Raw genomic sequence first — 57,671 nt, forward strand, 5'->3', positions numbered from 1 at the left:
AACTAAATAAAAAGCTAAAAACAATTTCTAAAAAGAAATTATCTGAATTAATGAAAATTTCTGATGACTTGGCTAGGTTAAATTATGATCGAAATCAAGAATGGGAAACTCCTTTTACTTCAGAAAATGCAAAACAAGCTATTTATGCGTTTACAGGTGAAGTTTTTAGAGGTATTGATGTAAATTCTTTAGAAGAAGAAAAATTACCATTATTACAAAATAACTTAAGAATACTATCTGGTTTATATGGTTTGTTAAAGCCTTTAGATTTAATACAACCTTATCGTTTAGAAATGGGTACACGTTTAAAAGTTGGCAGAAGAGAAAATTTATATAAATTTTGGGATGACACTTTAGCTAAATCTTTAAATGAAGAATTAAATGATGATGAGTTGTTAATTAATTTAGCAAGTTCAGAGTACTTTAAAGCTGTACCTAAAAAAGTTTTAAAAGTACCTATGATTACTCCTGTTTTTAAAGATTTTAAAAACGGACAGTATAAAACCATCATGACATTTGCCAAAAAAGCTCGTGGATTAATGGTACGTTATATTATAGACAACAATGTAAAAACTATTGAAGAGTTAAAAGACTTTGATGTAGATAAATACCGTTTTTCAGAAGAAATGTCTACAGAAACAGAACTGGTTTTTACTAGATAAATGAAAAAAATTTCTTTCTTAAAACTTATTAAACTATCTATTTTATTAATTGTAATAGCTTTAGTTAGCATCTATTTTTCAAATAAATTAATTGAAAACAATGCAAAAACTAAAACATTTACATCAATTAAAAATATACCAAAAAATAAAGTAGGGTTAGTTTTAGGAACTTCTAAACTCTTAAGAAATGGTAACATTAACTTCTATTATAAATACAGATTAGAGGCTGCTATTAAATTATTTAAATCTAATAAAATAGCGTTTATCGTTATTAGTGGAGACAACAGTACTAAGAGTTATGATGAACCTACAGATTTTAAAAACGATTTAATAAAAGCTGGAATTCCAGCAAATAAGATATTTTTAGATTATGCAGGTTTTAGAACATTAGATTCTGTTGTAAGAATTAAAGAAATATTTAGTCAAAATTCTGTGACAATTATTTCTCAAAAATTTCATAATGAAAGAGCTATTTATTTAGCCGAACATTTTAATCTAAAAGCAGTTGGGTTTAATGCAAAAGATCTTTCTGGCAGATATGGTTTAAAAGTTCAGTTAAGAGAATATTTAGCAAGAGTAAAAGTTTTTGTTGATATTCTATTTAATATAGAACCTAAGTTTTTGGGTGATAAAATTAAAATTGAATAATCTAACAATCTGCTAAACCAACTGTTACAGCTAAACCTCCTTCAGAAGTTTCTTTGTAATTCTTGTTCATATCTTTGGCTGTTTCCCACATAGTATCAATTACTTTATCTAAAGGCACTTTTACTTCTTTAGGATTGGTTTCTAAAGCCATTTCTGCTGCATTAATTGCTTTTATTGCTCCCATAGAATTACGTTCTATACAAGGTACTTGTACCAAACCTCCAATAGGATCACAGGTTAAACCTAAATGATGTTCCATTGCTATTTCTGCTGCCACTAAAGATTGTGCTGGTGTACCTCCAAGTAATTCTGTTAAAGCTCCTGCAGCCATTGCAGATGACACACCTATTTCTGCCTGACAACCTCCCATTGCTGCAGATATTGTAGCATTTTTCTTAAAAATACTTCCAATTTCTCCTGCAGTTAATAAAAACTGTTTTATTTGATTAAAATCTGCTTCATGATTTTCTATTACCAAATAATACATCAATACAGCAGGAATAACACCTGCACTTCCATTTGTTGGTGCAGTTACAACTCTACCTAAAGATGCATTTACTTCATTAACAGACAAAGCAAAACAACTTACCCATTTTAAAATTTCTCTAAATTTTACTTCAGAGTTTCTTATAGCAGTAATCCATTCTGTTGGATTAGAATATTGAGCGTCTTTAATTAACTTTTCTTGAATGTCAAAAGCTCTACGTTTTACATTCAATCCTCCAGGAAGTATTCCTTTTGTATGACAACCAATGTACATACACTCTAACATTGTATCCCAAATTCTTTGCAATTCAAAATCAATTTTTTCTGCTGAATAGATTTCTAACTCATTTTTATAAACTATTTCCGAAATTAACATATTGTTTGTCTCACAATATTCCTCTAATTGCTTAGCTCTGTTAATTGGGTAAGGAAAATTTGTTTTATTAATTTCTATTTCTTCCTCTAAATTATTGTTTTCTTGTACTATAAATCCTCCTCCAATAGAATAATAGGTTTCTGTAGAAACTTCTTTTCCTTCATAAAAACCTCTAAATGTAACTCCATTAGAATGAAAAGGTAAAAACTCTCTATTAAAAACAATAGAATTTTTTAAAAAAGGAACTTTCTTACCTCCTTTAAAATACAATTCTTCTTGAGTATTTATTCTTTCTACTATAATAGCTATATCTTCAATTGGTATATATTCTGGATCAGCTTCACTTAATCCCAATAGTATCGCTAAATCTGTTGCATGCCCTTTTCCTGTTAAAGATAAAGAACCATAAAGGTCTACTTTAACAGCATCTATAGTTTCAAAAAGATTTGTTCTTCTTAATTCTTGTACCCATTCTTGTGCTGCTCTCCAAGGACCAAGAGTGTGAGAACTTGAAGGTCCTACACCTATTTTGAGCATATCAAAAACACTAATAAATTGCGACATTCGTAAAAATTATTCTTAAAATTGCTGTAAATGTAAAAAATCCAACTCAATTGAGTTGGATTTTTTTAATTTTATAAAAAAGATATGATTTAGAATCCGTAAACAGCTTCTTTATCAAATTTCTTCATTAACATATAGTAAACTACAGCTCTGTATTTTTTTCTTTCAGATTTTCCAATTCTTTCCATCACTTCTTCAATACCTGCATCTAACTCAGCACTATCTTCTAAACCTAATTTCTTAATTAAAAAGTTATTTTTAACTGTAGCTAATTCTTTAGCATCAGAACCAGAAACAGTTTCTGCATCCGCTTTATAAATAGATGGTCCTAAACCTTTAGTAACTGCAGCTAATAATTCTGTGTTAGAACGTAGATTTCTATCGTCCATAAATTGTTTGTACAAAGCAACTTTTTCGTCAAATTTACTCATGATTTTGTTTTTTGTGTATTAAGTTTTTTTTTATTCTTATTGAATTATCCAAATATAAGAAAATTAAAATATTTTTCAAATATTCTTTCTGTTCAATACATTAGATACATTTTGTGTCATAATGTCACATCATTTTTAAAACTTTTTTAAAAAAACTGACATTTTCAAGTCAAAAAGCAGTTGGCACACACTTTGACTAATAGAAAAATGTAAAATTGAATTAAAAAAACTAATATAAATATTATGAGTAAAATTATTGGAATCGATTTAGGTACAACAAACTCTTGTGTTTCTGTAATGGAAGGTAATGAGCCAGTTGTAATTCCTAATGCTGAAGGAAAAAGAACTACACCATCTATTGTTGCCTTTGTTGAAGGAGGAGAACGTAAAATTGGTGACCCAGCAAAAAGACAAGCTGTAACAAACCCAACAAAAACTATTTATTCTATTAAACGTTTTATGGGTAACAAATTTTCTGAATCTACTTTAGAAACTAAAAGAGTACCTTATAAAGTAGTAAAAGGAGATAATGATACACCAAGAGTAGATATTGATGGTCGTTTATATACGCCACAAGAAATTTCTGCAATGGTATTACAGAAAATGAAAAAAACTGCTGAAGATTATTTAGGAACTGATGTTTCTGAAGCAGTAATTACTGTACCTGCTTATTTTAACGATGCTCAAAGACAAGCAACTAAAGAAGCTGGTGAAATTGCAGGTTTAGCTGTAAAAAGAATTATAAATGAGCCTACTGCTGCTGCATTAGCTTATGGTTTAGACAAATCTAATGATGATAAAAAAATCGTTGTTTTTGATTTTGGAGGTGGAACACATGATGTTTCTATTTTAGAATTAGGAGATGGTGTTTTTGAAGTATTAGCTACTGATGGTGATACTCATTTAGGTGGAGATGATGTTGATGAAAAAATTATTAACTGGTTAGCAGAAGAATTTATCGCTGATGAAAACATGGATTTAAGAAAAGATCCTATGGCTTTACAACGTTTAAAAGAAGCTGCTGAAAAAGCTAAGATTGAATTATCTTCTTCTGCACAAACAGAAATAAACTTACCATATGTTACTGCTACTGCTAGTGGACCAAAACACTTAGTAAGAACTTTATCTCGTTCTAAATTTGAGCAATTAATTGACGATTTAGTAAAAAGAACAATAGAGCCTTGTCAAACTGCATTAAGAAATGCTGATTTATCAATTGATGAAATAGATGAGATTGTTTTAGTTGGTGGTTCTACAAGAATACCTGCTGTACAAGAAGCTGTTCAAAAATTCTTTGGAAAAGCACCAAGTAAAGGTGTTAATCCTGATGAAGTTGTTGCTTTAGGAGCTGCAATTCAAGGTGGAGTTTTATCTGGAGATGTTAAAGATGTATTATTATTAGATGTTACACCTTTATCTTTAGGTATTGAAACTATGGGGAATGTTTTCACAAAATTAATTGATGCAAACACAACTATTCCTACAAAAAAATCGCAAGTATTCTCTACTGCTGTAGACAATCAACCATCTGTAGAAATTCACGTTTTACAAGGTGAAAGAGCAATGGCTGCTGATAATAATACAATTGGTCGTTTTCACTTAGATGGATTACCACCAGCACAAAGAGGTGTACCTCAAATTGAAGTAACTTTTGATATTGATGCAAATGGTATTATTAAAGTTTCTGCTTTAGATAAAGGAACAAACAAGTCTCATGAAATTAGAATTGAAGCTTCTTCTGGTTTATCTGAAGAAGAAATCGAAAAAATGAGACAAGATGCAGAAGCAAATGCTGATGCTGATAAAGCTGCTAAAGAAACTGCAGAAAAAGTAAATGGAGCTGACTCTATGATCTTTCAAACAGAAAAGCAATTAAAAGAATTTGGAGACAAATTATCTGATGATAAAAAAGGACCTATTGAAGCTGCTTTAGTAGAATTAAAAGCTGCTCATGAATCTAAAGACTTAGCACAAATTGATGCTGCTATGGAAAAGATTAATGAAGCATGGAAAGTTGCCTCTGAAGAAATGTACGCTGCTGAACAAGCTGCAGGTGGTGCAAATGCTGGAGCTCAACAAGGACAACCAGAAGCTGGTGCTGACCAAGGAGACAATGTAGAAGATGTTGACTTTGAAGAAGTAAAATAATTTTTATAATTATTTATTATAAACAAAAACGCAATCATTAATTTGGTTGCGTTTTTTAATTCAATCTATTTTCTTTTGAAAACTTATAATAAAACCAATTTCTTTAAACACACTTTTTGTGAATTTACACAAATAGATGGGTATAATTTTCCAGAAAACACAAATTATAAAAGTAAATCTGAAAGCATGTATTTTTATACGGATGAAGGTGTTTATAGAAAATCGAATCATTGGGGAAGAGTTGCCAATTGCAGATGGAAATTAATTTCTAACAACCATTACAAAAACCAACAAATAGTTATTGGCTATGCAAAATGGAACGATTTTTATCCTATCAATTCAACTGAAAAAAACTTTTTTATTGAAGTAAATTTTGAAGAAAAAACAGCAAAAATTAAACCTATAAAAGAAAAAAAATCAAAATATTTATTTTCATTTTCTGAAGCTCAAAAAAGAATTAAGCAAATAACTCATTTATTTAAAGATGATAAATGGGCAAGTTATTTTAATGAAGAAATTGAAAGTTTAAGAATGAATATTATTTCTCAATTTATCAATACTGAAAAATCATTACAAGAAATAAAAAGAAGTTTCAAATAACAAATCACTTGATTTCAGTAAATTTGTTTTTCGTAAAAACTAACAATCCAAAAGTCAAAAAAAATTATATGAACATTCCACAAACTAGTTTTCCAAGAGTAGTAATTATTGGTGGAGGCTTTGCAGGTTTAGCAGCTGCAAAAGGATTGGAAGAACAAGAATTACAAGTTGTTTTAATAGACAAGCATAATTACCACACTTTTCAACCTTTATTATACCAAGTTGCAACTGGTGGTTTAGAGCCAGATTCTATCGCATTTCCATTAAGAAAACGTTTTAACGATGTTGAGAATTTTTATTTTAGATTGGCAGATGTAGAAAAAATAAATGCTGATAAGAAAACGATACAAACATCTATTGGTGATTTAGAATACGATGAATTAATTATTGCAACAGGTTCTACAACCAACTTTTTTGGAAATACAAACATCCAAAAACTAGCTATGGAAATGAAGTCTGTACCTCAATCATTAAACATTAGAAGTTTAATTTTAGAAAATTTTGAAGAAGCTTTATTAACATCAAACTTAGAAGAACGTAAAGCGTTAATGAACTTTGTAATTGTTGGAGGAGGACCAACTGGTGTAGAATTGGCAGGTGCTTTGGCAGAAATGAAAAAAGGGATTTTACCAAAAGATTATCCTGATTTAGATATTCGTCAAATGCAAATAAACTTAATTCAAAGTTCTGATTGTTTACTTAAAGGAATGAGTGCAAAAGCCTCTGAAAAAGCTGAAGATTTTTTAATAAAATTAGGTGTAAACGTTTGGAAAAACTTGCGTGTTTTAGATTATGATGGAAAAACTGTAACCACTAATGGTGAAGATAATTTTAATGCTGAAACCGTTATTTGGGCTGCAGGTGTTAAAGGGAAAACTATAGATGGTTTAGATACTGAATGTGTTATTGAAAGAGCAGAAAGAATAAAAGTTGATGCATATAATCAGGTATTAAATCATTCTAATATATATGCAATTGGAGATGTAGCTTGTATGAAATCTGAAGAAAACCCTTATGGACACCCAATGATGGCACAACCTGCCATTCAACAAGGAAAATTGGTTGCAAAAAATATATTAGCAAAACTCAGTAACAAAAAGCTAACTCCTTTCGTTTATAATGACAAAGGTTCTATGGCTACAATTGGTAGAAATAAAGCAGTTGTAGATTTACCAAAATGGAAATTTCAAGGTGTTTTTGCATGGTTTGTTTGGATGTTTGTTCATCTTTTTTCTTTAATTGGTTTTAGAAACAGAGCTATTGTTTTTCTAAATTGGGTGTATAATTATATTCGTTTTGATAGAGAAACACGTTTAATAATTCGTCCTTATAAAAATAAAAACAGCTTTAGTTTTAGAAAATAAATGGCAGTAAAAAAAATCATTAAATGTTCTAATTGCGGTGTTTTTAATACTGATAATGATTACTGTAGCAATTGCAATACTTTAATTTCTCATCAAAAGAAAAGAGAATTAAAAGAAAAAGCCATTAAACAAGCTCAAGTTGAAGAAGCTATACATAAAATAGAAAACCCCAATTTAGCTGAACGTTTAAAAAAACATCCTTTTATAGTTTATAAAATTATAGGTTGGATTTTATATTCTGCAATTATGGTTGTTAGTGCAATTGGTGCTGGTTTAGCGTGGTTTATAGCAATGGTAGCAGCAGGGTAACATGAAAAAACATCTTTTATATTATTTCCTTTTCTCTTTAATTACAGGTTCTTTTATTTATTTCTCATCATTTTTAAACATTCAGTTACCCAGAATTTTACGTCATTATGCAAATGATTTTTTAATCATTCCTATTGTTTTATACATCTGTTTACAAGTTTTAAAATGGAGCAAAAACAATAAAAATTATACATTAAGTTTACCCATTATTCTCTATCTATGTTTTCTGTATAGTCTATTATTTGAATTTATTTTTCCAAAATATTTAGCAAGATATACCAAAGACTTTATAGATATATTTTTATACTTTGCAAGTGGATTTTTATTCTTCTATTTACAAAAACTTAAAAAATGATTCCTTCTAAAATTGCAAAAGAAAACATTGCTCGTTTAAACACTGCAATAACTTTTATTGAAGGAAATTTATCAGAAAAATTATCATTAGAAATTATTGCTGAAAAAGCTCATTTTTCTCCATTTCATTTTCATAGATTATTCAAATTGGTAATAGGCGAAACAGTTCATAATTTTATCAATAGAAAAAGAATAGAAAAATCGGCTGCTTATTTATTACATCAAAAAGAAAAAAATATTACTCAAATTGCAGAAGCTGTAGGTTTTAATAATTTGTCTGCATTTTCAAAATCGTTTAAGAAATTTTACGGAATTTCACCCAACAAATTCAAAGAAGAAAGTCCAGATAAATATAGCAAGATTAGCAAAACAGAAAGCAAGATTGGAAAAGTAAGTGTAACTTTTGAGCAATATATTTGCAATGTAAATGACGCTTTAAATTGGTTAAAAATGAAAACAAATCCAGAAATTAAAAAAACACCAAGGTTAGATTTAGCCTACATTGCACATAAAGGAAAAATAGAAGCCATTGGTAGTATTTATAATAAATTGGTAAAATGGGCTACTCCAAAAGGTTTGATTAATGAGCAAACAAGAATGGTAACTATTTATCATGACAGTCCTAAAATTACAGACCCAAATAATTTAAGAATGAGTGCTTGTATTGTTCTAAATGACCCTATTGATCTTGATGGAGAAGTAAATTTAAGAATTTTAAGTCCTACAAAATGTATTGTTTCTAGATTAGAAATTGCTCCTTATGAGTTTCAACAAGCATGGGAATCTTCATTTGCTTTTATGATTGAAAATGGATATAAAAAATCGGAAGTTGATCCTTTTGAAATCTATTATAACAATGCAGCAGAACATCCAGAAAATAAGTTTATTGTAGATTTATGTATTCCAATATTATAAATTATTTCTGATGAAACACGAGTGGAGAAAAAAAGAAAAACAACTTTACATTCCTAAAGTTAAACCAGAACTAATAACAATTCCTGAATTCAATTTTTTGACAATTTCTGGTAAAGGAAATCCAAACAATCCTGAATTCGCAGATTATATTGGTGCTTTATATCCTATTTGTTATGGAATAAAAATGGGATTGAAAAAAAATCCTGTTTTAGAAAATTATTACGATTATACTGTGTACCCTTTAGAAGGTGTTTGGGATATTAGTGATGAAGCAAAAAAGAACTATACAGAAAACACAAAACTAAATAAAGATGATTTGATTTTTACATTAATGATTCGTCAACCCAATTTTGTAACCAAAGAATACGTTTTAGAAGCTATAGAAAAAGTAAGACTAAAGAAACCAAACCCGTTATTTGATAAAGTTAAGTTCGAAAAAGTTACTGAAGGAAATTGTGTGCAAATGCTACATATTGGTTCTTATGACAATGAACCTGTCTCTTTTAAAATTATGGAAGAATTCACCAAAAACCAAGGATTAGAAAGGGTTTCTAAAGTTCACAGAGAAATTTATTTATCAGATTTTAGAAAAGTAGCGCCAGAAAAATTAAAAACAGTTTTGCGTTTTAACGTTCAATAAATCTATTTTACAATTCATCATTTAAAAATTACAACTCGGTATTTGTTTTTATTTTAATAACAAATAGCACCACATCTTTGTATCATCAAAAAACCAATACTGATGAAACGAATACTATTTATATTATTTGCAATTTGCCAATTTTCATTAATTGCACAAACTACAATTTCTGGTAAAGTAACCGATTCTAAAAACAATCCTATAAACGGAGCCAATGTTTATTTAGATGGAACTTATGATGGAACTTCAACCAATGACCAAGGAGAATTTTCTTTTTCAACTTCAGAAAAAGGAAAACAAACTTTAGTAATATCATTTATTTCTTTTGAAACTTATATTAAAACTGCTGAAGTAACATCACTTAAAAATTTAAAAGTAAAACTTAGAGATGATGTAAATTCTTTAGATGCAGTTGTAATAAACGCTGGTACTTTTGAAGCAGGAGAGAAAGCAAAAGTTACTGTTTTAAAACCTTTAGATGTTGTAACAACTGCAAGTGCTTTAGGCGATTTTGTTGGCGCTTTACAAACCTTACCAGGTACTACAACTGTAGCAGAAGATGGACGCTTATTTGTAAGAGGTGGTGAAGCAGAAGAAACACAAATTTTTATAGACGGAGTAAGAGTTTTTACGCCCTTTACACCCTCTACAAACAACATACCATCAAGAGGTAGATATTCTCCATTTTTATTTAAAGGAATTTCATTTTCTACTGGTGGTTATTCTGCAGAATATGGTCAAGCTCTTTCTAGTGTTTTATTATTAAATACAATAGACAAACCTGTACAAGAAAAAACAGATTTATCTTTTATGACTGTTGGTTTAGGTGTTGGAAATACACAAATTTGGGATAAAAACTCATTTAGCATCAATACATCTTATATAAATCTAGCCCCTTATTTAGAAGCTTTTCCAGATAGAAATTCTTGGAACAAACCTTTTCAAACTTTAAATGGTGAAATGGTTTTTAGGCACGAATTTAAAGACGAATCTTTACTTAAATTGTATGGAGCATACAGTTATACAGATTTTGATGTAGTACAAGAAGATATTAATTACGAAGATGGTTTTAGATTTGCAATGCAAAATAGAAACTTATATTTTAACGCTTCTTACAAAAATAAATTTGGGAATAACTGGAAATATGAAACAGGAATTAGCTTTACAAATGACAATTCTGATTTAAAGATTTTTGACGACAAAATAAATAGTAATCAGAATTCTGCTCATATTAAATTCAAATTGAAAAAACGTTTTTCTGATAGATTTAAATTAAATTTTGGTTCAGAATATTTTATTAGTGATTTTAATGAAAGTTACACACCTATAAATGCAAATAAATTTGATTACGGATTTAACAATAATATATTCGCTTCATTTTTAGAAACTGATATTTTCTTTTCTAAAAACTTAGCTGCAAAAGTTGGAGTAAGAGCAGAAAATACTAGCTTATTAGATGAATTTACATTATCTCCAAGAGCTTCGATTTCATATAAATCTGGAAAAAACTCTCAATTTTCTTTTGCTTATGGTCAGTTTTATCAAAACCCAAAAAGTGATTATTTAAAGTTTAATACAGATTTTAAATCAGAAAATACATCGCATTTAATTGCAAACTATCAAACAACAAAACCTGGTCAAATATTTAGAATTGAAGCCTATTATAAAGATTACAAAGACTTGGTAAAATTTGATGATAATTTACCAACTTTTAATAGCACTTTTAATAATAACGGAAGTGGATATGCAAAAGGGTTAGACGTTTTTTGGAGGCAAAATGGTAAAATTAAAAACACAGATTACTGGGTATCTTACTCATTTTTAGACACTAAAAGAGATTACAGAAACTATACAACCTCAGCAACACCAAACTTTGCAGCAAAACACAATATCTCACTAGTTAGTAAACATTGGATAGAAAAATGGAAAAGTCAAGTTGGTTTTAGTTACAGTTTTGCTTCTGGTAGAAATTATACCAACCCAAATGAACCTGGTTTTTTAAACAACAAAACAAAAAATTACAACTCTGTTAGTTTAAATTGGGCATATTTAATAGATCAACAAAAAATATTGTACTTTTCTGTAAATAACGCTTTAGGCACTAAAAACGTGTTCGGTTATAATTACAAAAACACTCCAGATATGAATGGAAATTTTGATAGACAAGCAATTGTACCAAGTGCAGATAGTTTCTTCTTTGTAGGGTTTTTCTGGACATTGAGTGATGATAAAAAATCAAATCAATTAGATAATTTATAAAAAAATACAACTCAGAATCTAAAATCAACAATTCAGTAAGGTTCTTATTAATTTCTGAAATAAACATCAGATATTTGAATCATCAAAAACAAAAATTATGAAAAATTTATTTTTAATAGCAGCATTTATTTTTAGTGGTTTGGTTACAACTGCCCAAGAAAAACATACAGTTACTTTAAAGTTTCAAGGCATGAATTCTGATAAAGGAAACTTATATGTAGCAGTTTATAACAAAGAAGATAGTTTTTTAAAAAAACCAATTAAAGGTACTATTGTAAAAGTTGAGAATAAAAAAGCAACTGTAACTTTAAAAGATATACCAGAAGGTATTTATGCAGTTTCTGCTTTTCATGATACTAATGACAATAAAAAAATGGATACTAACTTTTTAGGAATTCCAAAAGAACCAACAGGTATGTCTAATGATGCAACTGGTTTTATGGGACCTCCAAAATTTAAAGATGCTAAATTTAAAGTTACTAAAGATTTAACATTAATTATAAACGTAAAATAAAATGATCTTAAAAAAAGCATCCTATTATTTATTAGCAATCTGTGGAGTTTTAATAGGCTTATACCCTATAATATATTTCATAGTTCCTAATAGACAATTTGGTTTATTAGCTAGTAAATCTGCAGAACTTTTAAGTAGCACTTTATGGAATACAATGTTCTATACACATATAGTTTTAGGAGGAATAGCTTTACTAATAGGATGGTTACAATTCAATAAAAAACTAAGATTAAAAAACATAAATCTTCATAAAAAAGTTGGAAAAACATATGTTATTGCTGTTTTATTAAGTGCTTTGTCTGGTTTATACATTGGCTACTTTGCAACTGGAGGTATAATTGCAAAATCGGGTTTTATGACAATGGCTTTAGCTTGGTTTTTAACAACATTTTTTGCTTTTACAACTATAAAAAAGGGAAACATTATACAACATCAAAAATTAATGATTTATAGTTATGCCATTTGTTTTGCTGCTGTAACTTTAAGAATTTATTTACCAATCTTAACACCTATTATGGGAGGTTTTTTACCAGCATACAAACTAATATCATGGTTATGTTGGGTGCCAAATATTGTTGTAGCATACATTATTATTAAATATCAAATTAAAACAACTTAAACACATTTACATCATGAAAAAAATTATTTTTATTATCGCAATTTTCATTGCGACAGGGATTTCTGCGCAAACAAAATACCAAAAAGGAATGCAAAAAGCATTTGATTTATGGGGTCAAGGAAAAATGGCTGAATCTTCTCAATTATTTGAAAGAATTTCTAAAGCAGAACCAAAAGAATGGTTACCTCCTTTTTATGCAGCTACCATAGAAATTATGGGGAGTTTTGGAATTAAAGATGAAGCTGTATTAACTGCTAAATTAAACAAAGCACAAGCATTTTTAGATTTGGCAAAATCAAACTCAGAAAACAATCCAGAAATTATTATTACGCAAGCTTTTTTAAACTTAGGTTATATTGCTTTTGATGGTCAAAAATACGGAATGACATTAGGTGGAGTTAATACGCAATTATATGCAAAAGCTTTACAAATAGCACCATACAACCCAAGAGTAATTTTAGGAAATGCTGAATGGAATATGGGTTCTGCTAAATTTTTTGGTAAATCTACAAAACCTTATTGTGCAGAAATTGAACGTGCCATAGAGTTAAGTAAAACAGAAAAAATAGATATTGAATTTTATCCTAAATTTTTGTTACAAAGAGCTCAAGGAGTTTTAAAACAATGCCAAGGTTAATAATTAACAAACAGTTTCAGTTTCTAGTTAAATTCTACTAAAAACTGATACTGTAAACTATTTTATTTTCTCTGGAGCTTCCATTACAGTTCCACATTTGTTACAAGTACATTTTTCTTTGTCAGAGTAAAACTTATCAAAAATTATTGGTAAATCTACTTCAATATTCTCTAACTTAAACTTCTTTTTGTACAACATATTTCCACAATTTTCACAATACCAAGACAAAGCATCTTTCATCTTCTTTTTACGAGGATATTCTATAACCAAACCAACTGTATTAGCTTTTCTTTGAGGAGAATGTGGCACTTTTGCTGGTAGTAAATAAATATCTCCTTCATTAATTTCTACATCAACAGGTTTGCCATTATCGTCAATAATTTTTAAAACCATATCACCTTCAACCTGATAGAAAAACTCAGGCGTTTCATTGTAATGATAATCTTTTCTGTTATTTGGCCCACCAACAACCATTACAATATACTCTCCATTATCCCACACACACTTATTACCAACTGGTGGTTTTAATAAATGTCTATGTTCATCAATCCACTTTTTAAAATTTAAAGGCTGTACTAATTTACTCATGCTATTTTTTTTTGGGCGTTCCCTAAAGGTCGGGCTTTTCACTATATCTTTTTTTCTTGTTCTCGATACAAAATTGTTCATTCTTCACAAATTCACTCAAACAAACAAAAAAGGATGTCGTTTCAATCCCTAACGCAAAATCCGTTATAAATTTAAACTTTTTATTCTTTTAAAATCATTTTCTTAATCTTAACAGCTTTCTCAAAATGATCTAATTTGTGTGTTTCAATCCACCATGTTGCAACCTCCATTAACAAACTAGGATTATCATTTTTATTTTTAAAAAAAGCATAAAAAGACAAACCAACACTGTCTCCTTTTTTGGCGATTTTTTCGTCACAAACTGCAATTATTTTTTCTTTTATTTCTTTATTCATCTATATTATTTTTCAAGCGTATATAATGCAATCATTTTTTTATTAATTATACTTTTAGGTATAATTTTTATCATAAAGTTTCTAAAACCTCTACCATATTTCCAATGTGCCATTTTACCTGTAGTCCAAGATTGATTTACAACCATATCTACTTTTTGTTGTCTTTGTTTCTGAAACAATTTAAACACATTTTCTTTTGGATTACTGGCAATTAAATTACTTAAAAAATGAGCATCTTCTATAGCTTGTGCACCTCCTTGTCCCATATTTGGTGTTGTAGCATGACCTGCATCACCAATTAAACAAACATTATTTTTATGCCATTTTTTTAAGGGATTTAAATCGTAAATATCATTTCTAATAATATTATTTTCATCTGTAGAAACTATTAAATTTGTAACTAAAGAATGATATTTAGCAAACATTTTTAACAACTTTTCTTTTACCAAACCTGGTTTATCTTTACCATTTGCTTCAGAAAGAGTTACTGCAAACCAATAAACTTTATCATTAGATATTTTTGAAATTCCAAAACGAGTTGTATTTCCCCAAAGTTCAAAACCATGATGTAAATATTTTTTAGCTAAAGAAAAAGTTGTAACACCTCTCCAACAAGTCTGTCCAGAATATCTTTTACTACTTTCTGGAAATAACTGTTTTCTAACTTTAGAGTTTATTCCGTCTGCAGCTATTAAAAAATCGGTTTCAGTTTTGGTTGCATCATCAAAGGTAATTTCTATTTTTTTTGATGTCAATTCTTTAAAAGATTGAAAACCTTTATTTAAAAATACTTTTTCTTTAGGAATTTTAGAAAACAATATTTTTTGCAATGCAGCTCTATGAATAGATATTGTACTATAGCCAAAAATATCTTTTACAAAATCTTGATTACTTTCTGAAATAGGAGATAAATCTGATTTTCCAATTGTTATTTTATGAATACTATTCCCACTTTCAGAAACTTCTTTTAAAACATCTAAGTTTTCTAATACTTGTAAGGCATTTGGCGCTAACCAAATACCTGCTCCTACTTCATTTAAAGTAGCAGCTTTTTCAAAAATTTGATAAGGAATTCCTTTCTTTTCAAAAGCCAAAGCTGTAGTTAGACCTCCAATTCCTGCCCCAATAATTGTATACGTCATTCTATTATTCTGTTGCTAATGCTAATAATTTAATTGTAGTTTTATAGTTTCTGGTTGTTGCAATAACCTCTAATTTCTTTTCTAAAACATTGTTGGTAATTTTTGTTTTCCCAAATCCTGAAGGACAAATTAAATACACAATATCATCATCAATTTTATATTTGTCTTCTCCTATATTTTTAATTTCAATCTGTGTTTTAGACGTTTTACTATTTAAAAAAACAAAAGCCACAATTTTAGGATTGTCTGTAGAAAATGGATATTTTTTAATTGCCTTTTTAAATTCTGAAACAGTTTTTACAATTACAGGTACCTCAAAACCAAACTTGGTTTTTATTCCATCTTTTATAAGTTTACAAACTTCACTTTTACTTTTTTCAGATTCTAAAATAATATTTCCACTCTGTATGTAGGTTTGTATATTTTGAAATGCTAGATTTTTTAATAAATCTCGTAAATCTGCCATAGGAATTTTGTTTTTTCCAGAGACATTGATTCCTCTTAATAATATGATGTATTTATTCATTTACAATCCAGCAATTTTATCTTCTAGTAAAATTTGGTTGGTTTTTTCTACTACTTTAGTTAATACAGTTTTTAAATTTTTAAGATCTTTTAAATCATTTTTAGCTAGTAAGTTTAAAAGGGCTTTGTCTTGTGCTCTTCCTTTTTTTAGAGCTTCAAAATACCCTATATTTTCATTAAAAGTAACCATAGAATATTTTGAAAAATATTTATTTGGAAACTCTTTTTCTAAACTCATTTCTAATTTTCTTTTTGCTTTAAATATTGGGTTTGCAACATGATCTCTCATTTCAGAAAAATTATCAATTGCTAAATCTGCAATAGCATCTGTGTCTTTTTTTCTTGCTTTTTGATAGGTTTTAAAAACAGTTTTCCAATCTAAATTTTCGGCATTATTTTCAAATTGACTAAGAATTTCATCAAATACAGTAACATCTTCAAAAGAAGCATTCATACCTTGTCCGTAAAAAGGAACAATTGCATGTGCAGCATCACCCATTAACAACGTTTTATTTAAATAAGACCAAGGAGTGCATTTTACAGTTCCTAGAACTCCTGTAGGATTGTTTAAAAACTCTTCTTTAATATTTGGAATTATTTTTAAAGCATCTGGAAATTCTTGCTCAAAAAATTGAGTGATTTTTGTTTCTGACGTTAAGTTTTCGAAATTAAATTCGCCTTCATTATAACTTAAAAAGAGAGTAACTGTAAAACTACCATCTAAATTTGGCAACGCAATTAACATAAAATCTCCACGAGGCCAAATATGTAAATGCTGTTTACTTATTTGATGATTTCCGTTTTTATCTGCAGGAATTTCTAACTCTTTATATCCATGATTTAAATAATTTTGAGAAAGACTAAACAAAAATTTCTTTTCTAAATAATAACTTTTTCTAAGAGAAGAACCTGCTCCATCTGCTCCTAAAATTATTGCTGCTTTAATTGGAAATTCTTTATTAGTTATATAATTTTTTAAATAAGCTGTAGTATGATCTAAATCTACTCTTTTGCATTTTGTATTAAAATGAATTTTAACATTTTTATGCTTCTCTAATTCTGTTAACAACACTCCATTTAAATCTCCTCTAGAAATAGAATTGATATATTCTTTTTCTCTTCCAGAATAACTAGAAGAATAAGTATTTCCTTTTCTATCATGAATCATTCTGCCATACATTGGTATAGATATTTCTCTAGCCAACTCATCAACGCCACATAAACGTAAAGCTTTAAAACCTCTGTCTGACAAAGCTAAATTTATACTTCTACCTGCAGAAATATCAACTTTTCTAAGATCTGGTCTACTTTCAAACACCTCTACTTTATAACCTCTTTGCGCCAATCTTAAAGCTAATAATGAACCACATAAACCTGATCCTATTATTAAAATTTTATCTTGTTTATTCATATACTCCCCAAACTTGTATCAGGATTTTTTGTTTAACTTCTTTTCCTCTTATAATTTTATAAAAAACACTCAACTACAATAAATCTTTTAAAATTGAAACCATTCTATATACATCTTCAAAAGTATTATAAAGTGGAGTTGGTGCACAACGAATTACATCTGGTTCTCTCCAATCTGTAATTATATGATTTTCTGTTAGTTTTTTATGCAAACTTTTATCAGCATTTTTTACCTGAATAGATAATTGACAACCTCTTTCTTTTGGATTTTTAGGTGTAATAATTTTAATATCATCAGACCCTATTTCTTGTATTAAAAACTCGAAATAACCTGTAAGTTTTTCTGATTTTTCTCTTAAAACTTCCATTCCAACTTCATCAAACATTTCTAAAGAGGCTTTTATAGCTGCCATTGATAAAATTGGCGGATTTGATAATTGCCAACCTTCTGCTCCATCCATAACATCAAAAGGCATTCGCATATTAAAACGTGTTTCTTTATTATGGTTCCACCAACCTGCAAAACGTGGTAAATCTTTATTTTTTGCATGTTTTTCATGTACAAATATGGCAGATAAACTTCCTGGTCCTGAATTTAAATATTTATATGTACACCAAGCAGCAAAATCTATATTAGAATCGTGTAAATTTGGTTGAATATTTCCTGCTCCATGAGCTAAATCTATACCTACAACACATTTTTTTGAGTGACCAATTTCTGCAATCCGTTTTAAATCTAAATACTGACCTGTGTAATAATTTAATCCTCCAATAAGAAGTAAAGCTATTTCTTCTCCTTGCTTATCTACAATAGTTTCTAAATCTTCAATTCTTAAAAGTTCTTCTCCTTTTCTTGGTTTCCATTCTATTACATCATCTTTAGAAAAACCATGAAATTTAAGTTGAGATTCTACAGCATATCTATCTGAAGGAAAAGCATCACTTTCAATAACAATTTTATATTTGGTTTTTGTAGGCCTGTAAAAAGACACCATTAACAAATGCAAATTGGTTGTTAAAGTATTCATTACTCCTACTTCTATTGGTTTTGCTCCAACAATTTTAGCCATTTTTTTGTTTAACGATTCATGATAATGTAACCATGGAGTTTTCGCTTCAAAATGACCTTCTACTCCTAAATTTGCCCAATCTTCTAATTCTTGATTGATATATTCTTTGGTTGATTTTGGCTGTAACCCTAAAGAATTACCTGTAAAATACAACCAATCGTTTCCGTTTTTATCTTTTGGAATTAGAAATTGATTTCTATATTTAGCTAATTGATCTTCTTTATCTTGTTGTTGAGCAAATGCCAACGAATTTTGATATTGCATCTATTAAAAATGATTTATTCCAAATATAAAACAATCCCATTGAGAATTCAATTTTTGAGTTTTGATTTTTTGTACTTTAGCTAAAAATACACTCAATGAAAATAATAAAATTCATTCCTTTTGCATTCATATTCATTTTACTTTCTTGTAGTGAAGGTGAAAAATCTTTTAAAGATTTTAATGCTATTTATTCTGAAATTAAAAAAGAATACGCTCCAGACAAACGAGTTGAATTATTTGATATTCAACTAAATGCATTAAACAACACATATATTTTAGAAGGAGAAACTACTTCTGCTGAAGCTTTTACAATTCTTTTAGATAGTTTAAATAAAAGAAAAGTAATTTACCAAAATAAAGTAAGAGTATTGCCAGATTCTGCAGTTGGTAATTTAAGTTATGCTATTGCTAAAAACTCTGTAATTAACATTCGCTCTAAACCTAAACACTCTGCAGAATTAGGTACACAGGGTTTGCTAGGAATGACTTTAAGAGTCTTAGATAAAAAAGGTGATTTTTATAGAGTACAAACTCCAGACAAATATATTTCTTGGGTAGATAGAGGAGGAATAATAAGAGTTAACAAAGCAGATAGAGATAGATGGTTTGGAGAAAAAAAGATAATTTACAATAAGAATTTTGGATATGTATATAAGGATATGAGTGAAAATTCTGAAATTGTTTCTGACATTACTTTAGGAGGAATTTTAAAATTTAATGGAATTAAATCTGGATTTTTTGAGGTAGAATTTCCTGACAAAAGAAAAGGTTATGTTAAAACTAATGAGGTTACATATTATGATTCTTGGTTATATAATTTAAACCCTACAAAAGAAAGCTTAGAGAATGTTGCAAAAACAATGACAGGTTTTCCTTATCTATGGGGTGGAACCTCTAGCAAAGGAATGGATTGTAGTGGTTTTACAAAAACTGTGTATTTAATGAATGGTTTTATTATTCCTAGAGATGCTTCTCAACAAATTAATGCAGGAAAAACGGTAGACAAAAACCTTGATTTTTCTGATTTAGAAAAAGGTGATTTGATGTTTTTTGGTAAAAAAGCAACTGCTAATAAAAAACAACGAGTAACTCATGTTGGTATTTGGTTAGGAAATGACAAAATGGAATTTATTCATTCTGCAGGAAATGTGCATTTGAGTTCTATGGATGAAAACGAAGCCAATTATGATGGTTTTAATAAGAATAGATATTTAGGAAGTAGACGTTATTTAGGTGTAAAGGACAAAATGATAATTGATTTAAAAGAAAAAATTAAGCTTTAATTAAATTTGCAAACAAGTTTAGCCCTGATTAACTCCGATTTTCTATTTTATTGAGTCGTTGAATGCTATGCATTTGAAACGATTTGTTTAAGCTCTTTTTTACTGTCAGTTCGAGTAAATTTTGAAGAATGAAAAATTTGTATCGAGAACTAGTAATAAAAAAAGCGAGTAGTGAAAGCAGAAAATAGCTTCAAAAAAATATAAAAACACCTTCAAATTAAAATCTGAAGGTGTTTTTATATTTTTAAAAGAAACTTATTAATACAGTACTCTAAATCTTATAGTTCCTTCTACAGCTCTTAATTCATCTAAAACTTCTGTTTTATAATCTTTATCTAAATCTGTAATTACATAACCTACACTTGGGTCTGTAGATAAATACTGACCTGTTATATTTAAATTGTATTTAGCTAAGATTTCGTTTATTTTAGCCATAACACCTGGAACGTTTTTATGAATATGTAAAAAACGATGTGCTTTGGTTTGTCTTGGCAAACGAATATTTGGGAAGTTTACAGCATCTACTGTATTTCCAGAATTTATATAAGCCATAATTTTACCTGGTACAAAATCTGCAATATCTCTTTGTGCTTCTTCTGTACTACCACCTACATGTGGAGTTAAAATTACATTTGGTAAACCTTGTAATTCTGTAACAAAATCTCCATTTTTTCTTGGCTCTGATGGATAAACATCTATAGCAGCTCCAGCAATTTTTCCGCTTTTTAAAGCCGCAACTAAAGCAGGAATATCTACTACAAAACCACGAGCTAAATTAACTAATACTGCTCCATCTTTCATTTGAGAAATTTCTCTTTCTCCAAAGAAGTTTTTATTAGCTGCATTATCATCTACGTGTAAACTAACTGCATCAGAAATTTTTAATAATTCTTCTAAAGAATTCATTCTTGTTGCATTACCTAATGCTAATTTATCTTCAACATCATAGTAATATACATCCATTCCTAAAGCTTCTGCTAAAACAGACAATTGTTTACCAATGTTACCATAACCAACAATTCCTAATTTTTTACTACGAACTTCTTTAGAACCTTCTGCTGTTTTGTTCCACTGACCATTATGAATTTCTGTACTTCTTTGAAAAACAGAACGCATTAACATAATAATTTCTCCAATTGCTAACTCTACAACAGAACGTGTATTACTATATGGAGCATTAAAAACAACAACTCCTTTTTCTTTACAGGCTTCTAAATCTATTTGTTTTGTACCAATACAAAAAGCACTTACTACCATTAATTTATTGGCAGCTTCAACAACTTTTTTAGTTACTTGTGTTTTAGAACGAATACCTAAAACGTGTACGTCTTTTATTTTTTCTATCAATTCGTCTTCAGACAAACTTTTAGATACAGTTTCTACAGAAAAACCATCTTCAGATAATCTTGCAAAAGCATCTGGATGTACGTTTTCTAATAATAATATTTTAATTCTGTTCTTTGGGAATGATATATTTCTTGGCAACTTGTTAACGTATAAAAATTCATCTAAATTTGGGGCAATGTGGTCTGCGTTTTCTGTAGTTTTTACTCTAGAAACATTTTCTGTATATGCAAAAAACTTATCTGCTATACCAGCTTCACGAGTTACATAATCACTGTACCCATCACCAATAACTTGTATTTCTCCAACTAAATTCATGTCTTTTAAACACTTAATTTTTCCATTGTGTTGAGAAAGTGGATTGTTAGCATCGAAACCAACTATTTTTCCATTTTCATCGAACTCAAATGTGTTTGCATACACTCTTTCAGATGGTATATTGTATTCTAATACAATAGGGTCTATAAACTCTTTAAATCCACACGAAATTACATAAATATCGTCAGCAAATTCTTCAAAAAACTCTTTATTGCTTTCAATAGATTTTGATACTTGCTTTTTTAATGCTGTAATTAAACCTGTTAAATCTACTTTATTAGCTTCTAGTAATTTAATTCTTCTTTCTAAAGATTCTGTAAAGGAGATTTCTCCATCAATCCCTAAGTTAGTAATGTCTATTATTTCTTGAATAATAGCATCTTTTCTTGGGTTATTTTCTAGTGTAATTTCTGCTAAAACATCTAGCGCTTCAACTTTTGTTAAAGTGCTATCAAAATCGAAAATATAATTTCTTTTTGTGGTAATCATTACTTAAAAATCTCTATTGAATTTAAGTCAGTAAATCTACAAATATAGTAGGGAATTATGAAGCTAACTTACAGTTTTATGATATCTATTTTATTTTTAAAAAATATTGAAAATTAATTACAAATAAGACTAGTTTAATCCTTAAAAATTATGAAATCCTAAAAGAAATAACCACCAAACAATAGGTAAAGACTCTACCCAAAATGAGCTATAGTATTTAGATTGGTCTGTTTTAGCCCTCATTAAGAGAATTATAGTTAAAAAAAAGAATATCATAAAAGGGCTTTTTATAATATTTAATGATGCTATAAAGTATTCTAATATTAAAGAAAAAACTAGCAGCATTAAGCCTAATTTCTTGGTTTGTTCCTCTCCTATTTTCTTAGGAATTGTTTGTAATGAAATTGCATCATACATTACATCTCTAATATCAAAAGGAAGTATTAATACAATTACAATTAAAAATCTTTGTAACATTAACAAAACAACATTTGTAGTTATACTTTTTCCTACATCTACCAAAGGAATTAAAACCGTAAAACCTGCCCAAACAAAAGCAACAACAATAATTTTTAAATAACTAACTTCTCTTAAATTCTTATCAAAACCACTTAAAAAAGGCACTGCATATAACACTGTTATTAAAGTAAAAGGAATTGTATAAAAAATTGTGTTTAAAGAAATCTGAAAAGCATAATAACCTAAAGCTATAAAAGCCAAAAGAGAAAATATTTGAATAACTTTTAAGTTTTTAGTTAAACTTCTGTGATGCAATTTTGCAACACCTGCATACTTTACAAAGTTATACCCAGTTATGGTGCCAAAAAAAACAAAAAAATTAAGGTTATTATTAAACGGCAGATTAAAATAAATTTCTGTAATTCTTAAAAAAGCAAATACAGAAAAAGCCACATGAATACTTGCATTTATATAAAAATTGAATGCTAATTTTAAGAATCTCATTTTACAAAAATAGCTTTTCTGTTCATAACCTTTAAAAATGGTTAATAATTATCCATTTTTTATTAATATCCTACAAAAAAGAAACCTATAAAATTCCTATTTTTGCAGCACAAATTTTAAAAGATTTTAAGTTATTCGTAACAGACAACTAAATCGATTGAAATAAGCACAAATAAAACTTTAGTAAATGAATACAAATTTGTTTCAAAATAGACATATAGGTCCTAATGAAGAGGAGCAAAAAAAAATGTTATCAACGATAAAAGTTGAAAGTTTAGATCAATTGATTTATGAAACTATACCCGATGATATTCGATTAGAAAAAGAGCTAGATTTAGCTCCTGAAAAAAGCGAATACGAGTATTTAGCTCACATAAAAGAAGTTTCTGAAAAAAATAAAGTTTTTAAAAGTTACATTGGTTTAGGGTATCATGAAGCTATTGTACCAAGTGTTATACAACGTAACATTTTAGAAAATCCAGGTTGGTATACTGCTTACACACCTTATCAAGCAGAAATTGCACAAGGACGTTTAGAAGCATTGTTAAATTTTCAAACTATGGTTTGCGATTTAACAGGGATGGAATTGGCTAATGCTTCTTTGTTAGATGAAAGTACAGCTGCTGCAGAAGCTATGGCTTTATTGTTTGATGTAAGAGACAGAAAACAAAAGAAAGCTGGTGTAAATAAATTCTTTATTTCTGAAGAAATATTGCCTCAAAATTTATCGGTTTTACAAACACGTGCTATACCTATAGGAATTGAATTAGTAATTGGAAACCATGAAGAATTCGATTTTTCTAATGAATTCTTTGGTGCTATATTACAATATCCTGGTAAACATGGTCAAGTTTATGACTATACAAATTTTGTTGCCAAAGCAAACGAAAATAACATTAAAGTAGCAGTTGCTGCAGATATTTTATCGTTAGTAAAATTAAAAGCTCCTGCAGAATTTGGTGTTGATGTAGTTGTTGGTACAACACAACGTTTTGGAATTCCTTTAGGATATGGAGGTCCACATGCAGGTTATTTTGCAACTAAAGAAAAATACAAAAGAAGTATTCCTGGAAGAATTATTGGGGTTACTAAAGACAAAAACGGAGAACGTGCTTTACGTATGGCTTTGCAAACTCGTGAGCAACATATTAAGCGAGAAAAAGCAACTTCTAACATTTGTACTGCTCAAGTTTTACTTGCAGTAATGGCAGGAATGTATGCTGTTTACCATGGTAAAGACGGTTTAACTAATATAGCAGACAGAGTTCATAGAAATACAAAAACAACTGCAATTATATTAGAAGATTTAGGTTTTAAACAACTTAACGATTCTTATTTTGATACGATTTTAGTAGAAGTTGAAGCAACAAAATTAAAGACTGTTGCAGAAAAAAATAACATCAACTTTAATTATATAGATGATAACCATGTTTCTATTTCTATTAATGAAACAGTTGGTTTAAAAGAATTAAAAGCAATTGTAAGTTGTTTTGAAGAAGCTTTTAATTTAAAGAGAGGTGAGTTACCATTACCTATTAAAGCAATTCCAGATAATTTATTAAGAAATACACCGTTTTTAGAAAACGAGGTTTTTAACACATATCGTTCTGAAACTGATATGATGCGTTATATTAAAAAATTAGAGCGCAAAGATTTAGCATTAAATCATTCTATGATATCTTTAGGATCTTGTACAATGAAACTAAATGCTGCTTCAGAAATGTTACCTTTAAGCAATCCACAATGGGGAAACATACATCCATTTGTACCATTAAATCAAGCTGAAGGATATCAAGAAGTTCTTAAAAAATTAGAACATCAATTAAATGTAATTACTGGTTTTGCTGGTACATCTTTACAACCAAATTCTGGTGCACAAGGTGAGTTTGCAGGTTTAATGACCATTAGAGCTTACCATGAATCTAACAATGAGTCTCACAGAAATATTTGTTTGATTCCTGCTTCTGCTCACGGAACAAATCCTGCATCAGCAGTTATGGCTGGTATGAAAGTAATTGTTACTAAAACTGCCGAAAACGGAAATATTGATGTTGAAGATTTACGTGAAAAAGCAATTTTACACAAAGATAATTTAGCTGCTTTAATGGTTACATATCCTTCTACTCATGGAGTTTATGAAAAAGCAATTATGGAAATCACTCAAATTATTCATGACAATGGTGGTCAGGTTTATATGGATGGTGCCAATATGAATGCACAAGTAGGTTTAACAAATCCTGCAACTATTGGAGCAGATGTTTGTCACTTAAACTTACACAAAACGTTTGCAATTCCACATGGTGGTGGTGGTCCAGGTGTTGGTCCAATTTGTGTTGCTTCACAATTAGTTCCGTTTTTACCAAGTAATCCTATTGTTGCTACTGGTGGAGAAAATGCAATTACTGCTATTTCTGCTGCTCCTTGGGGTTCTGCTTTGGCTTGTTTAATTTCTTACGGATATATTACCATGTTAGGTGCAAAAGGACTTACAGACTCTACAAAAAATGCCATCTTAAACGCAAATTATATTAAAGAACGTTTAAACGGGCATTACAATACATTATATACAGGAGAGTTAAATAGAGCTGCTCACGAAATGATTATTGATTGTAGAGATTTTAAACAAAAAGGAATTGAAGTAGTTGATATTGCAAAACGATTAATGGATTATGGCTTTCATGCCCCAACAGTTTCTTTTCCTGTAGGAGGAACTATGATGATAGAACCAACAGAATCTGAATCTATAGCAGAATTAGACCGTTTTTGTGATGCAATGATTGCTATTAGAAAAGAAATTTCTGAAGCAACTAAAGAGGATGCTAACAACCCTTTAAAAAATGCACCTCATACTCAAGAAATGTTAACTGCTGATGAGTGGACATTACCATACACTAGAAAACAAGCAGCTTTTCCTTTAGATTATATTGCAGACAATAAATTTTGGCCTTCTGTACGTAGAGTTGATGATGCTTTTGGAGACAGAAACTTAAATTGTTCTTGTAATCCTATAGAAGATTATATGTAGAATACACAGTATTCTTTTTTAATATTTAAAACCGTTTCATTTTTTGAAACGGTTTTTTTTATATATGAACTTTTTATCTTAGTTATTTAACTTTAAAAACTAACTTAGCTAACCATATTAAAGGATAAAATATTCTTAAAATATAGAATAAATGAAACTTAAAAACATATTATTTCTATTCTTATTTGTTTTCTTAGGGCTAATAACCATAAAGGTTTATTCTCAAAAAAAAATTAATACCCTTAATTCAAAAGAACACTTTGAAAAATTATCTGGAAATCCATTATCAGGAAAATACGGAATGGTAAAAGCTTTAAAAGTTGTTTATGATATTAGATCTGAAAAAATTTATTATATAAATTCTAAACTATATAAATATCACTACAATTTTTGTTTTAATGAATTAGCAGACAATAGTTCTATTTATGAATTTAATCAAAAAAACTACTCGAATAATCAAAATAGAAGGTTTTTACTTGGAAACATAAACTATTTTGAATCAACAAATAAATATGTTCTAGAAATATCTCCAACAGATTTAATGAAATCTAAAGATGTAATTTTTTTATACAATTTAATTTCTAAAACCTCATTTATTAAAAAAAACTTATATTTTCTTCTAAATAACCCTAGATTAACTGAAGGGAACAATTTTTATGAAATTAAAACTTTATCACCTTCTGAAGTTTATAAAAACCTTAAATACCAATCAATAAGCAATTATGACAATGTTGGTAAATTACTTTTTATTAAAGACCTTAAAAAAGAACTTTACAAGATTAAAAGTTCCGATATTATTGTTCTGAATAAAACACCACTATTCTTACCTAAAGTTGCTGGAGTAATCATAACTCAATTTCAAACACCTCTTAGCCATTTAACAATTTTAGGTAGAAATAGAAAAATACCTATAGCTGTAATAAAAAATGCTTTTAAAGATTCTACCCTAAGAGCTTTAAAAAATAAAAAAGTAATTTTTAAAGTTTCTAACAACTCATATCTTATTAAAAAAACAAAAAAGAATATTAAAAGAATAAAAAAGCAAAAAAAGGTTAAATTAAAATTTAACCTAAAAATAGACTCTTTAATTGATATAAAATACCTAAACAAAAGGTCTTATAAATTTGTTGGTAATAAAGCATCTAATTTTTCAGTTTTACATAAATTAAGTTTAAAAAATTCCTTTAAAGTTCCAGAACATGCTTTTGCAATTCCTTTTTATTTCTACAATCAACATATTGAAAACTCTAATGTAAATAGTCACATTAAAAACTTAATAAAGTTTACAAATAATGATTCCATAAAGAAGCACCTTAAATTCATACGAAATAAAATAAAAGCATTTCCTGTAGACCAAAAATTAATTAATGATATAACTAAAAAAACTGCCAATAAAAATTACAAACGTTTTAGATTTAGATCTTCTACAAATGCCGAAGATGCTAAAGGTTTTTCTGGTGCAGGACTTTATAAATCTAAAACAGGAATTATAAATGACACAATTAAAAGCTATGAAAAAGCTATAAAGAAAGTTTGGGCTAGCTTATGGTCTGAAAAAGCATTTTTTGAAAGAGAATATTACAACATTAACCATAAAAATGTTTTTATGGGAATATTAGTCCATCGTTCTTTTCCTAATGAAAAAATAAATGGAGTTGCTATAACAAAAAACTTATATAGACCAAACTATGAAGGCTTTGTTATTAATGCACAAATTGGAAATGAAAATGTAGTTGACCCAACTTTAGATACTACAACAGATCAATTTATTTGTTATCCTAATACAAGAAATAATATTTATAAAGATAAAATTACAATTGATGTAATTACAACATCTAGCTTAAACAAGAATAAACTAACTATAAGTAGGCAAGAAATTCAAAAACTTGCCAATCAATTAAACATTATAAAAAGTCGTTTTAGTAGATACTCTTTTAAATCATATTTAAACTTTGGGTTAGATATAGAATTTAAATTAGACAAAGAAGAAAGAGATTTATACATAAAACAAGTAAGGTTTTATAATGATTAAAAGTAAGTTTTTGATTATAAATTAAATCAATTTTAGTCTTTTAGTATTTAAATTTTTGATGTTAATTTGCAAACAAAAAACTAGAAAGATGAAAAAATTACTTTTATTAGCTGTATTATTAACAACTACTATTTCTTACACACAACAACATGAAACTTGGGTATTTAGTGGAGAAATTGGATTTAAAACCTCTAACTTAGAATATACACAAGGAAATAATACAAACAATGAAACGAATCAAATAAACCTTTTAGCAAAAGTAGGGTATCTAATTTCTGACACAAATTTTGAATTTGGTATTGGTATTGGATATGCTAATTCAGAGCTATATAATTATTATAGTAGTACTCCAGATGAAGTTATAACAACTACTATTGCTCCTTATTTAAAAAAATATTTCCCAATAAATGATAAATTTGCTTTTCATTTAATTGGAGAAGTTGGTTTTAGCAAAACTTATCTAGAAACCCAAAGTAGCTCAAATGAAATGGATGTTAAACAAGTAGGAATTGTATTTAGACCAGGTTTTGTTTACTTCTTAACTAAAAAAATTGCATTGACAGCAAATATGGGATCTATGGGTTATATTTCTACTAAATCTAAATATGCTACAACTGCAGACACAAAAAGTGAGTCTTATGGTTTTAACCTTAATGCTTCTAATATGTTAATAGGATTAGCCTATTATTTATAACGTTATTTTAAAACATATTAAAAACCACTTCATTTATTTGAAGCAGATTTTTGTATTAAAACAGGTGGTTTCACTGTTGATTTTTTGATTTAAAAAAGCTAAATTAGCTAACTTCTGATATAAGACATTAAAACGAACATCATATCAGAGACCACGTTAGCACCAATTTGAGAAATGGTACGAAAAAATGAAATGACAGCTGATTTTGAACAACTGATCTATAATGGGGAGATGTTAAAGAACTCTTGGAAAAATCAAATGAAACATTTTGAAAAGTTTGCTTCAAATGGAACTGTTGACAAAGGTGTAATAGATTTTATCACTTGGATTTTAACAACGAACAACTCTGAAAAACTTTTTGCAGGTTCATCTATGTGGAATTTGTTAATTAGTAAGCCTAAAAATAAAAAACTGAACTACCAGCAAACTTTGAAAATCCAATTCGATAATAGAACTTCATTATATGAAATGGAATATTCTGATTGGGATTCGATTGACAAAGAAGATGATTATGAAAAAGCAATAATTTGGAAAACAAAATGTATCGGAATTGAATTACCTATAAAGTTTTTAGAATTTATAAAATGGAATAAAAACTGGCGCTAACACCGTGTATAAAAAATTACTTATTTTTAGCTTAAACAAAGTTAGTTGCAATTTTTGCTATTTCTGATTTTCCTTCGGAAAATCCTCGAGCACAAAAATCTCAACTTTCTATAACACAAACACGTTAGCAATAACTATGAAGAAAATTATCACATTTTTAATAATTTTTATTTTATTTAAATCTTTTTCTCAAAGCAATAATTTCTATGATTATATTGTATTGAATAATAATGATACAATATTTGGCAGATATCAAACAGAATATTTTATTGATTTGACTGGAAAAAAAATACCTATATCAAAGAAAGTCGTTTCTATAAAAAAAAATGGTTTAAATTATGAATATAAAAATTTAACAAACAAAGAATTTACTTCTGCTAAAAATGATAGCTTGATTAGAATAGATGGAAACGATAAGTTAGAAATAAATAAAAAAGTTAATTTATTAAATTTCCATAAATATTTGTTTTATTTCCATAAATTGAAAAAGAACATGAGGAAAGATTACTTAATCACAACAGCTAAGGATACTATATTTGGAGAGATTAAAACAAGAAATATTATACATAAATTTAAGTTTAAGAATAAAGATTTTAAAATTAATGGCAGAAATACAATTAAATTCAGAAAAGATGGGTTTGAATATTTTTATAGAAAAAAAAGAAGAGCATATTTAACTGACAGTAAATACTCTTTTTTGAAATTAATATTAAAAGGCAAGGTAAATCTTTATGAATATAAAACGACAAGAAATACTGGTTACACTTTAGGAGAAGAAACACATTATTATATTGAAAGAGATAACAAATTAACCTTATTAACTAAATATCGATTTTATAAAATTATAAAAGAAGCTTTACATGAAAATAAATTGCTTCATAAAAAAATAAGAAATAAAGAATTAAATTATTTTGATATATATATGATTATTAAGTATTTTAATGAATACACAATATTTTAGCTATTGCCAACACCGTGTATAAAAAATTGATTAATTTTAGCTTAATCAAAAGTTTGTTGCATTTTTATAAACTTTGATTTACCTGCTGAAAATCTGCCATTCATAAAACCGCAACTTTCTTTAACATTAACACGTTAGCTAAATTGGATAATAAACCTCTTCTAAACTCACTACTTCATCTTCTTTTTTACGTCTAAACACATCTGAAGGATGTACATCTGAAATAGATTTTTTACCCATAGCTGCAACCACTTCTTTAACTGCTTTTATAGTTTTGTTATGATAGTTTTTAACACGTATGTTTTTCTTTTCTACTACCAAAGCTTTTACCAAATCATCATCTTGTGTGGCAACTCCAACAGGACAAGTATCTAAATTACATTCTCTGGCTTGTATACAACCTAAACTTAACATAAAACTTCTAGCCATACCAATAGCATCTGCGCCTAAAGCTTTATATTTTACAATATCAAAAGCATCTACAGCTTTACCTGCTGCAATAATTTTAATTTGCTCTTTTAATTGATGTTCTTGCAACAATTTATTTATAAAAACCAACCCTTCAATTAAAGGTGTACCAATATAATTGGTAAATTCTAAAGGCGCAGCTCCTGTACCTCCTTCTCCTCCATCTACAGCAATAAAATCTGGATAGTTTTTTGCATTTGCAAAAGCAGTAATCATTTGTTTTATTTCTTCATTATTACCAACACAAAATTTAATTCCTACTGGTTTTCCGTTTGCTAAATCTCTTACTTTTTGGATGAATGCAATCATTTCATCGAAATTAGAAAATGCAGAATGACTTGGTGGCGAATCTACTTGTGTACCTACTTCTACTTTTCTTATATCTGCAATTTCTTGTGTATTTTTTTTAGCTGGTAAAATACCTCCATGTCCTGGTTTTGCCCCTTGAGATAGTTTTATTTCAATCATTTTTACCTCTGGACGAATGGCATTTTCTTTAAATATTTCTTCATCAAAAACACGTTTTCCTTTTATAGATTTTCCTGCGCCAAAATATCCTGTTCCAACTTGAAAAATTAAATCTCCTCCTTGTAAATGGTAAGGAGAAATTCCTCCTTCTCCTGTGTTATGTGCAAAATTACCCATTTTTGCTCCTTGGTTTAATGCCATAATTGCATTGCTACTTAAAGAACCAAAAGACATTGCAGAAATATTTATGATAGAACTCTCATATTTTTGAGAACATTTATCAGAACCAAAAACAATAGTTTCTCCAATTACATCATGATGATCTTTTGGAAATAAAGAGTGTTTTACAAACTCATATCCTTTTGCATAGACATTATGTTGTGTACCAAAAGGAATGGTTTCTTTTTGCAATTTTGCTCTTTGATAAACAATACTTCTTTTTTCTCTATTTATAGGTGTTCCGTTTAAATTGTCTTCTATAAAATATTGTTGAATTTTTTCTCTTTCTTCTTCAAACAACCAACGTAAACGAGCAACTAATGGAAAAGATCTTAAAAGAGAATGTTTGGTTTGCAAACTATCAAATACAGCTATAATGGTTAGTAAACCAGAAATAGACAATAAAATATAAGTACCTGTTTGTGGTATAAAATAAACCAACACTCCACACAATACAGTTATTAAGAATAAAACAAAAAGAATGGTATTTCTCATTTTTAAAAAATCATTTTTATATAGGTTTTAAAAATAGGCTTTTCGTTTTAATTTATAAATAGTGTTGGCAAATAAGTTGCGTTAGCGATTGAAACGACATCCTTTTTATGTCAGTTCGAGTGAATTTGTGAAGCATGAACAAATTTGTATCGAGAACAAATAAAAAGATATAGTGAAAAGCCTGACCTGAAAGGGAACGCCCAAAAACAGGAACAACAAAAAAACTCCAACAAATAAATGTTAGAGTTTTAAATATTGTGAAAATTCTAAGAAACTTATTTCTTGAATTTTGCGTATTTGTTTTTGAACTTGTCAATACGTCCTGCAGCATCAATAAGTTTAGATTTACCAGTGTAAAATGGGTGAGATGTTCTAGAAATCTCTAATTTTACTAAAGGATACTCTACACCATCAACTTCTAAAGTTTCTTTAGTGTCTACAGTAGAACGAGTTAAAAACACATCTTCGTTAGACATATCTTTAAATGCTACCATTCTATAATTTTCTGGATGAATTCCTTTTTTCATTTTATAATATTTTAATACTTTAATGTTATGTTTGTATGAGTTAAGTTGGTAAGGCTTACCCAATTCTCTAAATAGTTGTTTTTTACTATTTTGAGGATGCAAATTTAATCTATTTTTTCTATTTACAAATATTTATTTTGATTTTATTTGACATCTTTAAGACTTTCTGCAAAATTAAGCTTCTTTTAGTACTTAAAAGTTGTTTTGTAAGGGTCTTTTTTTGAATATTTACGTTTTAATACCTTGAAATCTATTTACATAATGAAAAAGAGTACTTTTTTTATATCATTTTTTAGCTTTTTATTTTTAATCACATCTTGTTCTGATGTTTATAAATTTACTTTAGAACACAAAAAACAGGCTACTTTAAACGAAAACATTAAAGTAACTTTAAAAGAAAAAGAAGACAAGCCTGTTACAAAAGTTCAGTTTTTTGTAAACGGAAAAGAAATTACTTCTACAGGAAATTCTACATCTATTGCTACTAAAGAATTAGGTGTTGGTAAACATCAAATTTCTGCTTTGGTTTTTTATCCAGAAAAAACTAAAAAAGAAAATAGTTTTATTGAAGTTTTAGCAGATAAAGCTCCTGTTGTTTATGATTTTAAAATTGTAAACGAATATCCTCATGATAAAAAAGCATATACCCAAGGTTTAGAGTATTATAATGGTTTTTTATACGAAACTACTGGTAGAAGAGGACAATCTACTCTTAGAAAAGTAGATATTAAAACAGGAAAAGTTTTACAAAAAATAGATTTAGATAAAAAGTATTTTGGAGAAGGAATGACCATTTTTAAAAATAAAATTTATTGGTTAACATGGCAAGCAAAAAAAGGATTTGTTTATAACTTAGATACTTTTGAGCAAGAAAAAGAATTTGCTTACAACAAGAGTAAAGAAGGTTGGGGTTTTACAAATAATGGTAAAGACTTAATAAAATCTGATGGTACTCATAAAATTTGGTTTTTAAATCCGGAAACTTTAAAAGAAGAAAAATCTATACAAGTGTACACAAACAAATACGCTATTAAAGATTTAAATGAGTTAGAGTTAATTAATGGAAAAATTTACGCAAATAAATATCAGCAAAATGCTATTGTAATTATAGATCCTGCTACTGGTATTGTAGATGGCATTGCTAACCTAAAGTCTTTGAAAAAAGAAATGGAAAAAACTCAAAAACTAGTTCCACAAGATGAAGTTTTAAACGGAATTGCTTTTGACACTGAAAACAACAGATTATTTGTTACCGGTAAAAACTGGAGTAAATTATTTGAAATTGAATTGATTAAAAAACAATAATTGATTTAATTAAAAGTTCTATTTTTATACAAAATTGATTTTATGAGACATTTGTTTACTTTTCTTATTTGTGTTGTATTGATTTCTGTGAGTTCATGCAATAGAAAAGATTTTACAACCTCACCAAGTTCTGGCAACCTACAATTTTCTAAAGACACCGTTTTTCTAGATACTGTTTTTACAAATATTGGTTCTGCAACCTATAATTTAAAAGTATATAATAGAGGTAGTAATGCTGTTACAATTCCTGAAATAAAATTAGAAAACGGAACAAATTCTAACTACAGATTAAATGTAGATGGTATACCAGGTAAGAGTTTTTCTAACATAGATATTTTAGCAAAAGATAGTATTTTTGTTTTTGTTGAAACTACAATTGATGCTGCTGGTATAGTAAACCCACTTTATACAGATAGAATCTTGTTTGACAATGGAAACAACCAACAAGATGTAGATTTGGTTACTTTAGTACAAGATGCTAACTTTATTTATCCTGGTAAAGATGCTGTTACCATGAAAATTGACAGTCTTACTTTAGATGGACAACCTACAACTTTAAAAGGTCGTTTTTTAACAGATTCAGAACTTACTTTTACCAACACAAAACCTACAGTTATTTATGGTTTTGCTGCTGTACCTGCAAATAAAACTCTAACTATAGAGGCTGGTGCAAGAATTCATTTTCACGATAATTCTGGTTTAATTGTTGATAAAAAAGCTACTTTAAAAGCCAATGGAACATTAACTGAAAAAATTATTTTTGAAGGAGACAGATTAGAACATTCTTTTAGTGATACTGCTGGTCAATGGGGAACAATTTGGATGCGTGCAGGAAGCAAGGACAATGAATTGAATCATACAATTATTAAAAATGGAATTATAGGAGTTTTAGTGGATAGTATTGGTTCTCCCACTACTCCTACTTTAAAGTTACAAAACACAGAAATTTATAATCATTCTAGCTATGGAATTTTAGGAAGAGAAACCAATATAGAAGGTTATAACCTTGTTATTGGTGATGCTGGTCAAACTTCTTTAGCTGCAACAATTGGAGGTACTTATAACTTTACACACAGTACTTTTGCTAATTATTGGAATAGTAGTATTCGTCAATTACCAGCAGTTTTAGTAAACAACTTTTTTGCTTATACAGATGAAACTGGACAAGATATTATTGAAACCAGAAATTTACACGCTGCAAATTTTACCAATTGTATTTTTGATGGTAACAACAATATAGAATTTGTTTTAGATAAAGTTGATGGAGGTGGATTGTTTAATTATAACATTAGCAATTCTATGATTAGTTTTACTGATAGTAATGATTCTTATAAAGACAATACAGAATTAGATTTTACCTCATCTTTTTATCAAAATATAATTTTAAACGGAAAGCCACATTTTAGAGATACTCAAAACAATGATTTCATTATTGGTGAAGAATCTGATGCTATAAATAAAGCTAAAACCTCACTTTTTAATTTAGATATTTTAGGAGTTGACAGAAGTACAAATCCAGATATTGGAGCTTACCAACATATTACTTTTGAGAAAGAAGATTAAAGTTTAATTTTCTTTTTTATGATTTTTATGCAAACTACTAAAATCTGTTTGTATTTCTAGAGAAGAAGATCCATTTCCTAAAACATCACTAACACCATCTAAAGTAACAGCAGATACAGCAATTACAACATCAGCTGTAAAACCACCATATTTACTCCAAAATCCTTCAGGTTTAAATTTAGCTCTTGTTATCTCTTTTTTAAGAAACTCTTTTTTTATTTCAAAAATACTATTCCAGTTCTTGATATGAATTCTACCAATAAGTTTATTTCTAAACCTACCTTTTTTCTTAATTTCAATTTCTGACTTATTTTTCTCGAACTTTACTTCTCGAAAAGAAAAAATTAAATCTTCATATTGAATAAATGTCTTATTAGTATTTACATGAACACATTCAAGTTTATCTCCTAGAAACCCTAACTCTTTTATGAAGTTCCTCTCTCTATTTAGGCATCTTTTATTTGATATAATTTCAATAATTAAAAAAGGAAAGATGAATATTAAAAGTAACCAATTTACATCAGAATAAATCAAAGCTAAATAAATTAATATTTCAACAACAATTAAATTGAAGTAAAAACTTTTTTTGTTTTTTAAATTATCTCTTTTAAAAACCATCTATTTAAACAATTAATTACCTCTTATAAACAACTCCATTTTTCATTACAAATACTACGTTTTCCATTGTAGAAATATTTTGGGTAGGATCATCATTTACTGCAATAATATCGGCAAAAAAACCTTTTTGTATTTGCCCTAATTCATTTTCCATCTTTAACAACATTGCATTTGTTATTGTAGCAGATTGTATAGTTTCAATAGCTGGCATTCCTGCTTCTACCATAAAAGCAAATTCTTTACCATTATTACCATGTTTAAAAACACCTGCATCTGTTCCAAAAGCAATTCCAACGCCTTTTTTATAAGCTTTTGCAAAAGTTCCTTGTATTTGCGGACCAACAGCCAACGCTTTAGGAACAACAATTGCTGGATAAAAACCTTTTACAGTAGCTTTTTCTGCAACTTCTTTTCCAGCCGTAATTGTTGGCACTAAATAAGCATTATGTTTCTTCATAAGTTCCATAGTTTCATCACTCATATATGTTCCATGTTCTATGGTTTTTACCCCTCCAATAATTGCTCTCTGCATTCCTTCATCTCCATGAGCATGAGCAGCTACATGCATTCCATAATCTTTTGCAGTATCACAAATTGCTTTTATTTCTTCAATTGTAAACTGAGGGTTATCACCTGATTTAGCAACACTTAAAACACCTCCTGTTGCAGTAATTTTAATACAATCTGCACCATTTTTATAACGCTGACGAACTGCTTTTTTAGCATCTTCAACAGAATTCACAACTCCTTCTTTTGGTCCTGGGTTTCCAATTAATTTTCTACTACTTCCGTTTGTTGGGTCTGCATGACCTCCTGTTGTTGCTAATGACTTTCCTGCAGTAAATACTCTTGGTCCAGGAATTTTACCTGCATTAATTGCTTTTTTAATTGAAATATTTACACCTGTTCCTCCTAAATCTCTAACCGTAGTAAAACCACTTAACAAAGTAGATTTTGCAAAACCAACAGAATTATATGCAACATCTGCTTCATTTAAAATATAATTATTTAATCTAGTATTTTTATCAAACTCTTTTTCAATATGAACATGCATATCAATTAATCCTGGCATCACCACTTTATCCTTTAAATCTATAGTTACAGCAGTCTTACTTTTTGGTGATACATAGCCATCTATTACTTTGTAAATTTTATTTTCTTTTACTACAATTGTTTTTTTATTGTAAATTTTTCCTGATTTTGTGTCTAGTAATTTCCCACACAAAATATAAGTAGATTGTGCTTTTGTAATTTGTACGAAAAGAACAGTAATAAAAAGAAATAATAATTTTTTCATTTGATAAAATTTTGTCTTTAAATGTATGAAAAATTTAAGTAGCTTGCTTCTTTAAATTTTTACAAATGAAAAACGTTGTTATTACAGGAACTAGTAGAGGAATTGGTTTTGAATTGGCAAAACAATTTGCAGAAAACGGACATCGAGTTTTAGCATTGTCTAGAAACACAAAACCTTTATTAGAATTTAATCATAAAAACATTACAGTAATTTCTGTTGATTTATCTGTAAACTCAGACCTAAATAAAGTATCTAACTTTATAAAAAACAACTGGAAACAGGTAGATATTTTAATTAACAACGCAGGTAAATTAATTAACAAACCATTTACAGATTTGTCTTCTAATGATTTTTTAGAAGTATACCAAGTAAATGTTTTTGCAGTTGCAGAACTTACAAAAACAATGATTCCATTTATGCAAAAAGGAAGTCATGTTGTTACTATAAGCTCTATGGGAGGCATTCAAGGAAGCTTAAAATTTCCTGGGTTAGCTGCATATTCATCTGCTAAAGGCGCAGTTATTACTTTATCAGAATTACTAGCTGAAGAATTTAAAGAAAAACAAATTGCCTTTAATGTTTTAGCTTTAGGAGCTGTACAAACAGAAATGTTAGAAGAAGCTTTCCCTGGTTATGAAGCTCCAATTTCTGCTTCTGGAATGGCTAGCTATATTTTTGATTTTTCATTAACAGGAAATAAATTTTATAACGGAAAAGTATTACAAGTTTCATCTACAACTCCGTAAAAAAAATATGGTTATAGCTCTGACTTTTATTTTTACATCTATTTTTCAATTTATTATGCACACTAAAAGTTTTTATAAACGAAATAGAATAAATGATTTTGCAATTATAATAGTTACAATTTTATTTTATATAGTTATCTATCCTTTTTTATTTAATCATCTTTATAAAAATTATAATTATATTAATTTTTCATTGACTACACAACTAGCTATCATAGGTAGCTTAGGAGTGTTTTTCACCTTGACCACCTATCTTTTTTGGTGTATAAAAAAAAGAAGAAATGAGTAACATCTTCCATAAATACATACCAGAAAAGTCAATTCCTTTTGTCCAATTTTTAATTGATGAACACTCTTTTGATTTAAAAATTGTAAACCAAAGACAAACTAAACATGGTGACTTTAGAAAATTACCAAATGGACGGTTTCAAATAACGGTTAATAACAACCTTAACAAATATCAATTTTTATTAACTCTTGTACATGAAATTGCTCATCATGTTACACATCAAAAATTTGGAAGAGTTCAACCTCATGGAAAGGAATGGAAAACTGTTTTTCAGCATTTAATGTTGCCTTTTTTACGTCCAGATATTTATCCTATGGAAATGCTTCCACTTTTGGCAAATTATTTTAAAAACCCCAAAGCAAGCACAGATGCAGATGTAAACCTTTCTTTAGCATTAAGAGGAAATACAGCAGAAACAGGAAAACATTTTATCTTTGATATTCCTTATGGTAGTTTTTTTGAATTTAAAAATATCATTTATAAAAGAGGTAACAAACGAAGAACAAGATATGAATGTTTAAATATGAAAAACAACAAAGTTTATTTATTCAATCAGAATGTAGAAATAACAAAAAAGACTTTCAAATAGAAAGTCTTTTTTGTTTTAATTATCTCTTTTAATAAAGAGTGTATCTAAATTCATTTCTTTTTGCAACCAAGATCTTAACTCCCTTTCTTTTGGCGAAATTATACTATCTGGTAATTGAGAATTCCATTTTATTGTTACTACAGGAATTGTATCAATATTAATAAAATCCTTAGATGTTAATACATTTGCAAATCCTATTTGTTGAATATCATTATATCTAATTTTAGCGTCTTTAGAAATTCTACTAAAAGCAATTACTTTTTGGTTTTTATTAACTGCATCTTGCTCTATTCTTGTATTTAACCCAGTAATTGTTCCTTGTAAATCTTCTATTTGCTTTTGCAAACCAGCAATTATATTTTTACTTTCTTGTAGTTCTTGTCTTTTCTCTTTATAAGCTGTAGTTATTAACTCAAAACTTTTAGTATCACTACCTTTTATATTGATTTTTACATCTTTTAAATTTGAATATCTTGGGTCATTAATCAAATCATTTTGCAACATATTTTGTTCAGCCTCACTTACTTCATTAAAAAAATTTAAACTTAAAACTTTAGTTTCTAAATTTAAATTTTTATCTATTAATTGATACTTTGGATTTGATTCAATTTCATTTTTTACATATTCTTTTAACTGTGCATTCATTCTACTTTCATTTAAAGTATTAATAAAAGTATACACAGCAGGAATCATAACAGCAATACCTACAATAGTTGCAATTGTAGCATATCTTTTTCTTTTTTTAGCATTTGCATATTTATGCATTGGAAAACTTAGAAGCTTTAATACCAAAAATGTAGCTAATGCAATAAAAATAGTATTAATTGTAAACAAAAACATAGCTCCTAAAGCATACTCAAAACCAGTAAAATCTCCAGACACTCCTTTTGCAAGTCCAAAACCAGCAGTACATAGAGGAGGCATTAAAGCTGTTGCAATTGCTACCCCAAAAATTACTGAGGCAATTGTACCCTTTTTAGTTCTTGCAACCATTAAAGCCAACCCACCAAAGAAAGCAATAAGAACATCTCTAATATCAGGTTTTGTTCTTCCTAATAGTTCTGAGGTCTCTTCTCCTCCACCAGGAAAAAAATAGAAATATACAAATGAAGCAAGCAAACTCAACACAATCATTGTTGCTAAACTCACTGTAGATTTTTTAAAAACCTCTATATCATTAATTGCAAAAGCACTTCCAATTCCTAAAATTGGTCCCATTAAAGGTGATATTAACATGGCTCCAATTACAACTGCGGTAGAATTTGCATTTAAACCAATAGATGCAACAAAAACCGCAAAAATTAGAATCCATGCTGTTGCTCCTTTAAAAGGAATATCTGCTTTAATTGCATTTATTGTTTCTTCGTGATCTGTATCGTCTCTAAAATCTAAAAGTTCTTTTAAATATTTCTTTATGCTAGAAAGCAAACCTTTGGCTCCTGCTCTCATTTCATCTTTAGATTGCTCTACAGACTCTTTATTAGAATTTGTTTCTTCCATCAAATAAATTTTATCGTTGGAAAGATACAAAAAAAGTGTTCAGATTTATACGAAGAAACTCAAATGAGTATTTAAAAAAGCTTATAAAAATAAAAAACTCTGTAAAATAAATTACAGAGTTTCTTTCGATGTGACCGGGCTGGGGCTCGAACCCAGGACCCTCTCCTTAAAAGGGAGATGCTCTACCAACTGAGCTACCAGGTCATTCTTTTTTGCCTTAGCGGGTGCAAATATACACGTTATTTTAAATAAAACAACTTTTTTTTATTTTTTTTCATTCAAATATGCTTCTCTAACTTTCTTAAATAAATTAGAAGAATATACAAAATCTACAACAGCCTCATTATCAGTTTTAAAAATATCATTACTTGTACCTTCCCATGCTTTTCTTCCATTTTGTAAAAAAACTATTTTTTCTCCAATTTCCATAACAGAGTTCATATCATGAGTATTAATTACAGTTGTAATATTATATTCATCTGTAATTTCTTGAATTAAATTATCAATAACAATTGCTGTTCTTGGGTCTAAACCAGAGTTTGGCTCATCACAAAATAAATATTTTGGGTTCATTACAATTGCTCTTGCTATTGCAACTCTTTTTTGCATTCCTCCCGATAATTCTGCAGGCAATTTTTTGTTTGAATTTTCTAAGTTTACTCTCGTTAACACAAAATTTACACGCTCTAACATTTGCTCATGAGTTTGCGATGTAAACATTTTTAAGGGAAACATTACATTGTTTTCAACTGTTTGAGAATCAAATAAAGCACTTCCTTGAAAGACCATACCAATTTCTTGTCTCCATTCTTGCCTTTCTTTATTTGTAAACTTTGTATTTATTCTACCATCAAAAGATATAGTGCCTTCTTCTGGTGTATGTAACCCAATTAAAGATTTTATAAAAACTGTTTTACCAGAACCACTTTGACCAATAATTAAACTAGTTTTACCTGCTTCAAAAGTAGCATCTATACCTTTTAAAACTTGAACACCTCCAAAGCCTTTATGTAAATTTTTTACTTCAATCATAATTTAGGTTAAAAGCATTTGAGTTAAAAAATAGTTAGCAATTACAATTAAAATCGTAGTCCAAACAACAGATTGTGTACTTGCTCTACCAACAGCTATAGAACCTCCTTTAACGTAATAACCATGATAAGATGGTACTGTTGCAATTAAAAAAGCAAATATTAATGTTTTTACAATTGCATAAACTAGTAAAAAAGGTTTAAAATCACTTTGAATTCCTTCAATATAATCTACTCCAGAAAAAAGACCTGATAAAACTCCAGAAACCCATCCTCCAAGAATTCCTAAAAACATTCCTAAAGAAATTAAAAATGGATAAAAGAAAACTGTTGCAATAATTTTTGGTAAAACTAAATGATTTAATGAGTTAATACCCATAACTTCTAGAGCATCAATTTGCTCTGTTACACGCATTGTACCAATACTAGATGTAATGTATGATCCAACTTTACCTGCAAGAATAATAGAACAAAATGTTGGTGCAAATTCTAATATAATTGATCTTTTAGCAGCAAAACCAACTAACGATTTAGGAATAAAAGGATTTTCTAAATTTAAAGCAGTTTGCATTGCTATTACTCCTCCTATAAAGAAAGAAATAAACATAATAATCCCTAAAGATTTTAGGCCTAAATCTTCAATTTCTTTCATCAAAGCTTCGTAAAAAACTTTTGAACGTTGAGGCTTTTTAAAAACTCGCCCTAACATTATAAAATATTTACCAATATGCTTTAGGTAATTCATTCAATTAAAATTTATGCTAAAGTATTAAAATAACATTAATTGGTAGTTAAAATGTCGCTATCAAAATAAAAAATAATTACTTTTGATTAATAATATAATTGACTTGTTATGAAATTGAAATTTCTTTTTAGTTTTCTTTCTTTAATCATCTTCTTAGGCAGCTGTAAAACAACAGTAAAACAACCTAAAAAACCAAAATTAGTAATTGGTATTGTTATAGATCAAATGAGGTACGATTATTTAACAAAATACTCTGAAAGATATGGAAAAGATGGTTTTAATAAAATTTTAAAAGATGGCTTTTCTCTAGAAAATGCACATTATAATTACATACCCACTTATACTGCTGTTGGTCATACTTCTATATTTACTGGTACCACACCAAGTGAACATGGTATAATTTCTAATAACTGGTATGACAAATATTTAAAAAAATCTATTTATTGTGTAGATGATTCTACTTATAATACAATAGGTAATAATGGTATAAATGGTAAAAAATCTCCTAAAAGACTTTTCACTTCTACTGTGACAGACCAATTACATTTAGCACAAAACATGCAAGGTAAAACTATTGGAATTTCTATTAAAGATCGTTCTGCTATATTACCTGCTGGTCATACAGCAAATGCTGCTTATTGGTATGATGGTGAAAATTACAATACTTGGATTACTAGTTCTTTTTACATGAATGAGCTTCCTAAATGGGTTGTAGATTTTAATAAAAATAACAAAGCTAATGAGTATTTAAATACAAATTGGGAAACTCTATATGATATTAACACTTATGTTAACAGTAGAAAAGATGATAATATTTTTGAAGGTAAGTTAGTAGGACAAAAGACACCTACTTTTCCTAAAGATTTAAAATCTTTACGAGTTAAAAATAAAAACTATAATTTAATAAAAACTGTTCCTGCTGGAAACACGTTTACTGCAGATTTTGCAAAAGCTGCAATAATTGGTGAAAACCTTGGTAAATCTAATTTTACCGATTTTTTAACTGTTAGCTTCTCATCTACTGATTATATTGGTCATAAATATGGTGTATCTGCCATAGAAACTGAAGATACTTATTTAAGGTTAGATAAAGACTTAGCTGATTTTTTTCAATTTTTAGACAAACAAGTTGGTAAAGACAATTATACATTATTTTTAACTGCAGATCATGCAGCTGTTCATGTACCTGCTTATTTACAATCTTTAAAAATACCTGCACACTATTTAAATATTAAAAAGTTTAGAGAATTTCTTTTAAAAACCACAAAAAAATATTTTAACTCTAGTGAATTAATTGAAAATGTTTCTAACTATCAGATATTTTTAAATAAGAAAAAAATTGAATCATTAGATCTAGATGTAAATGCTGTGGCTCAAAAATTATCTGATGAAGTAATAAATTTTGATGGTATTTATAAATCTGTAACTGCTAAAACATTGCAAACAACACAGTTTACAACAGGAATTTTAAATTCTTTACAGAATGGCTATAATCAAAAATTATCTGGAGATGTTTTAATGATTCCTTATCCTGCTACATTAATTTATAATAGAAAAGGTACAAGTCATGGTTCTGGATATTCTTATGACACCCATGTACCCGTAATTTTTTATGGTAATGGTATTAAAAAAGGTTCTTCTGCAAAAAGATATAACATTACAGATATTGCTCCTACTTTGGCAAACTTTTTAAATATAGAAGCACCTAATGGAACAAATGGAGTTGTTATTGAAGAGGTATTAGAAAAATAATTAACCTTTAAACAACGACCTTTCTTGGTGTTTTTTTATTGCTTTTTTAGAAAGTATTATTCCTATTATTAAAGAAACAAAAGCACCAATAGAAATTCCTGGAATAAAGTTTATGAATAGAAAAAAATCATAAGCTCCATGAAAAAGTGTTGCTAAAAGTAAACCAGATATATTTAAGGCTACTCTATTTTTAGAAAACTTTGCTTTCCCCATAAAATAACCCATTAAAATTGCAAAAGTAGCATGTGCAGGTACTGCTGTAAAAGCTCTTGTTATTCCTGTTGAAACTCCATACTGAAAAACATATAACACATTTTCTAGTGCAGCAAAACCCATTGACACCATAACAGCATATACTATTCCATCAAAAGGCTCATTAAATTCTTTATTTCTTTGAGCATAAAACCTTACAATTACATATTTAGAAAACTCTTCTACTAAAGCAACAACTATAAATGCTTTTAAGAATTGTTGCACAACACTAGTTTCATTTGTAAGAGGAATTAACTTTGCTGCAATTGTTCCTAAAACAACTGTTAAAAGAATACTTGCAGTAGCACCTAAAATAAAATTTTTAAACAAAAAACTTACGGGTTCTTTTTCAAATTTATCTTTAAAATAAATATAAAGAATCACAATAAATGCTGGGGCAATTGCTAAAAGTAGTAGTTCCATAAGTGGAAATATACAGTTTATTTTTTGTACTTTTCAAGAAAATAAAAAACACATGAAATATTTTATATCATTAAGTTTTCTTTCTTTATTATTTATTGGTTGTAACAACAGTAAACCTAAAGTTGACACAGAGTTAAACGAGCTTTTTGCACTAATGCAAGGGTCTTTTAATTCAGAAATTCAAGCTAAGAAAGACTCTACTTATTACAATATTTCATTACACATGTACCCAATATGGAAAGATAAAGGAAACTTTTTATATGTAGAACAGGCTTTAAACAGCATGCAAAACAAACCCTATAGACAAAGAATTTATGAAGTAACAAGACTAAATGACAGTATTTTTAGTTCTGCTATTTACAAAATACCAAATGATTCTCTTTGGATTGGACTATGGAAAAAACCTGAAAAATTTAATTCTTTCTCTATTAAAGAAGCCTTAAAAAAAGAAGGTTGTGAAGTTCTTTTAAAAAGGCTTGCTAAAAATCATTATAAAGGTGCCACTGGTATAAATACTTGCAAAAGCACTTTACGTGGTGCAAGTTATGCTACTAGTGAAGTTGAAATTTTTAAAGGTAAAATTATTTCTTGGGATAGAGGCTTTGATGCTAACAACAAACATGTTTGGGGAGCAGAAAAAGCAGGTTATATCTTTGATGAAATTAAAAAGTAAGTCCTTTTATTTTTTTGGTAAAAATACTTCTGCCATCATACATCTTGCACTCCCACCTCCACAAAACTCTATTGTTTCTAACGAGCTAGAAATAATTTTACAATGATTATTTATTTGGGCTTTTTGAGATGCTGTTAAACTGTTAAATGCTGCTTGACTCATAATTAAGAATCTTTCATCATTATTACCTTTTACTTGAAGCATATTTCCTGCAAAATTATTTACTTGCTCTTCTGTAATATCAATTACTTTTTTACCATCTTCTTTTAAATGTTTTAAAAGATTTTTACGCTCTTTTTTATCATCTATAGAAGACAAACAAACAATAGCAAAAGTTTCTGCAACACACATCATAACATTGGTATGATAAATTGCTTCCCTACTACCATTTACAGTTTGATTTGCAGTAAAAACAACTGGAGTATATTCAAAATCTTCACAAAATTCTATAAACAATTCTTCATCTGCTCTTGGTGACAAAGCACAATAAGCTTTTTTATGTTGTCTATCTAAAATCATACTACCTGTACCTTCTAAAAAAATCTTTTCTTCTTCTGCAGAAGTATAATCAACAATATTGTCTATTAAAAAACCTTTTTCTTCAAGTTGTTCAAGTACATCTTCTCTCCTTTCTAATCTTCTGTTTTCTGCAAACATAGGGTAAATAGCAACTGTACCATCTTGATGAAAAGAAATCCAATTGTTTGGAAAAATAGAATCTGGCGTATCAAATTCTTTAGTATCAGAAACAACAATTACATTAATACCAAAACTTTGCAATTTTTCAACATAATCATCAAATTCTTTTTGAGCTTTAGAGTTTATCGTTGTTGGCAACATATTATCAAAGTTCTTTTGATAATAATTATTAACTGCAGTTTGTTCATTCATCCTAAAACTTACAGGACGAATCATTAAAATTGTATTTGTTGTTTGATTCATTTATTAGTTTTATTTCAAACAAAATTAGACTTTTTTATTTTGCTAAAAAGTTAAAATTTCACTATTTTGATTTTCTTATTTTTACTTTATGAAAAATCTTATTTTCCTTTTTGCATTCTTTTTTTCTTTATCAGCATATAACCAAAGTCTACCAAATAAATTTGTTTTTCTTTCTGATGTTGATGACACTATATTATATGAATTAAAATATTTTAGCAATCATAATTTTATTGGCAAAAAAATTGATGGCTACCTAACAAATAAAGTTATTTTAACAAATGAAACAGCTTTAGCTTTAAAAAAAGTTCAACAAATATTACTTAAAAAAAATTTAAGTTTAAAAATATTTGACGCATATAGACCTCAACAATCTGTAAATCATTTTGTAAAATGGGCAAAAGAGATAGATGATACTAAAATGAAAAATGAATTTTATCCAGATGTACCAAAATCTGAACTTTTTAAAAGAGGATATATAGCAAGTAAATCTGGACACTCTAGAGGTAGTACTGTAGACTTAACAATTGTAAATCTTAAAACAGGTAAAGAACTAGATATGGGTAGCCCATTTGATTTTTTTGGGATTCAATCTCATCCATTTTACAAGAATATTGGAATTCTTCAAAAAAGAAATAGAAAATATTTAAGGAAAATTATGATAGAAAATGGCTTTAAACCTTATGATAATGAATGGTGGCATTTTACTTTAAAAAATGAACCTTTTCCTAATACATATTTCAATTTTTTAATAAAATAACAAGTTTTAACAAAATAGAAACGCCTGAACTTAAAATCGGCATTATATTTGTATTTTATTGACTTGAATCAATTTAACAGAATGAAATCAAAAATTAAACTTCTTATTTTCTCTTTTTTTGTTTTTTTAGCACCTCAACTATCTGCTCAATTAGATAACAACTCAGGAGCTAAAGAAAAAGTTAAATTAAAATCTGTTACATTAAACAGTTCTAAGTCTGTAAAAAAACCAACTTCATTAAAAAATAATGCTACAGGTTTTAAAGATGCCTATAAAAAAGAGAAAGAAAAACAAAAAAAACTACAAGCTGAAAAAGCTTTTGAAAAAAAAGGTATCATTACAAAAGTACTAGCTAGAAAAATAAAATTTAAAAAATTTATTGAAAAAAACACAATTCAAATACCTATGATTGATATGGATATTGGTGTTTTTAGAACTAAGTCTAAAAAGATAAACCTTTTTGCTTTTGATTTTGGAAAAATAGATGGTGATGTTATAACCATTTTAAAAAACAACAAACCTATTTTTGAGAATATATCTTTATTAGAATCTGGAAAATTAGATATTATCAACATTCCTTTAGATTTAGGTTTCAATAAAATTGAAATTTTGGCTGTAAATGAAGGGAATTTAAGGCCAAATACTGGCGCTTTTACCTTATTTGATGATTTTAAAGAAGAAGTGTTTTCTGACACTTGGGCTTTAGCAAAAGGAGCCAAAGTTATTGCTCATATAATAAGAGAATAATTTTTTGTTATAAATTAAACGAATCTAGTTTTTTTATTCTATTTAAAACAGTTATTTTTGTAGCTCGTATTGTAGAATTTTAGAACTGCTTAAACGATTAAACAAACAATATTACTAATATGAAAAAAATCACCAAACAGACCTATTTAGATTGGTACAAAGACATGCTATTTTGGCGTAAATTTGAAGATAAACTTGCTTCTGTTTACATTCAACAAAAAGTTAGAGGATTCTTGCATTTATATAATGGACAAGAAGCAATTTTAGCAGGTGCATTGCATGCAATGGACTTAACTAAAGACAAAATGATTACAGCCTACAGGAATCACGTACAACCAATTGGAATGGGTGAAGATCCTAAAAAAGTAATGGCAGAATTATATGGTAAAGTAACTGGTACCTCTAAAGGTATGGGAGGTTCTATGCATATTTTTTCTAAAGAATTTCGTTTTTATGGTGGTCATGGTATTGTTGGAGGTCAAATTCCTTTAGGAGCAGGACTTGCTTTTGGTGATAAATACAATAACACTGGTGGTGTAACTTTAACTTGTTTTGGTGATGGAGCTGCAAGACAAGGTTCTTTACACGAAGCTTTTAACTTAGCTATGTTATGGAAATTACCTGTAATCTTTATTTGTGAAAATAATGGATATGCAATGGGAACATCTGTAGACAGAACTGCAAACCATGATGATATTTGGAAACTTGGTTTAGGTTACGAAATGCCATGTGGACCAGTAGATGCAATGAATCCAATTAAAGTTGCTGAAGCAATAGATGAAGCTTTAGATAGAGCAAGACGTGGTGATGGACCAACTTTCTTAGAAATGAAAACATACAGATATAGAGGTCACTCAATGTCTGATGCACAACACTACAGAACTAAAGATGAAGTAGAAGAATACAAGAAAATAGATCCTATTACTCAGGTAAAAGATATTATTTTAGAAAAAAAATATGCTACTGTTGAAGAATTAGCTGCTACTGATAAAGAAGTAAAAGCAATGGTGAAAGAATGTGAGCAATTTGCTGAAGATTCTCCATATCCAGAAACTCAACAGATGTATGATATGGTTTATGAACAAGAAGATTATCCTTTTATAAGTTAATATATGGCTACAATAATAAATATGCCACGTTTAAGTGACACCATGGAAGAGGGTGTTGTGGCAAAATGGTTAGTAAGTGTTGGAGATAAAGTTGAGGAAGGTGATATTTTAGCTGAAATCGAAACAGATAAAGCTACAATGGAATTTGAATCTTTTTATGAAGGAACATTACTTCATATTGGTATTCAAGAAGGTGAAACATCTCCTGTAGATGTTTTATTAGCAGTAATTGGTGAAGAAGGTGAAGATATCTCTGCTATTTTAAATGGATCTGCAAGCGCAGAACCTGCTAAAGCTGAAACTACTGAAGAAGTAAAAGAAGAAGTTGCTATTGAAGCATCTACTTCTGTTGAAATTCCTGATGGAGTTCAAGTAATTTCTATGCCACGTTTAAGTGATACAATGACTGATGGTACTGTGGCTACATGGTTAAAGAAAGTTGGAGAATCAGTTGAAGAAGGTGATATGCTTGCTGAAATTGAAACTGACAAAGCAACAATGGAATTTGAAAGTTTCTATGAAGGAACAATTCTTTACATTGGTGTACAAGAAGGAGAAACTGCTCCTGTTGATAGTTTATTAACAATAATTGGACCTGCTGGAACAGATGTTTCTGCAATTGTTGCTAATGGAGGTACTGCACCTGTTGCTGCTGACAAAACAGCTGCTGCAACTCCAGAAAAGAAAGAAGCTAAACCAGCTCCAGCTGCAAAAGTAGAAGAAGTTAAACCTGCATCAACTAGTAATACTTCTAATGGACGTGTATTTGCATCTCCATTAGCTAAGAAAATTGCTGCTGACAAAGGATTTAATTTAGCAGATATAAGTGGTTCTGGTGAAAATGGAAGAATCATTAAAAAAGACGTTGAAAACTTTACTCCTGCTGCAAAAGTAGAAGCAAGTACTACAGCTACTACTGTTGTTGCTGCTGGTGTAGAAAACTCAACAGAAACAAAGAATTCTCAAATGCGTAAAGCAATTGCAAAATCTTTAGGTAACTCTAAATTTACTGCTCCAGATTTCAGTTTAAATATTGAAGTTGATATGGACAATGCAATGGCTTCTAGAAAAACTATTAACGCTATACCAGATACAAAAGTATCATTTAATGATATGGTTGTTAAAGCTTGTGCAATGGCTTTATTAAAGCACCCACAAGTAAATACTTCTTGGACAGATGCTAATACAGTTTACCACAGCCATATACACGTTGGTGTTGCAGTTGCTGTTGATGATGGTTTATTAGTACCAGTAATTAAACATACTGATACTTTAAGCTTAACTCAAATTGGTGCTGGTGTTAGAGATTTAGCTGGAAAAGCTAGAAACAAAAAATTAGCTCCTACAGAAATGCAAGGAAGTACTTTTACAGTTTCTAACTTAGGAATGTTTGGTATACAGAATTTTAATTCTATTATTAACCAACCTAACTCAGCAATTTTATCTGTTGGTGCAATTGTTCAAAAACCAGTTGTTAAAGATGGACAAATTGTTGTAGGTAATACAATGAACTTAACATTAACTTGTGACCACAGAACTGTTGATGGTGCTGTTGGTGCTCAGTTTTTACAAACATTAAAAACGTTTATAGAAAACCCAGTTACAATGTTAGCCTAGGTTTTTAAAAACTATATTTAAAAAAAGCTCGCAATTTGCGAGCTTTTTTTATACTTTTATTTCAATGAAAAAACTAGAAGAAAAGTTAAAAAACCCTGTTTGGTTTTCTTTAGAAGAAACGCATAAAAAATTTTTAATTGAATTTGATGGCGTAAAATTTTACAATCCAGAAATAAATAATTTTGGTGCTTTTTATAATGAAGAAAAAACATTGAAAGCTTTAAATGAGTATTCAAAACTAACTGATAAATTCTTTTTTGTATCAGAAAATCAAACTCCTTTATTTGATAAAAAAAGAATTATACTAGAAAAAAAAATTAATGGATGTCAATTGGTTTTAGATTCATTAGTTGATTTAGATATTTCAGAAAACATTGTAAAATTAACTGAAAAACATATTGATGAAGTTTATGATTTAATTTGGTTAGTAATGCCTGGGTTTTATCAAAAAAAAGGATTTTATATGGGTAATTTTTACGGCATATTTAAAGACAATAAACTAGTAGCTATTTCTGGACAAAGGATGCAAACTAATGATTTTATTGAAATCAGTTCTGTTGTTACTCATCCAAATTATACTAAAAGAGGTTTAGCTAGTCAACTTATAGTATATACAACCAAAGAAATCATTAAAGAAAAAAAACTACCTATTTTACATACCAATAAAGGAAACAAAGCAATACCTCTTTATGAAAAATTAGGCTATAAATTAACCAGAGACATGAACTGGTGGTTATTCTGTAGAAAATAAATATCTGATCAAATGCCCAAAAAAGGAAAAGCAAAAAACACACTCAATAAAGCTAAACATACTAAATTAATGAATAGAAAAATTAATAAAGTTAAGTTAGAAAAGCAGTTAAATAAAGAACGCTTAAAAGCTATTATCAAAAAAGCTAATGAGCAAAAAAAAGATTAAAACAAATAATAATCTGATTTTCAAACACAAGCAATCGACTATTAAGTATTTAATTTAGTTTTACCTATCTTTAGAAAAACAACTAAAACCAATTTTATGAAATCAGGTATGATTAAACTAAGTGTTATGTATCCAAAAGGAGAAGGTAAAACTTTTGACATGAATTATTATTTAAACACACATATTCCTTTAGTAGGTAAACTTTTAGGAGATGCAATTAAAGGAGCAACAGTAGAAGAAGGAATTGCTGGAGGAGCTCCAGGTACAGATGCTATTTATGCAGCAATGGGAAACATTTATTTTGAAAGTTTAGAATCATTTCAAAACTCATTTGGTCCTAATGCTCCCGAAATTTTAGCAGATTTACCTAATTTCACAAATACAGAACCTACTGTACAGATTAGTAAAGTTTTAGTTTAAAAGAAAATTAAATAAAAAATCCCAAATTTAAAAAACTTGGGATTTATATTATAAAAAGAATTATTCTTATTGATCTATAGAACCTAAAACACGTTTCATAAAAGCATTTAAAGCTTCTTTTTTTGGTGTTCCGTCTTTAATCATTTTATCAACCTCTACTGCACCATACATATTAGAAATCAACTCTCCAATAACATCTAATTCTTCATCTTTTAATGATGGAACTTCAGTTAAAGCCTCTAACGTTTCAATAGTTTCTAATACATAATCTTGATCGTTTTCTTCGATAAAGTTTGTTAAGTGTTTTATTACAGGTAATTTCATAATTAAATAACTTCGTTTACCAAATCTTTTAATACATCAAACTTGTTAGTTTGTGTTTGATTTACAAATTTACCATCTACAAAAGTTGCAAAAGTTGGTAAATTACTAACGTCTGCTAATTTTCTACTTTCTGGAAATTTTTCTGCATCTGCAATTACAAAAACCATATCTTCATTTTCTGAAGAAAGTTTTTTAAATTTTGGTTTCATAATTCTACAGTTTCCACACCAAGTTGCAGCATATTGAACTACTACTTTTTTGTTAACTGAAACTATATTTGCTAAATTATCTTGACTTAATTCTTGTATCATAATAATTGTATTTTATTGATTAAGTGAGTTCGTATATTAATCCCCCAATTTCAATACGAACTCTATTACTTAATCTATTTTATTAATGTGAAGCTAAATATTCTGCAGTTCCTTTTGCATTTGGAGACATTGCATCTTTACCTTCTTCCCAGTTTGCTGGACAAACTTCACCTTTTTCTTGTACATGCGTTAAAGCATCTATTAAACGTAAATATTCTCCAACATTTCTACCTAAAGGCATGTTGTTAATACTTTCATGTTGTACAACACCATCTTCATCTATAATATAAGTAGCTCTGTAAGTTACATTATCCCCTTCTACTTGAATCGTTTGAGTAGCTTCGTCAAAAGTTTCGTTAGTAATATCTAAAATTCCTAAAATAGAAGATAAGTTTCTGTTGCTATCTGCTAATAATGGATACGTTACACCTTCAATTCCTCCATTATCTTTAGCTTGACTTAACCATGCAAAGTGAACTTCTGGAGTATCACAAGATGCACCTATTACTACAGTATTTCTTTTTTCGAACTCACCTAAAGCTGCTTGAAAAGCATGTAATTCTGTAGGACAAACAAATGTAAAATCTTTTGGATACCAGAATAATAACACTTTCTTTTTGTTATTAACTGCTTCTTCTAATACATTTACTTTAAATGTATCACCCATTTCATTCATTGCGTCTACATTTAAATCTGGGAATTTTTTACCAACTGCTGTTGCCATTTTTTAAAATTTTATATAATTAATATTCTGTTCTTATTTCTTATACAAAGATAGAAATAGAACTTCCCTAAATGAAAAAAAGTTGATGGGAACTTTTTATATTTCCATCAACTTTATTTATAGTTATTTTATTTTGTTATAATTCTTTTCTATTCTTCTGACCAAACTGCTAATTCATTTCCAGTAATATCTAAAAAATGAAAACGTTTGCCACCAGGAAATTTAAAGATCTCTTTAGTTATGATTCCGCCAAAAGAAATTATTTTTTCTTTAACAATCTTTAAGTTGTCTGCGTATAAAACAACTAAACAACCATTAATTATTTTTTCTGAAGAAAATTCGAAACCTCCTTCTAATCCGCTTTGAGAAAAAGCGACATAATTTGGTCCATAATCAGTAAATTTCCAATTAAAAATAGTAGAATAAAATTCTTTTGTTTTCTGAATATTATTCGATTTAAACTCTATATAATTTATCTGATTGTTTTTCATTATTTACTAGCAAATAACTTTATATCGTTTGCAGAAACTTCTTTTTCTCCTAAAATTATTAAACGTTCTACTACATTACGTAGTTCTCTAATATTACCTGTCCAATCATATTCTTGCAACAATTTAATTGCTGCAGATGAAAATGCTTTTTTAGGTGTTCCCTGTTCTTGAGAAATTTTAGTTGTAAAAAAATCTACTAATAAAGGAATATCTTCTCTTCTGTTATTTAGAGCAGGTACTTTTATTAAAATTACGGCTAATCTATGATATAAATCTTCTCTAAAACGTCCTTCAGCAATTTCTTCTTTTAGGTTCTTATTGGTAGCTGCTACTACTCTAACATTTACTTTTATGTCTTTGTCTGAACCTACTCTAGAAATTCTATTTTCTTGCAAAGCACGTAAAACTTTAGCTTGTGCAGACAAACTCATATCTCCAATTTCATCTAAGAAAATTGTACCTCCATTTGCTGCTTCAAACTTACCAGCTCTATCTTTATTTGCTCCTGTAAAAGAACCTTTTACATGCCCAAATAATTCGCTTTCTATTAATTCTGATGGTATTGCAGCACAATTTACTTCAATCATTGGCGCTTTTACTCTATCAGATTTTTCATGTAACCAATGGGCAACAAGTTCTTTACCAGTTCCATTTGGTCCTGTAATTAAAACTCTAGCATCTGTTGCTGCAACTTTTTCTATAATATCTTTAATATGAGTTATAGCATCACTCTCACCAATCATTTGGTAACTTTTACTTACTTTTTTCTTTAGACGTTTATTTTCTACAACTAACACTTTTCTATCTAAAGCATTTCTAACAGTATTTAAAAGTCTATTTAAATCTGGTGGTTTTGAGATATAATCAAAAGCTCCTAAACGCATTGTATTTACAGCAGTATCTAAATCTCCATGACCAGAAATCATAACAATTGGTATTTCTGGTTTAATCTTTTTTGCTTTTTCTAATACCTCTACACCATCCATTTTTGGCATTTTAATATCGCATAAAACCAAATCATAATCGTTGTTTTTAATCATTTCTATACCCAACAAACCATCTTCTGCTTCTTCAACATTATAGGCATCATTTTCTTCTGAAATGATTTTTGATAAAACTCTTCTAATAGCAGCTTCATCTTCTATTAATAAAATCTTTGACATATTTTTATTTTATAAAATTAACATCTCTCTGAGGAAATGGAATTGTAATATTGTTTTCTCTAAATTTTTTATTGATTTCGAAACGTAAATCACTCTTTATATTTAAATGTTCATAGCTATGATTAATTTCAAAAAGCAATTTAAATTGCAAAGCACTGTCTCCAAAATCTAAAAATAAGACTCTTGGTTTTTTTGTTTTTAATATTTTAGGATGTGCAGTTGCAACATCAATTAAAATAGATTTTACTAACTCTACATCAGAATCGTAAGAAACTCCAACTTCTACACCTTCTGTTGTTTGAGTTCCATTTTGTGTCCAATTAAACAAACTGTTTGTTAAAAATTTATGATTAGGTATTATTAATACTTTATCATCTATTGTTATGGCTCTAGTAGTTCTTAATCTAATTTCATCTACTTTACCAATTTTTCCTTCAATTTCTATGATATCATTTACGTGTAAAGATTTATCAACAAGAATAAAAATACCTGACATTATATCTTGAAACAAGGTTTGCAACCCTAAACCAATACCCACTAATAATGCAGCAGAACCTGCTAAAATTACACCTACTTTTATTCCTGAAGATTCTAAAGCAATTACTAATACAATTGTATAAACAAAATATTTTATGAATGAAAAAACAGCTTTAAATTTCCCTTTATCTTCTTCATTTAATTTTCTGTTAACTATTTTTTTAATTAACTTTAAAAATAATCCAGTAATTATAAAAACAATAATTACAACCAAAATTGTTTTTACCTCAATATGTATATCTTCTGTAATTGGAAGCGAATAATTAAGAAATTCTTTAAACTTATTCATTTTTTACCCTTTATATTTTAACCACTTATATAAATCTTTATAAGTTGGTTTTTTACCATACATTAAAATACCAACTCTATAAATTTTGGCTGCTAACCAAACCATAAATACAAAAGTAACCAATAATAATGCCATAGAAATTAATAGCTCATACCAAGACACTCCAAAAGGAACTCTCATTAACATTACAATAGGACTTGTAAATGGTATATGAGAAAATAAGACTGCAATAGAACCATGAGGATCATTTATAACAGTTGCAAAACCAACATAAACTCCTAAAATTAAAGGCAACATTATTGGCAACATAAATTGTTGAGTATCTGTTTCATTATCTACTGCTGCACCAACTGCTGCAAAAAGAGAACTATAAAGCATATAACCTCCTAAAAAGTAAAAAATAAACAATACAAACATTTTTAATATTGGCAATTTAAATATTTCTTGAATAATCATTTGCCCTTTATCTCCAGAAGCAGCTTGTTTTACAGCTTCCATTTGTTCTGCAGGTACTCTTGCTGTTTGCATATCTACAACATCTACACCAAAAACAGATGAAGCAACAGTAGATATTATAAATAAAATTACTCCCCAAATAAAGAATTGCAATAAACCTGCTGAGGCATTACCCAAGATTTTACCTAACATTAATTGAAAAGGTTTTACTGATGAAACTATAACCTCTATAATTCTACTTGTTTTTTCTTCTATTACACTTCTCATTACAGAAGTTCCATACACCATTACAAACATCATTAATAGATATCCTGCAATTGCACCCACTCCAATTTTTAAACCATTTATTAATTTAGAAGATTCTTCACCAGAAAAATTAAACATTTTAATGTCTGTATTAATTCTTGATGCTTTTATCTTTTCTAAATCGATACCAAAATTGGTAAGTTTTTCATTCCTTATTTTTTGTTCAATCTTGTTTTCTAAACTACCCATTAAAGACATTCCTGGAGAGTCTTTTGAATAAAACTCAATAGACTTTGCTAAAATTTCTAAACTATCTTTTTTTGGAATAAATAAAGCGCCAAAGTAATTTCCTTCTTCTACTTTTTTCTTAGTTTCTTCAATACCTAAAGCTGTATAATCTGTATAATGAATGGTTTTAGAGTCTTTAAAATCTTCTTTAGAAAACAACCCAGAGTTATCTACATATACAATTTTTTTTATTTTCTCATCGTTTTTTTGCATTAGAAAATAAACCAAAGCTCCCATTCCTACCATTATTAACGGACTTAGAAACGTCATTACAATAAATGATTTATTACGAACTTTTGCAATAAATTCTCTCTGTATAATTAGTTTTAATTTGCTCATTTTCTTAACTGTTTTTATTTACTGCCTGAATAAAAATATCATTTGCACTTGGTATAATTTCTACAAAATGCTGCACCTCTCCTTTACTTGTTAAAAATGAAAGTAAATCGTTAGAAGAATTTCCTTTGGTTAATTTAACATTCATAGTTAAACAATCATTTAACAAATTAAAGTCTGCTGGTAAAACATCAAAACTTTCTTTTAATGTATTTTTAACTTCAATAGGATTATCCGTATTTAATCCTACTTGAAAAGTATGCGTTCTAAACTCACGTTTTATATCTGCTAATTTTCCATCTAAAATTTTATTAGACTTATCAATCAGAGCAATTTCATCACACATTTCTTCAACAGATTCCATTCTATGTGTAGAAAAAATTATAGTTGCTCCTTCATCTCTTAATTGTAAAATTTC

Annotated in this window: 58 protein-coding genes and 1 tRNA gene (2 of these 59 cut by a window edge); 31 read left to right on the forward strand and 28 right to left on the reverse strand. The window is 28.4% G+C overall.

Features of this window, described 5'->3' with window-relative positions; translation table 11 throughout:
* A protein-coding gene (gene yaaA / locus MPF13_RS13110) for a peroxide stress protein YaaA (protein ID WP_249983213.1) crosses the window boundary here: on the forward strand, nucleotides 1-662 show its 3' portion. The gene continues 97 nt to the left of window position 1, outside the view; only the last 662 of its 759 coding nucleotides appear in the window; the start codon falls outside the window, past its left edge; its stop codon occupies nucleotides 660-662.
* Nucleotides 663-1,310 (forward strand): SanA/YdcF family protein, encoded by a 648-nt coding sequence (locus MPF13_RS13115; protein WP_249983214.1) that lies wholly within the window; start codon nucleotides 663-665, stop codon nucleotides 1,308-1,310. It begins immediately after the preceding gene.
* A gap of 1 nt (nucleotide 1,311) precedes the next feature.
* Here MPF13_RS13115 and MPF13_RS13120 read toward each other — a convergent pair whose 3' ends face one another.
* A complete protein-coding gene (locus MPF13_RS13120) occupies nucleotides 1,312-2,736 on the reverse strand; it encodes an L-serine ammonia-lyase (RefSeq protein ID WP_249983215.1) in 1,425 nt (474 codons plus the stop codon).
* 89 nt (nucleotides 2,737-2,825) lie between these two features.
* Nucleotides 2,826-3,167 carry a DUF2853 family protein gene (locus MPF13_RS13125; protein WP_249983216.1) on the reverse strand — a complete coding sequence of 114 codons (342 nt, stop codon included), beginning with the start codon at nucleotides 3,165-3,167 and terminating at the stop codon, nucleotides 2,826-2,828.
* A 243-nt stretch (nucleotides 3,168-3,410) separates the two neighbouring features.
* On the opposite strand from MPF13_RS13125, the gene dnaK reads away from it, so the two are divergent.
* The 10 genes from dnaK (at nucleotide 3,411) to MPF13_RS13175 (ending at nucleotide 13,526) form a co-directional block, all read left to right on the forward strand.
* Complete coding sequence (gene dnaK / locus MPF13_RS13130) at nucleotides 3,411-5,315, forward strand: molecular chaperone DnaK (RefSeq protein ID WP_249983217.1); 1,905 nt, start codon at nucleotides 3,411-3,413, stop codon at nucleotides 5,313-5,315.
* A gap of 75 nt (nucleotides 5,316-5,390) precedes the next feature.
* The gene (locus tag MPF13_RS13135; protein WP_249983218.1) at nucleotides 5,391-5,915 is read left to right on the forward strand and encodes a hypothetical protein; all 525 of its coding nucleotides are present in this window, start codon (nucleotides 5,391-5,393) and stop codon (nucleotides 5,913-5,915) included.
* A 68-nt stretch (nucleotides 5,916-5,983) separates the two neighbouring features.
* A complete protein-coding gene (locus MPF13_RS13140; protein WP_249983219.1) occupies nucleotides 5,984-7,279 on the forward strand; it encodes an NAD(P)/FAD-dependent oxidoreductase in 1,296 nt (431 codons plus the stop codon).
* Nucleotides 7,280-7,588, forward strand: a complete 309-nt coding sequence (locus MPF13_RS13145) for a hypothetical protein (protein WP_249983220.1) — start codon at nucleotides 7,280-7,282, stop codon at nucleotides 7,586-7,588.
* A gap of 351 nt (nucleotides 7,589-7,939) precedes the next feature.
* The gene (locus tag MPF13_RS13150) at nucleotides 7,940-8,857 is read left to right on the forward strand and encodes an AraC family transcriptional regulator (RefSeq protein ID WP_249983221.1); all 918 of its coding nucleotides are present in this window, start codon (nucleotides 7,940-7,942) and stop codon (nucleotides 8,855-8,857) included.
* 10 nt (nucleotides 8,858-8,867) lie between these two features.
* The gene (locus tag MPF13_RS13155; protein ID WP_249983222.1) at nucleotides 8,868-9,497 is read left to right on the forward strand and encodes a GyrI-like domain-containing protein; all 630 of its coding nucleotides are present in this window, start codon (nucleotides 8,868-8,870) and stop codon (nucleotides 9,495-9,497) included.
* Between the two features lie 102 nt (nucleotides 9,498-9,599).
* Entirely contained in the window at nucleotides 9,600-11,756 is a 2,157-nt protein-coding gene (locus MPF13_RS13160) for a TonB-dependent receptor (protein WP_249983223.1), read from the forward strand.
* 97 nt (nucleotides 11,757-11,853) lie between these two features.
* The gene (locus MPF13_RS13165) at nucleotides 11,854-12,270 is read left to right on the forward strand and encodes a DUF2141 domain-containing protein (protein ID WP_249983224.1); all 417 of its coding nucleotides are present in this window, start codon (nucleotides 11,854-11,856) and stop codon (nucleotides 12,268-12,270) included.
* Between the two features lies 1 nt (nucleotide 12,271).
* Complete coding sequence (locus MPF13_RS13170; RefSeq protein WP_249983225.1) at nucleotides 12,272-12,889, forward strand: DUF2306 domain-containing protein; 618 nt, start codon at nucleotides 12,272-12,274, stop codon at nucleotides 12,887-12,889.
* 13 nt (nucleotides 12,890-12,902) lie between these two features.
* Nucleotides 12,903-13,526, forward strand: coding sequence for a hypothetical protein (locus MPF13_RS13175; RefSeq protein ID WP_249983226.1), 624 nt, complete (start codon nucleotides 12,903-12,905; stop codon nucleotides 13,524-13,526).
* Nucleotides 13,527-13,583: 57 nt separating this feature from the next.
* Here MPF13_RS13175 and MPF13_RS13180 read toward each other — a convergent pair whose 3' ends face one another.
* The 6 genes from MPF13_RS13180 to kynU form a co-directional block, all read right to left on the reverse strand.
* The gene (locus MPF13_RS13180) at nucleotides 13,584-14,114 is read right to left on the reverse strand and encodes a 3-hydroxyanthranilate 3,4-dioxygenase (protein ID WP_249983227.1); all 531 of its coding nucleotides are present in this window, start codon (nucleotides 14,112-14,114) and stop codon (nucleotides 13,584-13,586) included.
* 161 nt (nucleotides 14,115-14,275) lie between these two features.
* Complete coding sequence (locus MPF13_RS13185) at nucleotides 14,276-14,491, reverse strand: DUF6500 family protein (protein ID WP_249983228.1); 216 nt, start codon at nucleotides 14,489-14,491, stop codon at nucleotides 14,276-14,278.
* Between the two features lie 5 nt (nucleotides 14,492-14,496).
* The gene (locus MPF13_RS13190) at nucleotides 14,497-15,633 is read right to left on the reverse strand and encodes an FAD-dependent monooxygenase (protein ID WP_249983229.1); all 1,137 of its coding nucleotides are present in this window, start codon (nucleotides 15,631-15,633) and stop codon (nucleotides 14,497-14,499) included.
* 4 nt (nucleotides 15,634-15,637) lie between these two features.
* Complete coding sequence (locus MPF13_RS13195; RefSeq protein ID WP_249983230.1) at nucleotides 15,638-16,159, reverse strand: DUF1697 domain-containing protein; 522 nt, start codon at nucleotides 16,157-16,159, stop codon at nucleotides 15,638-15,640.
* On the reverse strand, nucleotides 16,160-17,569 hold the full coding sequence (locus tag MPF13_RS13200; protein WP_249983231.1) for an FAD-dependent oxidoreductase: 1,410 nt from the start codon (nucleotides 17,567-17,569) through the stop codon (nucleotides 16,160-16,162).
* Nucleotides 17,570-17,642: 73 nt separating this feature from the next.
* A complete protein-coding gene (gene kynU, locus MPF13_RS13205) occupies nucleotides 17,643-18,902 on the reverse strand; it encodes a kynureninase (protein WP_249983232.1) in 1,260 nt (419 codons plus the stop codon).
* A gap of 95 nt (nucleotides 18,903-18,997) precedes the next feature.
* Here kynU and MPF13_RS13210 point away from each other — a divergent pair, with 95 nt between their 5' ends.
* Nucleotides 18,998-20,185, forward strand: coding sequence for a C40 family peptidase (locus MPF13_RS13210; protein WP_249983233.1), 1,188 nt, complete (start codon nucleotides 18,998-19,000; stop codon nucleotides 20,183-20,185).
* Nucleotides 20,186-20,443: 258 nt separating this feature from the next.
* On the opposite strand, the gene serA is transcribed toward MPF13_RS13210, so the two are convergent.
* Together serA and MPF13_RS13220 are read right to left on the reverse strand one after the other, a co-directional pair.
* Nucleotides 20,444-22,336, reverse strand: coding sequence for a phosphoglycerate dehydrogenase (gene serA / locus MPF13_RS13215; RefSeq protein ID WP_249983234.1), 1,893 nt, complete (start codon nucleotides 22,334-22,336; stop codon nucleotides 20,444-20,446).
* A gap of 141 nt (nucleotides 22,337-22,477) precedes the next feature.
* Complete coding sequence (locus MPF13_RS13220) at nucleotides 22,478-23,299, reverse strand: UbiA prenyltransferase family protein (RefSeq protein ID WP_249983235.1); 822 nt, start codon at nucleotides 23,297-23,299, stop codon at nucleotides 22,478-22,480.
* A gap of 187 nt (nucleotides 23,300-23,486) precedes the next feature.
* On the opposite strand from MPF13_RS13220, the gene gcvP reads away from it, so the two are divergent.
* From gcvP to MPF13_RS13245, 5 genes are all read left to right on the forward strand, one after another.
* A complete protein-coding gene (gene gcvP / locus MPF13_RS13225; RefSeq protein ID WP_249983236.1) occupies nucleotides 23,487-26,324 on the forward strand; it encodes an aminomethyl-transferring glycine dehydrogenase in 2,838 nt (945 codons plus the stop codon).
* Nucleotides 26,325-26,475: 151 nt separating this feature from the next.
* On the forward strand, nucleotides 26,476-28,356 hold the full coding sequence (locus MPF13_RS13230; protein ID WP_249983237.1) for a PEP/pyruvate-binding domain-containing protein: 1,881 nt from the start codon (nucleotides 26,476-26,478) through the stop codon (nucleotides 28,354-28,356).
* A gap of 88 nt (nucleotides 28,357-28,444) precedes the next feature.
* Nucleotides 28,445-29,050, forward strand: coding sequence for an outer membrane beta-barrel protein (locus tag MPF13_RS13235; RefSeq protein WP_249983238.1), 606 nt, complete (start codon nucleotides 28,445-28,447; stop codon nucleotides 29,048-29,050).
* Between the two features lie 174 nt (nucleotides 29,051-29,224).
* Nucleotides 29,225-29,656, forward strand: a complete 432-nt coding sequence (locus MPF13_RS13240; RefSeq protein ID WP_249983239.1) for a hypothetical protein — start codon at nucleotides 29,225-29,227, stop codon at nucleotides 29,654-29,656.
* Nucleotides 29,657-29,876: 220 nt separating this feature from the next.
* Entirely contained in the window at nucleotides 29,877-30,617 is a 741-nt protein-coding gene (locus MPF13_RS13245; RefSeq protein ID WP_249983240.1) for a hypothetical protein, read from the forward strand.
* Nucleotides 30,618-30,755: 138 nt separating this feature from the next.
* Here MPF13_RS13245 and MPF13_RS13250 read toward each other — a convergent pair whose 3' ends face one another.
* Both MPF13_RS13250 and MPF13_RS13255 read right to left on the reverse strand, forming a co-directional pair.
* Nucleotides 30,756-32,267 carry an FMN-binding glutamate synthase family protein gene (locus MPF13_RS13250; protein WP_249983241.1) on the reverse strand — a complete coding sequence of 504 codons (1,512 nt, stop codon included), beginning with the start codon at nucleotides 32,265-32,267 and terminating at the stop codon, nucleotides 30,756-30,758.
* 275 nt (nucleotides 32,268-32,542) lie between these two features.
* The gene (locus MPF13_RS13255) at nucleotides 32,543-32,794 is read right to left on the reverse strand and encodes a type B 50S ribosomal protein L31 (protein WP_068363688.1); all 252 of its coding nucleotides are present in this window, start codon (nucleotides 32,792-32,794) and stop codon (nucleotides 32,543-32,545) included.
* Nucleotides 32,795-33,055: 261 nt separating this feature from the next.
* Here MPF13_RS13255 and MPF13_RS13260 point away from each other — a divergent pair, with 261 nt between their 5' ends.
* Nucleotides 33,056-34,099: a glutaminyl-peptide cyclotransferase gene (locus tag MPF13_RS13260; protein ID WP_249983242.1), complete on the forward strand. Its 1,044-nt coding sequence runs from the start codon at nucleotides 33,056-33,058 to the stop codon at nucleotides 34,097-34,099.
* Nucleotides 34,100-34,141: 42 nt separating this feature from the next.
* Complete coding sequence (locus tag MPF13_RS13265; protein ID WP_249983243.1) at nucleotides 34,142-35,662, forward strand: hypothetical protein; 1,521 nt, start codon at nucleotides 34,142-34,144, stop codon at nucleotides 35,660-35,662.
* A 3-nt stretch (nucleotides 35,663-35,665) separates the two neighbouring features.
* Here MPF13_RS13265 and MPF13_RS13270 read toward each other — a convergent pair whose 3' ends face one another.
* Entirely contained in the window at nucleotides 35,666-36,280 is a 615-nt protein-coding gene (locus MPF13_RS13270) for a hypothetical protein (RefSeq protein ID WP_249983244.1), read from the reverse strand.
* A 16-nt stretch (nucleotides 36,281-36,296) separates the two neighbouring features.
* Entirely contained in the window at nucleotides 36,297-37,577 is a 1,281-nt protein-coding gene (locus tag MPF13_RS13275) for a metal-dependent hydrolase family protein (protein ID WP_249983245.1), read from the reverse strand.
* 65 nt (nucleotides 37,578-37,642) lie between these two features.
* Here MPF13_RS13275 and MPF13_RS13280 point away from each other — a divergent pair, with 65 nt between their 5' ends.
* Together MPF13_RS13280 and MPF13_RS13285 are read left to right on the forward strand one after the other, a co-directional pair.
* Nucleotides 37,643-38,323 carry an SDR family NAD(P)-dependent oxidoreductase gene (locus MPF13_RS13280; protein WP_249983246.1) on the forward strand — a complete coding sequence of 227 codons (681 nt, stop codon included), beginning with the start codon at nucleotides 37,643-37,645 and terminating at the stop codon, nucleotides 38,321-38,323.
* A 281-nt stretch (nucleotides 38,324-38,604) separates the two neighbouring features.
* On the forward strand, nucleotides 38,605-39,201 hold the full coding sequence (locus MPF13_RS13285; protein WP_249983247.1) for a SprT-like domain-containing protein: 597 nt from the start codon (nucleotides 38,605-38,607) through the stop codon (nucleotides 39,199-39,201).
* A gap of 15 nt (nucleotides 39,202-39,216) precedes the next feature.
* Here the strand turns inward: MPF13_RS13285 and MPF13_RS13290 are convergent, their stop codons facing one another.
* From MPF13_RS13290 to MPF13_RS13305, 4 genes are all read right to left on the reverse strand, one after another.
* Nucleotides 39,217-40,701 (reverse strand): DUF389 domain-containing protein, encoded by a 1,485-nt coding sequence (locus MPF13_RS13290; protein ID WP_249983248.1) that lies wholly within the window; start codon nucleotides 40,699-40,701, stop codon nucleotides 39,217-39,219.
* Nucleotides 40,702-40,832: 131 nt separating this feature from the next.
* Nucleotides 40,833-40,905 (reverse strand) — tRNA-Lys (locus MPF13_RS13295).
* Nucleotides 40,906-40,965: 60 nt separating this feature from the next.
* On the reverse strand, nucleotides 40,966-41,733 hold the full coding sequence (locus MPF13_RS13300) for an ABC transporter ATP-binding protein (RefSeq protein WP_249983249.1): 768 nt from the start codon (nucleotides 41,731-41,733) through the stop codon (nucleotides 40,966-40,968).
* Nucleotides 41,734-41,736: 3 nt separating this feature from the next.
* Nucleotides 41,737-42,477: an MlaE family ABC transporter permease gene (locus MPF13_RS13305; protein WP_249983250.1), complete on the reverse strand. Its 741-nt coding sequence runs from the start codon at nucleotides 42,475-42,477 to the stop codon at nucleotides 41,737-41,739.
* A 108-nt stretch (nucleotides 42,478-42,585) separates the two neighbouring features.
* Between MPF13_RS13305 and pafA the strand changes: the two genes are divergently transcribed.
* The gene (pafA, locus tag MPF13_RS13310) at nucleotides 42,586-44,229 is read left to right on the forward strand and encodes an alkaline phosphatase PafA (protein WP_249983251.1); all 1,644 of its coding nucleotides are present in this window, start codon (nucleotides 42,586-42,588) and stop codon (nucleotides 44,227-44,229) included.
* On the opposite strand, the gene MPF13_RS13315 is transcribed toward pafA, so the two are convergent.
* Entirely contained in the window at nucleotides 44,230-44,904 is a 675-nt protein-coding gene (locus tag MPF13_RS13315; RefSeq protein WP_249983252.1) for a PrsW family intramembrane metalloprotease, read from the reverse strand.
* A gap of 52 nt (nucleotides 44,905-44,956) precedes the next feature.
* Between MPF13_RS13315 and MPF13_RS13320 the strand changes: the two genes are divergently transcribed.
* Nucleotides 44,957-45,577 carry a chromophore lyase CpcT/CpeT gene (locus MPF13_RS13320; RefSeq protein ID WP_249983253.1) on the forward strand — a complete coding sequence of 207 codons (621 nt, stop codon included), beginning with the start codon at nucleotides 44,957-44,959 and terminating at the stop codon, nucleotides 45,575-45,577.
* Between the two features lie 6 nt (nucleotides 45,578-45,583).
* On the opposite strand, the gene ctlX is transcribed toward MPF13_RS13320, so the two are convergent.
* Nucleotides 45,584-46,519, reverse strand: a complete 936-nt coding sequence (gene ctlX, locus MPF13_RS13325; RefSeq protein WP_249983254.1) for a citrulline utilization hydrolase CtlX — start codon at nucleotides 46,517-46,519, stop codon at nucleotides 45,584-45,586.
* An 88-nt stretch (nucleotides 46,520-46,607) separates the two neighbouring features.
* On the opposite strand from ctlX, the gene MPF13_RS13330 reads away from it, so the two are divergent.
* The 7 genes from MPF13_RS13330 to MPF13_RS13360 all read left to right on the forward strand — a co-directional run bounded on the left by MPF13_RS13330 (nucleotide 46,608) and on the right by MPF13_RS13360 (nucleotide 52,088).
* The gene (locus tag MPF13_RS13330) at nucleotides 46,608-47,276 is read left to right on the forward strand and encodes a M15 family metallopeptidase (RefSeq protein WP_249983255.1); all 669 of its coding nucleotides are present in this window, start codon (nucleotides 46,608-46,610) and stop codon (nucleotides 47,274-47,276) included.
* An 81-nt stretch (nucleotides 47,277-47,357) separates the two neighbouring features.
* Complete coding sequence (locus MPF13_RS13335) at nucleotides 47,358-48,023, forward strand: hypothetical protein (protein WP_249983256.1); 666 nt, start codon at nucleotides 47,358-47,360, stop codon at nucleotides 48,021-48,023.
* Nucleotides 48,024-48,142: 119 nt separating this feature from the next.
* Nucleotides 48,143-49,132, forward strand: coding sequence for a pyruvate dehydrogenase (acetyl-transferring) E1 component subunit alpha (gene pdhA / locus MPF13_RS13340; RefSeq protein WP_249983257.1), 990 nt, complete (start codon nucleotides 48,143-48,145; stop codon nucleotides 49,130-49,132).
* A 3-nt stretch (nucleotides 49,133-49,135) separates the two neighbouring features.
* Nucleotides 49,136-50,749: a dihydrolipoamide acetyltransferase family protein gene (locus MPF13_RS13345; protein ID WP_249983258.1), complete on the forward strand. Its 1,614-nt coding sequence runs from the start codon at nucleotides 49,136-49,138 to the stop codon at nucleotides 50,747-50,749.
* Nucleotides 50,750-50,813: 64 nt separating this feature from the next.
* Entirely contained in the window at nucleotides 50,814-51,500 is a 687-nt protein-coding gene (locus MPF13_RS13350; RefSeq protein WP_249983259.1) for a GNAT family N-acetyltransferase, read from the forward strand.
* A 12-nt stretch (nucleotides 51,501-51,512) separates the two neighbouring features.
* Nucleotides 51,513-51,668, forward strand: coding sequence for a hypothetical protein (locus MPF13_RS13355; protein ID WP_249983260.1), 156 nt, complete (start codon nucleotides 51,513-51,515; stop codon nucleotides 51,666-51,668).
* Between the two features lie 96 nt (nucleotides 51,669-51,764).
* A complete protein-coding gene (locus tag MPF13_RS13360) occupies nucleotides 51,765-52,088 on the forward strand; it encodes an EthD family reductase (protein WP_249983261.1) in 324 nt (107 codons plus the stop codon).
* Between the two features lie 66 nt (nucleotides 52,089-52,154).
* On the opposite strand, the gene MPF13_RS13365 is transcribed toward MPF13_RS13360, so the two are convergent.
* The 8 genes from MPF13_RS13365 to MPF13_RS13400 all read right to left on the reverse strand — a co-directional run.
* Nucleotides 52,155-52,412, reverse strand: a complete 258-nt coding sequence (locus MPF13_RS13365) for a DUF6952 family protein (RefSeq protein ID WP_249983262.1) — start codon at nucleotides 52,410-52,412, stop codon at nucleotides 52,155-52,157.
* A 2-nt stretch (nucleotides 52,413-52,414) separates the two neighbouring features.
* Nucleotides 52,415-52,723, reverse strand: coding sequence for a thioredoxin family protein (locus MPF13_RS13370; RefSeq protein ID WP_249983263.1), 309 nt, complete (start codon nucleotides 52,721-52,723; stop codon nucleotides 52,415-52,417).
* An 82-nt stretch (nucleotides 52,724-52,805) separates the two neighbouring features.
* The gene (locus MPF13_RS13375) at nucleotides 52,806-53,447 is read right to left on the reverse strand and encodes a peroxiredoxin (protein WP_249983264.1); all 642 of its coding nucleotides are present in this window, start codon (nucleotides 53,445-53,447) and stop codon (nucleotides 52,806-52,808) included.
* A gap of 149 nt (nucleotides 53,448-53,596) precedes the next feature.
* A complete protein-coding gene (locus tag MPF13_RS13380) occupies nucleotides 53,597-53,938 on the reverse strand; it encodes a VOC family protein (RefSeq protein ID WP_249983265.1) in 342 nt (113 codons plus the stop codon).
* Nucleotides 53,938-55,101, reverse strand: a complete 1,164-nt coding sequence (locus MPF13_RS13385; protein ID WP_249983266.1) for a sigma-54-dependent transcriptional regulator — start codon at nucleotides 55,099-55,101, stop codon at nucleotides 53,938-53,940. Before MPF13_RS13385 ends, MPF13_RS13380 begins: the two co-directional genes overlap by 1 nt.
* A gap of 4 nt (nucleotides 55,102-55,105) precedes the next feature.
* Entirely contained in the window at nucleotides 55,106-55,927 is an 822-nt protein-coding gene (locus tag MPF13_RS13390) for a mechanosensitive ion channel family protein (RefSeq protein WP_249983267.1), read from the reverse strand.
* A 3-nt stretch (nucleotides 55,928-55,930) separates the two neighbouring features.
* On the reverse strand, nucleotides 55,931-57,256 hold the full coding sequence (locus MPF13_RS13395; RefSeq protein WP_249983268.1) for an ABC transporter permease: 1,326 nt from the start codon (nucleotides 57,254-57,256) through the stop codon (nucleotides 55,931-55,933).
* Between the two features lie 4 nt (nucleotides 57,257-57,260).
* On the reverse strand, nucleotides 57,261-57,671 hold the end of the coding sequence (locus MPF13_RS13400) for an ABC transporter ATP-binding protein (RefSeq protein WP_249983269.1). 519 nt of this gene lie beyond the right edge of the window; only the last 411 of its 930 coding nucleotides appear in the window; its start codon lies off the right edge, out of view — the gene reads right to left on this strand; its stop codon occupies nucleotides 57,261-57,263.

Origin of the sequence: Polaribacter sp. Z022 (genome assembly GCF_023555495.1) — a bacterium.
GTDB lineage: Bacteria > Bacteroidota > Bacteroidia > Flavobacteriales > Flavobacteriaceae > Polaribacter.

Coding starts and splice junctions, on each gene's coding strand:
- MPF13_RS13115 (WP_249983214.1), top strand. CDS start 663: ATGAAAAAAATTTCTTTCTTAAAACTTATTAAACTATCTATTTTATTA.
- MPF13_RS13120 (WP_249983215.1), bottom strand. CDS start 2,736: ATGTCGCAATTTATTAGTGTTTTTGATATGCTCAAAATAGGTGTAGGA.
- MPF13_RS13125 (WP_249983216.1), bottom strand. CDS start 3,167: ATGAGTAAATTTGACGAAAAAGTTGCTTTGTACAAACAATTTATGGAC.
- dnaK (WP_249983217.1), top strand. CDS start 3,411: ATGAGTAAAATTATTGGAATCGATTTAGGTACAACAAACTCTTGTGTT.
- MPF13_RS13140 (WP_249983219.1), top strand. CDS start 5,984: ATGAACATTCCACAAACTAGTTTTCCAAGAGTAGTAATTATTGGTGGA.
- MPF13_RS13145 (WP_249983220.1), top strand. CDS start 7,280: ATGGCAGTAAAAAAAATCATTAAATGTTCTAATTGCGGTGTTTTTAAT.
- MPF13_RS13150 (WP_249983221.1), top strand. CDS start 7,940: ATGATTCCTTCTAAAATTGCAAAAGAAAACATTGCTCGTTTAAACACT.
- MPF13_RS13155 (WP_249983222.1), top strand. CDS start 8,868: ATGAAACACGAGTGGAGAAAAAAAGAAAAACAACTTTACATTCCTAAA.
- MPF13_RS13160 (WP_249983223.1), top strand. CDS start 9,600: ATGAAACGAATACTATTTATATTATTTGCAATTTGCCAATTTTCATTA.
- MPF13_RS13165 (WP_249983224.1), top strand. CDS start 11,854: ATGAAAAATTTATTTTTAATAGCAGCATTTATTTTTAGTGGTTTGGTT.
- MPF13_RS13170 (WP_249983225.1), top strand. CDS start 12,272: ATGATCTTAAAAAAAGCATCCTATTATTTATTAGCAATCTGTGGAGTT.
- MPF13_RS13175 (WP_249983226.1), top strand. CDS start 12,903: ATGAAAAAAATTATTTTTATTATCGCAATTTTCATTGCGACAGGGATT.
- MPF13_RS13180 (WP_249983227.1), bottom strand. CDS start 14,114: ATGAGTAAATTAGTACAGCCTTTAAATTTTAAAAAGTGGATTGATGAA.
- MPF13_RS13185 (WP_249983228.1), bottom strand. CDS start 14,491: ATGAATAAAGAAATAAAAGAAAAAATAATTGCAGTTTGTGACGAAAAA.
- MPF13_RS13190 (WP_249983229.1), bottom strand. CDS start 15,633: ATGACGTATACAATTATTGGGGCAGGAATTGGAGGTCTAACTACAGCT.
- MPF13_RS13195 (WP_249983230.1), bottom strand. CDS start 16,159: ATGAATAAATACATCATATTATTAAGAGGAATCAATGTCTCTGGAAAA.
- MPF13_RS13200 (WP_249983231.1), bottom strand. CDS start 17,569: ATGAATAAACAAGATAAAATTTTAATAATAGGATCAGGTTTATGTGGT.
- kynU (WP_249983232.1), bottom strand. CDS start 18,902: ATGCAATATCAAAATTCGTTGGCATTTGCTCAACAACAAGATAAAGAA.
- MPF13_RS13210 (WP_249983233.1), top strand. CDS start 18,998: ATGAAAATAATAAAATTCATTCCTTTTGCATTCATATTCATTTTACTT.
- serA (WP_249983234.1), bottom strand. CDS start 22,336: ATGATTACCACAAAAAGAAATTATATTTTCGATTTTGATAGCACTTTA.
- MPF13_RS13220 (WP_249983235.1), bottom strand. CDS start 23,299: ATGAGATTCTTAAAATTAGCATTCAATTTTTATATAAATGCAAGTATT.
- gcvP (WP_249983236.1), top strand. CDS start 23,487: ATGAATACAAATTTGTTTCAAAATAGACATATAGGTCCTAATGAAGAG.
- MPF13_RS13230 (WP_249983237.1), top strand. CDS start 26,476: ATGAAACTTAAAAACATATTATTTCTATTCTTATTTGTTTTCTTAGGG.
- MPF13_RS13235 (WP_249983238.1), top strand. CDS start 28,445: ATGAAAAAATTACTTTTATTAGCTGTATTATTAACAACTACTATTTCT.
- MPF13_RS13240 (WP_249983239.1), top strand. CDS start 29,225: ATGGTACGAAAAAATGAAATGACAGCTGATTTTGAACAACTGATCTAT.
- MPF13_RS13250 (WP_249983241.1), bottom strand. CDS start 32,267: ATGAGAAATACCATTCTTTTTGTTTTATTCTTAATAACTGTATTGTGT.
- MPF13_RS13255 (WP_068363688.1), bottom strand. CDS start 32,794: ATGAAAAAAGGAATTCATCCAGAAAATTATAGAATGGTAGCATTTAAA.
- MPF13_RS13260 (WP_249983242.1), top strand. CDS start 33,056: ATGAAAAAGAGTACTTTTTTTATATCATTTTTTAGCTTTTTATTTTTA.
- MPF13_RS13265 (WP_249983243.1), top strand. CDS start 34,142: ATGAGACATTTGTTTACTTTTCTTATTTGTGTTGTATTGATTTCTGTG.
- MPF13_RS13270 (WP_249983244.1), bottom strand. CDS start 36,280: ATGGTTTTTAAAAGAGATAATTTAAAAAACAAAAAAAGTTTTTACTTC.
- MPF13_RS13275 (WP_249983245.1), bottom strand. CDS start 37,577: ATGAAAAAATTATTATTTCTTTTTATTACTGTTCTTTTCGTACAAATT.
- MPF13_RS13280 (WP_249983246.1), top strand. CDS start 37,643: ATGAAAAACGTTGTTATTACAGGAACTAGTAGAGGAATTGGTTTTGAA.
- MPF13_RS13285 (WP_249983247.1), top strand. CDS start 38,605: ATGAGTAACATCTTCCATAAATACATACCAGAAAAGTCAATTCCTTTT.
- MPF13_RS13290 (WP_249983248.1), bottom strand. CDS start 40,701: ATGGAAGAAACAAATTCTAATAAAGAGTCTGTAGAGCAATCTAAAGAT.
- MPF13_RS13300 (WP_249983249.1), bottom strand. CDS start 41,733: ATGATTGAAGTAAAAAATTTACATAAAGGCTTTGGAGGTGTTCAAGTT.
- MPF13_RS13305 (WP_249983250.1), bottom strand. CDS start 42,477: ATGAATTACCTAAAGCATATTGGTAAATATTTTATAATGTTAGGGCGA.
- pafA (WP_249983251.1), top strand. CDS start 42,586: ATGAAATTGAAATTTCTTTTTAGTTTTCTTTCTTTAATCATCTTCTTA.
- MPF13_RS13315 (WP_249983252.1), bottom strand. CDS start 44,904: ATGGAACTACTACTTTTAGCAATTGCCCCAGCATTTATTGTGATTCTT.
- MPF13_RS13320 (WP_249983253.1), top strand. CDS start 44,957: ATGAAATATTTTATATCATTAAGTTTTCTTTCTTTATTATTTATTGGT.
- ctlX (WP_249983254.1), bottom strand. CDS start 46,519: ATGAATCAAACAACAAATACAATTTTAATGATTCGTCCTGTAAGTTTT.
- MPF13_RS13330 (WP_249983255.1), top strand. CDS start 46,608: ATGAAAAATCTTATTTTCCTTTTTGCATTCTTTTTTTCTTTATCAGCA.
- MPF13_RS13335 (WP_249983256.1), top strand. CDS start 47,358: ATGAAATCAAAAATTAAACTTCTTATTTTCTCTTTTTTTGTTTTTTTA.
- pdhA (WP_249983257.1), top strand. CDS start 48,143: ATGAAAAAAATCACCAAACAGACCTATTTAGATTGGTACAAAGACATG.
- MPF13_RS13345 (WP_249983258.1), top strand. CDS start 49,136: ATGGCTACAATAATAAATATGCCACGTTTAAGTGACACCATGGAAGAG.
- MPF13_RS13350 (WP_249983259.1), top strand. CDS start 50,814: ATGAAAAAACTAGAAGAAAAGTTAAAAAACCCTGTTTGGTTTTCTTTA.
- MPF13_RS13355 (WP_249983260.1), top strand. CDS start 51,513: ATGCCCAAAAAAGGAAAAGCAAAAAACACACTCAATAAAGCTAAACAT.
- MPF13_RS13360 (WP_249983261.1), top strand. CDS start 51,765: ATGAAATCAGGTATGATTAAACTAAGTGTTATGTATCCAAAAGGAGAA.
- MPF13_RS13365 (WP_249983262.1), bottom strand. CDS start 52,412: ATGAAATTACCTGTAATAAAACACTTAACAAACTTTATCGAAGAAAAC.
- MPF13_RS13370 (WP_249983263.1), bottom strand. CDS start 52,723: ATGATACAAGAATTAAGTCAAGATAATTTAGCAAATATAGTTTCAGTT.
- MPF13_RS13375 (WP_249983264.1), bottom strand. CDS start 53,447: ATGGCAACAGCAGTTGGTAAAAAATTCCCAGATTTAAATGTAGACGCA.
- MPF13_RS13380 (WP_249983265.1), bottom strand. CDS start 53,938: ATGAAAAACAATCAGATAAATTATATAGAGTTTAAATCGAATAATATT.
- MPF13_RS13385 (WP_249983266.1), bottom strand. CDS start 55,101: ATGTCAAAGATTTTATTAATAGAAGATGAAGCTGCTATTAGAAGAGTT.
- MPF13_RS13390 (WP_249983267.1), bottom strand. CDS start 55,927: ATGAATAAGTTTAAAGAATTTCTTAATTATTCGCTTCCAATTACAGAA.
- MPF13_RS13395 (WP_249983268.1), bottom strand. CDS start 57,256: ATGAGCAAATTAAAACTAATTATACAGAGAGAATTTATTGCAAAAGTT.